The 57671-nt window shown below is 62.2% G+C and carries 52 protein-coding genes (2 of these 52 cut by a window edge); 22 read left to right on the forward strand and 30 right to left on the reverse strand.

Annotated elements, in window-relative coordinates:
• The 4 genes from V7Z56_RS07835 to V7Z56_RS07850 all read left to right on the forward strand — a co-directional run.
• Positions 1–16: the final stretch of a tetratricopeptide repeat protein gene (locus V7Z56_RS07835; protein WP_334128826.1), read on the forward strand. The gene continues 632 nt to the left of window position 1, outside the view; the window shows 16 of its 648 coding nt (coding positions 633–648); its start codon lies off the left edge, out of view; it ends in the stop codon at positions 14–16.
• Between the two features lie 3 nt (positions 17–19).
• A complete protein-coding gene (locus tag V7Z56_RS07840; RefSeq protein WP_334128827.1) occupies positions 20–1396 on the forward strand; it encodes an outer membrane protein assembly factor BamB family protein in 1377 nt (458 codons plus the stop codon).
• A 1-nt stretch (position 1397) separates the two neighbouring features.
• The gene (gene der, locus V7Z56_RS07845; protein ID WP_334128828.1) at positions 1398–2732 is read left to right on the forward strand and encodes a ribosome biogenesis GTPase Der; all 1335 of its coding nucleotides are present in this window, start codon (positions 1398–1400) and stop codon (positions 2730–2732) included.
• 135 nt (positions 2733–2867) lie between these two features.
• Entirely contained in the window at positions 2868–3167 is a 300-nt protein-coding gene (locus tag V7Z56_RS07850; RefSeq protein ID WP_334128829.1) for a hypothetical protein, read from the forward strand.
• Between the two features lie 56 nt (positions 3168–3223).
• Here the strand turns inward: V7Z56_RS07850 and V7Z56_RS07855 are convergent, their stop codons facing one another.
• Both V7Z56_RS07855 and V7Z56_RS07860 read right to left on the reverse strand, forming a co-directional pair.
• Positions 3224–5191 (reverse strand): hypothetical protein, encoded by a 1968-nt coding sequence (locus V7Z56_RS07855; protein ID WP_334128830.1) that lies wholly within the window; start codon positions 5189–5191, stop codon positions 3224–3226.
• 122 nt (positions 5192–5313) lie between these two features.
• A complete protein-coding gene (locus V7Z56_RS07860) occupies positions 5314–6246 on the reverse strand; it encodes a LysR substrate-binding domain-containing protein (protein ID WP_334128831.1) in 933 nt (310 codons plus the stop codon).
• Positions 6247–6429: 183 nt separating this feature from the next.
• Between V7Z56_RS07860 and V7Z56_RS07865 the strand changes: the two genes are divergently transcribed.
• The 6 genes from V7Z56_RS07865 to V7Z56_RS07890 are packed head-to-tail and all read left to right on the forward strand — an operon-like array spanning position 6430 to position 13512.
• A complete protein-coding gene (locus V7Z56_RS07865) occupies positions 6430–8019 on the forward strand; it encodes an ABC transporter substrate-binding protein (protein WP_334128832.1) in 1590 nt (529 codons plus the stop codon).
• Between the two features lie 60 nt (positions 8020–8079).
• Entirely contained in the window at positions 8080–9057 is a 978-nt protein-coding gene (locus V7Z56_RS07870; RefSeq protein WP_334128833.1) for an ABC transporter permease, read from the forward strand.
• Between the two features lie 11 nt (positions 9058–9068).
• The gene (locus tag V7Z56_RS07875; RefSeq protein WP_334128834.1) at positions 9069–10001 is read left to right on the forward strand and encodes an ABC transporter permease; all 933 of its coding nucleotides are present in this window, start codon (positions 9069–9071) and stop codon (positions 9999–10001) included.
• A 13-nt stretch (positions 10002–10014) separates the two neighbouring features.
• Complete coding sequence (locus tag V7Z56_RS07880) at positions 10015–10995, forward strand: ABC transporter ATP-binding protein (RefSeq protein WP_334128835.1); 981 nt, start codon at positions 10015–10017, stop codon at positions 10993–10995.
• Positions 10988–11998 (forward strand): ABC transporter ATP-binding protein, encoded by a 1011-nt coding sequence (locus V7Z56_RS07885; RefSeq protein ID WP_334128836.1) that lies wholly within the window; start codon positions 10988–10990, stop codon positions 11996–11998. The genes V7Z56_RS07880 and V7Z56_RS07885 overlap by 8 nt, the downstream gene beginning before the upstream one ends.
• Complete coding sequence (locus tag V7Z56_RS07890) at positions 11995–13512, forward strand: M81 family metallopeptidase (protein ID WP_334128837.1); 1518 nt, start codon at positions 11995–11997, stop codon at positions 13510–13512. The genes V7Z56_RS07885 and V7Z56_RS07890 overlap by 4 nt, the downstream gene beginning before the upstream one ends.
• A gap of 204 nt (positions 13513–13716) precedes the next feature.
• Here the strand turns inward: V7Z56_RS07890 and V7Z56_RS07895 are convergent, their stop codons facing one another.
• From V7Z56_RS07895 to rpsF, 12 genes are all read right to left on the reverse strand, one after another.
• Positions 13717–14418: an SDR family NAD(P)-dependent oxidoreductase gene (locus V7Z56_RS07895; RefSeq protein ID WP_334128838.1), complete on the reverse strand. Its 702-nt coding sequence runs from the start codon at positions 14416–14418 to the stop codon at positions 13717–13719.
• 24 nt (positions 14419–14442) lie between these two features.
• The gene (gene purF / locus V7Z56_RS07900; protein ID WP_334128839.1) at positions 14443–15915 is read right to left on the reverse strand and encodes an amidophosphoribosyltransferase; all 1473 of its coding nucleotides are present in this window, start codon (positions 15913–15915) and stop codon (positions 14443–14445) included.
• The gene (locus V7Z56_RS07905; protein ID WP_334128840.1) at positions 15912–16610 is read right to left on the reverse strand and encodes a CvpA family protein; all 699 of its coding nucleotides are present in this window, start codon (positions 16608–16610) and stop codon (positions 15912–15914) included. The genes purF and V7Z56_RS07905 overlap by 4 nt, the downstream gene beginning before the upstream one ends.
• A 9-nt stretch (positions 16611–16619) precedes the next feature.
• Positions 16620–18008 (reverse strand): DNA repair protein RadA, encoded by a 1389-nt coding sequence (gene radA, locus V7Z56_RS07910; protein ID WP_334128841.1) that lies wholly within the window; start codon positions 18006–18008, stop codon positions 16620–16622.
• 68 nt (positions 18009–18076) lie between these two features.
• Entirely contained in the window at positions 18077–18853 is a 777-nt protein-coding gene (locus V7Z56_RS07915) for an ABC transporter ATP-binding protein (RefSeq protein ID WP_334128842.1), read from the reverse strand.
• A 4-nt stretch (positions 18854–18857) separates the two neighbouring features.
• A complete protein-coding gene (locus V7Z56_RS07920) occupies positions 18858–19634 on the reverse strand; it encodes an MlaE family ABC transporter permease (RefSeq protein WP_334128843.1) in 777 nt (258 codons plus the stop codon).
• Between the two features lie 2 nt (positions 19635–19636).
• Positions 19637–20752: an alanine racemase gene (alr, locus tag V7Z56_RS07925; RefSeq protein ID WP_334128844.1), complete on the reverse strand. Its 1116-nt coding sequence runs from the start codon at positions 20750–20752 to the stop codon at positions 19637–19639.
• 11 nt (positions 20753–20763) lie between these two features.
• Entirely contained in the window at positions 20764–22245 is a 1482-nt protein-coding gene (locus V7Z56_RS07930) for a replicative DNA helicase (RefSeq protein WP_334128845.1), read from the reverse strand.
• 190 nt (positions 22246–22435) lie between these two features.
• The gene (rplI, locus tag V7Z56_RS07935; protein ID WP_334128846.1) at positions 22436–23011 is read right to left on the reverse strand and encodes a 50S ribosomal protein L9; all 576 of its coding nucleotides are present in this window, start codon (positions 23009–23011) and stop codon (positions 22436–22438) included.
• The gene (locus V7Z56_RS07940) at positions 23011–23964 is read right to left on the reverse strand and encodes a DUF2232 domain-containing protein (protein ID WP_334128847.1); all 954 of its coding nucleotides are present in this window, start codon (positions 23962–23964) and stop codon (positions 23011–23013) included. The genes rplI and V7Z56_RS07940 overlap by 1 nt, the downstream gene beginning before the upstream one ends.
• A 42-nt stretch (positions 23965–24006) precedes the next feature.
• Positions 24007–24243 (reverse strand): 30S ribosomal protein S18, encoded by a 237-nt coding sequence (gene rpsR, locus V7Z56_RS07945; protein WP_293950111.1) that lies wholly within the window; start codon positions 24241–24243, stop codon positions 24007–24009.
• The gene (rpsF, locus tag V7Z56_RS07950; RefSeq protein ID WP_334128848.1) at positions 24243–24662 is read right to left on the reverse strand and encodes a 30S ribosomal protein S6; all 420 of its coding nucleotides are present in this window, start codon (positions 24660–24662) and stop codon (positions 24243–24245) included. Before rpsF ends, rpsR begins: the two co-directional genes overlap by 1 nt.
• Positions 24663–24858: 196 nt before the next feature.
• On the opposite strand from rpsF, the gene fabD reads away from it, so the two are divergent.
• From fabD to gmk, 8 genes are all read left to right on the forward strand, one after another.
• Positions 24859–25812 carry an ACP S-malonyltransferase gene (fabD, locus tag V7Z56_RS07955; RefSeq protein ID WP_334128849.1) on the forward strand — a complete coding sequence of 318 codons (954 nt, stop codon included), beginning with the start codon at positions 24859–24861 and terminating at the stop codon, positions 25810–25812.
• Positions 25813–25832: 20 nt separating this feature from the next.
• On the forward strand, positions 25833–26570 hold the full coding sequence (fabG, locus tag V7Z56_RS07960) for a 3-oxoacyl-ACP reductase FabG (RefSeq protein WP_334128850.1): 738 nt from the start codon (positions 25833–25835) through the stop codon (positions 26568–26570).
• A 182-nt stretch (positions 26571–26752) separates the two neighbouring features.
• On the forward strand, positions 26753–26986 hold the full coding sequence (locus tag V7Z56_RS07965; protein ID WP_334128851.1) for an acyl carrier protein: 234 nt from the start codon (positions 26753–26755) through the stop codon (positions 26984–26986).
• A 58-nt stretch (positions 26987–27044) separates the two neighbouring features.
• Positions 27045–28304, forward strand: a complete 1260-nt coding sequence (gene fabF, locus V7Z56_RS07970; RefSeq protein WP_334128852.1) for a beta-ketoacyl-ACP synthase II — start codon at positions 27045–27047, stop codon at positions 28302–28304.
• 22 nt (positions 28305–28326) lie between these two features.
• Entirely contained in the window at positions 28327–29304 is a 978-nt protein-coding gene (mltG, locus tag V7Z56_RS07975; protein WP_334128853.1) for an endolytic transglycosylase MltG, read from the forward strand.
• Between the two features lie 82 nt (positions 29305–29386).
• Positions 29387–30751 carry a hypothetical protein gene (locus tag V7Z56_RS07980; RefSeq protein WP_334128854.1) on the forward strand — a complete coding sequence of 455 codons (1365 nt, stop codon included), beginning with the start codon at positions 29387–29389 and terminating at the stop codon, positions 30749–30751.
• A gap of 77 nt (positions 30752–30828) precedes the next feature.
• Entirely contained in the window at positions 30829–31719 is an 891-nt protein-coding gene (locus tag V7Z56_RS07985; protein ID WP_334128855.1) for a YicC/YloC family endoribonuclease, read from the forward strand.
• A gap of 10 nt (positions 31720–31729) precedes the next feature.
• Entirely contained in the window at positions 31730–32380 is a 651-nt protein-coding gene (gene gmk, locus V7Z56_RS07990; RefSeq protein WP_334128856.1) for a guanylate kinase, read from the forward strand.
• Here the strand turns inward: gmk and rsmA are convergent.
• From rsmA to lptF, 6 genes are all read right to left on the reverse strand, one after another.
• A complete protein-coding gene (gene rsmA / locus V7Z56_RS07995) occupies positions 32377–33225 on the reverse strand; it encodes a 16S rRNA (adenine(1518)-N(6)/adenine(1519)-N(6))-dimethyltransferase RsmA (protein WP_334128857.1) in 849 nt (282 codons plus the stop codon). The genes gmk and rsmA overlap by 4 nt on opposite strands.
• A complete protein-coding gene (gene pdxA / locus V7Z56_RS08000; RefSeq protein WP_334128858.1) occupies positions 33218–34234 on the reverse strand; it encodes a 4-hydroxythreonine-4-phosphate dehydrogenase PdxA in 1017 nt (338 codons plus the stop codon). Before pdxA ends, rsmA begins: the two co-directional genes overlap by 8 nt.
• Positions 34209–35477, reverse strand: coding sequence for a peptidylprolyl isomerase (locus V7Z56_RS08005; protein WP_334128859.1), 1269 nt, complete (start codon positions 35475–35477; stop codon positions 34209–34211). The genes pdxA and V7Z56_RS08005 overlap by 26 nt, the downstream gene beginning before the upstream one ends.
• A 74-nt stretch (positions 35478–35551) precedes the next feature.
• Entirely contained in the window at positions 35552–37738 is a 2187-nt protein-coding gene (locus tag V7Z56_RS08010) for an LPS-assembly protein LptD (RefSeq protein WP_334128860.1), read from the reverse strand.
• 3 nt (positions 37739–37741) lie between these two features.
• Entirely contained in the window at positions 37742–38842 is a 1101-nt protein-coding gene (gene lptG / locus V7Z56_RS08015) for an LPS export ABC transporter permease LptG (protein ID WP_334128861.1), read from the reverse strand.
• Positions 38839–39972 (reverse strand): LPS export ABC transporter permease LptF, encoded by a 1134-nt coding sequence (gene lptF / locus V7Z56_RS08020; RefSeq protein WP_334128862.1) that lies wholly within the window; start codon positions 39970–39972, stop codon positions 38839–38841. The genes lptG and lptF overlap by 4 nt, the downstream gene beginning before the upstream one ends.
• 140 nt (positions 39973–40112) lie before the next feature.
• Between lptF and V7Z56_RS08025 the strand changes: the two genes are divergently transcribed.
• Positions 40113–41618 (forward strand): leucyl aminopeptidase, encoded by a 1506-nt coding sequence (locus V7Z56_RS08025; protein ID WP_334128863.1) that lies wholly within the window; start codon positions 40113–40115, stop codon positions 41616–41618.
• 6 nt (positions 41619–41624) lie between these two features.
• Complete coding sequence (locus V7Z56_RS08030) at positions 41625–42089, forward strand: DNA polymerase III subunit chi (RefSeq protein ID WP_334128864.1); 465 nt, start codon at positions 41625–41627, stop codon at positions 42087–42089.
• Between the two features lie 9 nt (positions 42090–42098).
• On the opposite strand, the gene V7Z56_RS08035 is transcribed toward V7Z56_RS08030, so the two are convergent.
• The 4 genes from V7Z56_RS08035 to V7Z56_RS08050 form a co-directional block, all read right to left on the reverse strand.
• Entirely contained in the window at positions 42099–42644 is a 546-nt protein-coding gene (locus tag V7Z56_RS08035; protein ID WP_334128865.1) for a hypothetical protein, read from the reverse strand.
• Between the two features lie 363 nt (positions 42645–43007).
• Positions 43008–44129, reverse strand: coding sequence for an NADH:flavin oxidoreductase/NADH oxidase (locus tag V7Z56_RS08040; RefSeq protein ID WP_334128866.1), 1122 nt, complete (start codon positions 44127–44129; stop codon positions 43008–43010).
• A 100-nt stretch (positions 44130–44229) separates the two neighbouring features.
• Entirely contained in the window at positions 44230–44571 is a 342-nt protein-coding gene (locus tag V7Z56_RS08045; RefSeq protein WP_334128867.1) for a carboxymuconolactone decarboxylase family protein, read from the reverse strand.
• Between the two features lie 141 nt (positions 44572–44712).
• Complete coding sequence (locus tag V7Z56_RS08050) at positions 44713–46614, reverse strand: ABC-F family ATP-binding cassette domain-containing protein (protein ID WP_334128869.1); 1902 nt, start codon at positions 46612–46614, stop codon at positions 44713–44715.
• A 162-nt stretch (positions 46615–46776) separates the two neighbouring features.
• Here V7Z56_RS08050 and ndk point away from each other — a divergent pair, with 162 nt between their 5' ends.
• Complete coding sequence (ndk, locus tag V7Z56_RS08055) at positions 46777–47199, forward strand: nucleoside-diphosphate kinase (RefSeq protein ID WP_334128871.1); 423 nt, start codon at positions 46777–46779, stop codon at positions 47197–47199.
• A 79-nt stretch (positions 47200–47278) separates the two neighbouring features.
• On the opposite strand, the gene V7Z56_RS08060 is transcribed toward ndk, so the two are convergent.
• The 5 genes from V7Z56_RS08060 to V7Z56_RS08080 all read right to left on the reverse strand — a co-directional run bounded on the left by V7Z56_RS08060 (position 47279) and on the right by V7Z56_RS08080 (position 53601).
• Positions 47279–47731, reverse strand: a complete 453-nt coding sequence (locus tag V7Z56_RS08060; RefSeq protein ID WP_334128872.1) for a bactofilin family protein — start codon at positions 47729–47731, stop codon at positions 47279–47281.
• An 8-nt stretch (positions 47732–47739) separates the two neighbouring features.
• Positions 47740–49194: a peptidoglycan DD-metalloendopeptidase family protein gene (locus V7Z56_RS08065; protein ID WP_334128873.1), complete on the reverse strand. Its 1455-nt coding sequence runs from the start codon at positions 49192–49194 to the stop codon at positions 47740–47742.
• A gap of 104 nt (positions 49195–49298) precedes the next feature.
• Positions 49299–50123 (reverse strand): ferritin-like domain-containing protein, encoded by an 825-nt coding sequence (locus tag V7Z56_RS08070; protein WP_334128874.1) that lies wholly within the window; start codon positions 50121–50123, stop codon positions 49299–49301.
• Positions 50120–50587 (reverse strand): thioredoxin-dependent thiol peroxidase, encoded by a 468-nt coding sequence (bcp, locus tag V7Z56_RS08075; protein WP_334128875.1) that lies wholly within the window; start codon positions 50585–50587, stop codon positions 50120–50122. The genes V7Z56_RS08070 and bcp overlap by 4 nt, the downstream gene beginning before the upstream one ends.
• A 20-nt stretch (positions 50588–50607) precedes the next feature.
• A complete protein-coding gene (locus V7Z56_RS08080) occupies positions 50608–53601 on the reverse strand; it encodes a bifunctional [glutamine synthetase] adenylyltransferase/[glutamine synthetase]-adenylyl-L-tyrosine phosphorylase (RefSeq protein ID WP_334128876.1) in 2994 nt (997 codons plus the stop codon).
• A gap of 195 nt (positions 53602–53796) precedes the next feature.
• Here V7Z56_RS08080 and V7Z56_RS08085 point away from each other — a divergent pair, with 195 nt between their 5' ends.
• On the forward strand, positions 53797–56940 hold the full coding sequence (locus V7Z56_RS08085) for a YhdP family protein (protein WP_334128877.1): 3144 nt from the start codon (positions 53797–53799) through the stop codon (positions 56938–56940).
• Positions 56941–56963: 23 nt separating this feature from the next.
• Here V7Z56_RS08085 and tyrS read toward each other — a convergent pair whose 3' ends face one another.
• On the reverse strand, positions 56964–57671 hold the 3' portion of the coding sequence (gene tyrS, locus V7Z56_RS08090; protein WP_334128878.1) for a tyrosine--tRNA ligase. The gene runs 546 nt beyond the window's last position; only the last 708 of its 1254 coding nucleotides appear in the window; its start codon lies beyond the right edge, outside the window; the stop codon is at positions 56964–56966.

Consider the following 57671-nt stretch of genomic DNA (forward strand, 5'->3'; position numbering starts at 1 on the left):
GCTGGAAGGCAAATAGCCGATGCGGGGACGGCTTGGGAAAACAGTTGCGTTACACGCCGGCCTGCGGGCGTCGCGGCCGCTTGCCGCGGGCCTGCTGATGCTGGGCGCGGCGGCCTGTTCATGGTTCGGCGATCCGGAACCGACGCCGCTCCCGGGTGAGCGGATCTCCATCCTCTCGCTTGAGCGCAATCTGGAGGCCGATGCGGGCCTTGCCGATCTTGAAGTGCGCCTGCCGCCGCCGTATGAGAATGCCAACTGGCCGCAGCCGGGCGGCGTTCCCTCCCATGCGATGTATCATCTTTCCCTCGGCGATGAGCTGGAGGAGGCGTGGCGCGTCTCCATCGGCGAGGAGTCGGATGACGAGAACCGCATGTTCTCCTCCCCCGTGGTGGCGGAGGGGCATGTCTATGCCATGGATTCCGCCGCGCAGGTGACCGCTTTCAGCGTTAGTGACGGCAAGAAGGTCTGGTCGATCAACCTGACGCCCGAGGATGAGGACGAGGGCAACATCGGCGGCGGCCTCGCCTTCGAATATGGCCGCCTTTATGCCACCACCTCCTTTGGCGATGTGGTCTCGATGGACGGCGCGAGCGGCGAGATCCTCTGGGCGACCAATCTTGGCGTGCCGCTTCGCGCGGCGCCGACGGTGGCGGACGGGCAGGTATTCGCGCTCACCTTCGATAGCCGCATCTTCGCGCTCGATGCCGCGAGCGGCGACATTCAGTGGAATTTTGAGGGCGGCGTGGAGACGACGGGCCTTCTCGGCGCCGCGAGCCCCGCGGTGGGCGGCGGCACGGTGGTCGTTCCCTTCACCAACGGCGAGGTTTATGCGCTCCGGGCCGCCAACGGGCAGGAAGCGTGGAGCGAGCAGCTGACCCGCCGCCGCGTCTACAGCGCGCTCACCTCGCTCAGCGATATCAACGCCTTCCCCGTGATCGACCGCGGCATTGTCTATGCGGCAAGCTATTCAGGCCGGATGATGGCGATTGATCTGCGTTCCGGCGGGCGGCTGTGGGACCAGGAAATCTCGACGCTGCAAACCCCGTGGATTGCCGGCGATTTCCTGTTCGTGGTGACGACCGACGGCGACCTGCTCTGCCTGTCGCGGCGCAACGGGCTGATCCGCTGGGAGCGCCCGCTCGGTAAATATGAAGATCCCGACCGGCGCCGCAAGCTGATCGTCTGGACGGGGCCGATCCTTGCGAGCGACCGGCTGATCCTCGTCTCCAACCGGGGCCTTGCGGTCGCCATCTCACCCTATGACGGTTCCGTGCTCGGGCAGATGAAACTCTCCGATGCCGCGACCATTCCACCGGTCGTTGCCGGCAACACGCTCTATATCCTGACCGATGACGCCGAGCTGGTGGCCTTCAGGTCCGCAGGCGAAGAAAACTGATATGTCCTTCACCGTTGTCATCATCGGCCGTCCCAATGTCGGCAAATCGACCCTGTTCAACAGGCTGGTCGGCAAGAAGCTGGCGCTGGTGGATGATACGCCGGGCGTCACCCGCGACCGGCGCGAGGGCGAGGGACGGATCGGCACGCTGACCTTCCGCGTCATCGACACCGCCGGCCTTGAAGAGAAATTCGATGACAGCCTGGAGGGGCGGATGCGCCGCCAGACGGAGATGGCGCTGGCGGAGGCCGATGTCGCGCTGATGCTGATCGACGCCAAGGCGGGCGTCACGCCGATGGATGAGCATTTCGCGCAGTGGTTGCGAAAGAGCGAGCGCCCCGTCATCCTCGTCGCCAACAAATGCGAAGGCCGCGCCGGCGAACCGGGGCTGATCGAAAGCTTCCGTCTCGGCCTTGGCGAACCGATCCCGCTGTCGGCGGAGCATGGCGAGGGCATGGCCGATCTGTTCGATGCGCTGCTGCCCTTCGAGACGGATGAGATACCCGCCGAAGAGGAGAGCGAGAAGCCGTTGCAGCTCGCCATCGTCGGGCGGCCGAATGCGGGGAAATCGACGCTCGTCAACACGCTGCTCGGGTCCGACCGGATGCTGACCGGCCCCGAGGCCGGGGTGACGCGCGATGCCATCGCCGTCGAGTGGGAATATGAGGGGCGCGCCATCAAGCTGGTGGATACTGCGGGCCTTCGCCGGAAAGCGCGCGTGCAGCACAAGCTCGAAAAGCTCTCCGTCGCCGACAGCCTGCGGGTCATCCGCATGGCCGAGGTGGTGGTGCTGCTGATCGACGGGCTTGAGACATTCGAGAAGCAGGACCTCTCCATCGCCGCCCATGTCATCGAGGAGGGGCGGGCGCTCGTGATCGCGGTCAACAAATGGGACGCGGTGGAGGATCGGCAGGCGACGCTGAAGCTCATCCGCGACCGGCTGGAGATTTCCCTGCCGCAGGTGCGCGGCATTCCGGTGGTCACCCTCTCGGCCCTGTCGGGGCGCGGCGTCGAGAAGCTGCTGCCGAAGGTGCTGGAGGTTTACAAGCTTTGGAACACCCGCATCTCCACCGCGAAACTCAACCGCTGGTTGGGTGTGATGCTGGAGCAGCATCCGCCGCCGCTGGTCAAGGGGCGGCGTCTCAAGATCCGCTATATGACGCAGGTCAAATCGCGCCCGCCGACCTTTTCGCTCTTCATGTCCTCGCGCGGGGAACTCCCGGAAAGCTATGTCCGCTACCTGGTGAACGGCCTGCGCAATGATTTCAAGCTGCCCGCCGTGCCGATCCGCCTGTTCACCCGGACCGGCAAAAACCCTTACGCGGAAAACGACTGACACCTGCGCGCCCGGCTGCCCGGCAGCGTCAGCATTGACGCCCGGCGGAAAGGCCGGTAATAATGGTCTCGGGATATATGAGAAAAATCTCATAAACGGATCCCGGGGGCGTTTGCAGAAAAGGGGGGCGTTACAATGGAAGCACTCATTGCGCAGGTAGTTGGCGGTCTCGTCGGCGGGGGCATCAGCGGTAAGGCGGTCAAGGCCGCGGATCTCGGGAATATCGGCAATCTCATTGCGGGCGCGGTCGGCGGCCTCGGCGGCGGCGCGCTGCTGAACCAGGTGATGGAAGGCGGCGCGGCGATGGGCGGTGCGTCGATGGGCGGCATCGATATTGCGGCGCTCGCCGGTCAGTTCGTCGGCGGCGGCGTCGGCGGCGCGATCCTGCAGATCATCGTCGGGCTGATCGTCAACAAGGTTTTCAAAAAGCAATAACGGCTTCGCCCGTCTGACGGTGCGCACCGAGCCGCGCGCACCATCAGCGGCGGAGGTCAGTCGCGGATGCCGAGCTCCGTTTCGATATTCGCGATGTATTTCAGCGACTTCTCGGCAAGATCGAGCGAGTTTTCGCGGACTTTCCGGCTTTTCTCGCTCTCGCCGTCGGGCGCCGTTTTAAGGGCGTCGCGCTTCTCGGTGACGAATTTCGTCATGAAGGCGAGGGTGCCGCTTGACGGTTTCACGGGCACGCCCACGTCACCCGGCCCGACCTCCTTCACGGGATCGAGGAAGATATCGGGGCCATAGGTCTTGTGCAGGTTGATGGTGACCGCTGCGCCGATCGCCCACATATGGCGATAGCGGCGGGTGAAGTTGCGCGTCTGGCTTTCGACGAGATCGCGGACTTTTTCGGCCTCGACGTCGGTCTCCCCCAGCAGCTTGGCCTCGCGGATGCATTTTTCGGCCGCGCGCAGCAGGTCCTTGTAAACCTGCATGCTGACGAACGCGCCCGCGGCGAGGCGGAGATATTCCTCGGCCGCCTTCTTGCTGAAAATGCTCGACGAAACCTCGTCGCTCTCGGTGAGCTCGGTGTAGAGCACATTCTCATAGGCCGACTCGCGCATCTCCTGCGAGAGATCATACGGATCGAGTTGGCTGAGGACCGGCAGCAGTTCCTGCGGCTTCACGCCCGCGATATCGCAGCCGAAGATGACCAGCGCCTCGCAGGCGCGGCTCTGGCCGGTCAGCGCGTCATGGGCGAAATAGCCGCCGAAGCGGAGCGCTTCCCACGGATACTGCCCGGTCAGGAAATAGAGCACGCGGGCGAGACGGCCGGCATGGGGGATTTTGCGGATGACCGAAGCGGCGGGCACGCCGTCGCTGAGGTAAACGGCCTGGCCGCTCTCCTTCTCATGGGAGACGAGGCTGACGGCTTCGACGAGCGGGCGGTTGTCGGCGCTCAGCTTGTCATAGTCGACAGCCTTGTCGGGCAGGTAGAAATTCTCGGCCGTGACGCCGGTTTCGATTTTCGCATACTCCTCAAGGGTTTTCGGAAGCTCTTTCGGGCTGAGCCGGCGGCGGTTCATCGACTGGAACACCGCCGGGTCGACGACCTGCTCATGGGCGTTGGAGACGAGACGGCCGTTGACATAGGAAAAGCTCGGCCGGCCGACCTCGGCGCCGATATAGCCGGGCTTGCCGCCCTTCAAGGGGAACTGGACCACGGCGGAGGAGTGCGGCGACTGCACATGCACGGTCGAGAGGCCCTTTTTCGCCATGTCGATGGTGAAGCTTTTCGCCGCGCCGGGAAGGATGCCGTTCAGATATTTCTCGATCATTTTCGTGACCGCGCTCTTGTCCTCAAGCGCCTCATCGGTCAGCGGCGTGCCGCTGTTCGCCCGGAGCAGGAAATTGAGCGCCGTGAACGGCACCCGCGGCCCGCGTCCGACGTAATACTGCACGACAGAGGCAAGCTGGCCTTCGCCGTCCTCGATGTCGCCGGCGATCGATTTGACGAATTTGAGGTTGCGCTCGACCTCCCCCACGGTCGAGGCATAAAGCACGTTGCGGATCAGGCCGCCGACTTCGGCGACCGGGTCGGAATACTGCGCCGGCCAGACAATCTCCCGGGGCGCCGAGCTCTCCTGATCGCCGATATTGTTGATCGGCGCGTGAATGTCATCCTTGGGCGAGGTGATCTGCTCATGGATATCGGTGATGGCCGCATATTTGCCTTTCAGCGTTTCGGTGATGGTATCGCTGGTGATCTTGTCGGCGATCAGCGGCACGCCGAGCTCTTCCAGCACGCTCGCGTAAAAAATTTCAAACTCTTTCTGCTCCATATAGCAGCCGAGCTTGTTCTTGCCCTTGCGGAAGGTCTCGCTCGTCATATCATAGTCGGGCAGGCTGGTGAAATGATAGCTGCGCTTGGGCATGACGAACATGCGGTTGAGGCCGCGGTTCAATGTGAGAAGCCGGCCGAGGGCCATGCCCTTGGGAAATTTCGGGAAAAGTCCTGACATGATTTCTTTCCAATAATTTGAGATCAAATGTCAGGAATTGACGCAGACGGGCGCGTATTTGTGATGCTGTTCTTAAATATTCGCCGCTTTTACTTCAATTAATTCTTCCTGTATTGACGAGGTCAGCGGCGCGAGACAATCAGGCGGCGCGCTTCTTCGGTCGTGAAATATTCTTCGCAATGCTGCACGAAGGCCTTCACCGTGTTCCGCTTGATCGCCTGCTGGGTATAGGCGACGACGAGGCGGGATTTGCGCAAATTCTCCCTGATCGGCTTGCAGATAACGCGCGTTCCCGACTGCGTATAGTCGATGGGCGGGCAGGTCTGCAGGATGGCGAAACCGATCCCGGCGCCAACCATGCTGCGGATCATTTCATAATTGCCGGTTTTGTAGGTGAATTTCGGCTGGAAACCGGCGGTCTCGAAAAGCGAGGTGTAATACTGCCGTGAGCTTGGCAGATCGAGCAGGATCAGCGTCTGGTCGATCAGCGCCGAGATCGGGATGGACGGCATCTCGGCGAAGGGGTGATCATAGGGCACCACGACATGCGGCGGCACCACGGCGAGCGTCTGGGTTTTCAGCCCCGCGCTGATATCCGCCTCATCATAGGAAATGCCGACATCGACCTCGCCGCGATGGATGCTGTCGAAGATGTTGCGGACATTCCCCTCGATGATATTCGCGCGGATCCCCTGATGCGCGGTGACCATCCGTTTCAGCACCGGCACCAGCACGATGGGCGCAAGCGGCGTGAAGCAGCCGATATGCAGATCGCCCGAGATATCCTCCTGCAGCCCGAGCATGTCACGCTCGAACGCCTCCACCTGATCGAGGATGGACTGGATGCGGGCGAGCACTTCCTGCCCCTTGACGGTGAGCGAAATTCCCTTTGATCGCTGGCGGTTAAGGAGATCGAGCTTGAGCTCGCGCTCAAGATTGTCGACCGCGAGGCTGATCGCCGATTGCGAGATATTCATCTCCTGTGCGGCCTTGGAAAGGCTTTTGTGATGCGCCGCGACGGCGAAATACTTCATCGTTTTGTAGGACACATTCATCTGAAAAACTCATGAATAATTTTATTAAACCGTATTTTACTAATGAATGAAATTTCCCCAAAATAATTTTTCAGGCGAGTTTTGCAAGGATCAAATGAACCGGAGCGGGATAAGCCGTCGGGGGCGCGGGAGGTTCTTTTTGAAGGACTGCCTCCGGACAGACGTCAAACAGCAGGAGGTATTATGAGAAAACTGACGACAAAACTCGCGCTTGCGGGTTTTATGCTGGGCGCGGCGGCGATGCCGTTCACCGCCCCGGCGCAGGCCGAAAATGTCCTGCGCTTTTCCAATGTCGGCGATGCATCGACGCTCGATCCCCATGCGCTGAATGCGCTGATTACGCTGATGATCGATATCCAGATGTATGACGCGCTGGTGATGCGCGATCCGAGCATGGCCAAGATTCCGGGCCTCGCGACAAGCTGGAAAAATCTCGACCCCAACACCTGGGAGTTCAAGCTCCGCGAGGGGGTGACGTTTCATAACGGCAGCGCGTTCAACGCCGATGACGTGGTGTTCTCCATCAAGCGCGCGCAGGCCGACACCAGCCAGATGCAGGGCTATGTGAACACCATCAGGGAAGTCAAAAAGATCGACGATTACACCGTTCATTTCATTACCGATCAGCCGAACCCCATTCTGCTCGACCAGCTTGTCAACATCTTCATGATGGATGAGGACTGGGCGAAAGAGCATGGCGTGGAAGCGCCGCAGAATTTCGCCGACAAGCAGGAAACCTACGCGGTGCGCCATGCCAACGGCACCGGCGCGTTCAAGCTGGAAAGCCGCGAGCCGGACGTGAAAACCGTGCTGGTCCGCAATGATGGCTGGTGGGGGAATGATCTCTACCAGCATAATATCGACAAGGTTGTCTGGACGCCGATTGCCAATGACGCGACCCGCGTTGCGGCGCTGCTCTCGGGTGAGCTTGATCTCGTGACCGATCCGCCGGTGCAGGATCTGAAGCAGATTCTGAGCAACCCCAAGCTCAAGACGGATCAGACATCGCAGGTGCGGACGATTTTCTTCGGCTTCGATGTTTCCGCCCCGGAACTGCGCCATTCCAATGTGAAGGGCAAGAACCCCTTCGCCGATGTGCGCGTGCGTCAGGCAGTCTATCACGCTATTGATGTAGAGGCCATCAAGCGGGCGATCATGCGCGGCATGTCGATCCCGGCCGGCATGATCATCGAGCCGCCGATCAATGGCTACAAGGCGGAGTGGGACGAAAACCGCCTGCCGTTCGATCCGGAAAAGGGCAAGGCGCTGCTGGCTGAAGCCGGCTATCCGGATGGCTTCCAGGTGCAGCTCGACTGCCCCAACAACCGCTATCAGAATGACGAGGCGATCTGTCAGGCGGCGGTCGGCATGCTTGCCAAGATCGGCATTGACGTGCGTCTCAATGCGCAGCCGAAAACCCAGTTCTTCCCGCTGATCACCGGCAAGACGACGGATTTCTTCCTCGTTGGCTGGGGTGCGCCGACGCTGGATTCAGGCTTTGTCTTTGATTACCTGATCCACAGCGATGCTTCGTGGAATGCGGCGCATTACGGGAGCAAAGAGCTCGATGCCAAGATCGAAGCGATCCGCGGCATTATTGATGTCAACGAGCGCAACAGGATCATCGAGGAGATCTGGACGGAGGTTCAGGCGGATATCCCCTACATCCCGCTGCATCACCAGATGATTGTCTGGGCGATGAACAAGCAGCTCGATATCCCGATCGAACCCAATGATATGCCCCGCTTCTACTGGGCGAAATTCACCAACTGAGTGACGCGGCGGACAGGCTGTGCGTTGCCCGGCCTGTCCACCTAATCAGGGGCGGAAACGATGCTGAATTTCATTCTGAAGCGCTTGGTGCAGTCCATGATTGTCATGCTGGTTGTCGCGCTGATCAGCTTCTTCCTGTTCAATTTTGTCGGTGACCCGATCAGCAACATGGTGGGGCAGGAGACGACAACGAAGGATATGGAGGAGCTGCGCGAGCGGCTCGGCCTCAACGATCCCTATGTCGTGCAGTTCGCCCGTTTTGTCGGCAACGCGGTGCAGGGGGATTTCGGCATCTCCTACCGCATGCAGCGGCCGGTTGACGAGATTGTCGCCGAACGCATGCCGGCGACGCTGGAGCTGGTCTTTGTCTCCGCCCTCATCGCCATCGGGCTTGGCGTTGCGGGCGGGCTCTTTACCGGCCTGAAGAAAAAGCACTGGTTCAGCAAGGTGATCCTGACGGGATCGCTGATCGGCGTTTCGCTGCCGACATTCGTGATCGGCATTCTGCTGATCTATGTCTTCGCCGTGCAGCTCAACCTGCTGCCGTCCTTTGGTCGCGGCGAGGTGGTGCGGCTCAGCAGCGGCTGGACGACGGGGCTTCTGACGGCGAGCGGCTGGGAGGCGATCATCCTCCCCTCGATCACCCTCGCGCTTTACCAGATGACGCTGATATTGCGCATTATCCGCTCAGAGCTTCTGGAAGTGATGCGCACCGATTTTATCAAATTCGCCCGCGCGCGGGGCTTGAAAAGGCGCGATATCAACTTCGGCCATGCGCTGAAAAACACGCTGATCCCGGTGATCACGGTGGCGGGCCTGCAGATCGGCTCGCTGATCGCCTTCTCGATCATTACCGAGACGGTCTTTCAATGGCCGGGCATGGGCAGCCTCTTCATCCAGGCCGTGCAGTTCGCCGATGTGCCGGTGATGTCCGCCTATCTGGTGCTGGTCGCCTTCTTCTTCGTGATGACCAACCTGATTGTCGATCTGCTCTATTTCGTCGTTGATCCGCGCCTGCGGGTCGAGATCAAGGGCTAGGGAGGGCGCCGATGCAAACCGCACGACTTTCAAAATGGTGGGCGGATTTTTACGATCACGACGTGACCTGGAGCTTTTTCCACTCGCCCGTCACGGTGCTCGCCACCATCATTGCCATCGTGATGATCGGCGCCGCCTTCGGGGCTCCGTATCTTACGGATTACCGGCCATTTGAACCCGGCACCCTCAGCCTGATGGATGCCTTCCTGCCGCCGGCGTGGGAGGAGGGGGGATCGATGGCGCATGTTCTCGGCACCGACGGGCAGGGGCGCGATATCTTCGCCGCCATCCTCTACGGCACGCGCATTTCGCTCATTGTCGGCATCTTCAGCGTGGCTCTCTCTGTCGCCATCGGCATTCCGCTCGGCATCATCGCGGGCTACGCGACGGGAAGCTGGATCGACACGCTGATCATGCGCACCGCCGATATCCAGCTCACCATCCCGCCGATCCTGATCGCGCTGATGATCGACGGGGTGGTTCGCACCTCGCTCAGCGGCCAGATGCATGAGGAGCTGGCAATACCGGTGCTGATTGTCTCCATCGGCGTCGCGAGCTGGCCGCAATATGCCCGTATCACGCGAAGCGGCGCCATGGTCGAGCGGCGCAAGGACTATATCGCCGCGGCCAAGCTGATCCAGACGCCGGCGTGGCTGATCATGCTCCGCCATATCCTGCCCAATGTGATCGGCCCGACGCTGATCGTCGCGACCATCGGCGTTGCCGTCGCCATCATCATCGAGGCGACGCTTTCCTTCCTTGGGGTGGGCGTGCCGCCGACGAACCCCTCGCTCGGCACGCTGATCCGCATCGGCAACAACTTCCTCTTCTCCGGGGAGTGGTGGATTACCCTCTTCCCCGCGGCAACCCTCGTCGTGCTGGTGCTCGCGGTCAATCTGATCGGCGACTGGCTGCGCGACACGTTTAATCCCAAATTGCGCTAACGGGAGGGCTCGCATGACCGTCATAGATATCGAAAATCTGCATATCGAATTTCCGACCCGCCGCGGCATCCTGAAGGCGATCGAGGGGCTCTCCTTCTCCATCGAGGCCGGGGAGATCCTCGGCGTGGTGGGGGAATCGGGGGCGGGGAAATCCCTCACCGGCAACGCCATCGTCGGGCTTCTCGAGCCGCCGGGGCGCGTCGCGGGCGGGCGCATCCTGCTGAAAGGCCGCGATATCACACACCTGCCGGAAGCCGAGATGCGGCGCGTGCGGGGGGCCGAGATCGGCGTCATCTTCCAGGATCCTCTCACCAGCCTCAACCCGCTTTATACTATCGGCAAGCAGCTCACCCAGACCATTCTCACGCATCGCAATATCTCGCAGGCCAAAGCGAAGGAGCGGGCGATCGAGCTGTTGACGGAGGTGGGCATCCCGGCGCCGAAGTTGCGCTTCGATGCCTTTCCGCATGAGTTTTCCGGCGGGATGCGCCAGCGTGTCGTGATCGCACTCGCGCTCTGCTGCGATCCGTCGCTGATTATCGCCGATGAGCCGACGACCGCGCTCGATGTCTCCGTGCAGGCGCAGATCATCGCGCTGCTGAAGAAACTCTCGCGCGAGAAGGGCGTCGCGACCATGCTGGTGACGCATGACATGGGGGTCATCGCGGAAGCCGCCGATCGCGTCGCGGTGATCTATTCGGGGCGGCTTGTCGAGATCGGCGAGGTGCGGAGCGTGATCGACAATCCGAAGCATCCCTACACCCGCGGGCTGATGGATTCGATCCCGCAGATCGGCCAGAACCTCAAATATCTCCCCAACATCGAAGGCTCCATGCCGCGGCTCGATGGCCGCCCCGAAGGCTGCGCCTTCAATCCGCGCTGCCGCAAGGTGCGGCCGATTTGCCGGAAACAGGCGGCGCCGCTCGCCGCGACCGAGACGCGCGGCCAGCTTGCGGCCTGCTGGCTCTATGACGGAGGGCTCACCTATGTCTGAACCGGCTGTATCCGAGGCGCCGCTTCTCGAGGTGCGGGATCTGAAAATGTATTTCGACGTCTCCAAGCCGCTCGTCACCCGGCTGGTGAACCGGATGCCGCGCTATGTGCTGAAAGCGGTCGATGGTCTCAGCTTTGCGATCCGCCGCGGCGAGACTTTCTCGCTGGTCGGCGAGAGCGGCTGCGGCAAATCGACGGTCGCGCGCACCGTTGCGGGGCTGAATAGCGCAACCGGCGGGGAAATCCTGATCGAGGGGAAAAATCTCGCCGGCCTCAAGAGGAAATCAAGCCTTTCGGATATCGCAAGGCGCATGCAGATGGTCTTTCAGTCCCCTTACGCCAGTCTCGATCCGCGCTGGCGGGTGCGCGATGTGATCGCCGAGCCGATCCGCGCCTATGGCCTTGCCGCGAGCAAGGCGGAGGAGCGCGCGCAGGTCGCCGAACTGCTCATCCAGGTGGGCCTGTCGCCGCGCGACGGGGAGAAATTCCCGCATGAGTTTTCGGGTGGCCAGCGCCAGCGCATCTCCATCGCCCGCGCCCTCTCCAGCAAGCCCGAGTTTCTCATCTGCGATGAGCCGACCTCGGCCCTCGATGTTTCCGTGCAGGCGCAGATCCTCAACCTGATGACGAAGCTGCAGGATGAGCTTGGCCTCACCTATCTTTTCATTAGCCACGACCTTGCGGTGATCGATCATGTTTCGGACTGGATCGGCGTCATGTATCTTGGCCGCATCTGCGAGATCACGCCGAAATCCGAACTCTTTCGCAACCCGCGTCACCCTTACACGCGGATGCTGCTCGAGACGATCCCCGACCTCAAGGGCGGCAGGGAGCGCAAACCTCCGGAAGGGGAGGTCCCGAACCCGATCTCGCCGCCACCCGGCTGCGCCTTTCATCCGCGCTGCGCGTTTGCGAGCGAACGCTGCAGGCGCGAGCGGCCGGAGCTTGCGACCTTCGGCCCGGCACGCGTTGCCTGTCACGCGGTGGAAGAGGGGCGGATATGAGAAAGATCGCCGTCGCGGGCTTTCAGCATGAGACGAATACCTTCGCCGCGCACAAGGCCGATTTCGCCGCCTTTGAACTGGAGAAGGACTGGCCGGGCCTCTGTATCGGCGAAGCGGCTTTGGAAAAGACGCGCGGCTTCAACCTGCCGATCAGCGGGGCAGTCGGCAGCCTGACCGCGCAAGGCTTCGAGATTGTGCCGCTCTGCTGGGCCTTCGCCGTGCCCTGCGGCATGGTGACGCGCGATGCCTATGAGCGTATCGCCGCGATCATCCTCGGCGCCCTCGGCGCGGCGGACGGGATCTCGGGCATCTATCTTGACCTTCACGGCGCGATGGTGGCGGAGCATTTCGATGATGCGGAAGGCGAGCTGTTGCGCCGCGTGCGCATGCAGGTCGGCTCGGAAATCCCCATCGTCGCCAGCCTTGACTATCACGCCAACATTACCGAGCAGATGGTGGAATATGCCGACTATCTCGATGTCTATCGCCGCTATCCGCACACCGATATGCAGGAGACGGGGGCGCGCGCGGCGGGCGTGCTCGGCGATCTGGTGCGGGGGCAGACGCGGTTTCTGAAGCTGCTCGCGAAATCCGACTATCTTATCCCGCTCGCGCTTGGCTGCACGACGGAGGAGCCCTGCGCGAGCCTTCTTGAGACGGATCTCGCCGCCGTTCGCGCCGCGCTTTCCCCCGGCAGCCATATCTCCTTTGCCGCCGGCTTCGCCCTCTCCGATATCGCGGAGGCGGGGCCCGCCGTTGTCGCCTATGGCGCGCGGGCGGAGGAGATCGAGCGCGCCGCCGGGCGCTTCATGGAGCGACTCGCGCGCGCCGAGGCGGCCTTCAGCGATATCGGCCTGCCGGCCCCGCGCGCGGTGGAGCTTGCCATCCAGATTGCAGCCGGCGCGGATCGGCCCGTGGTGATCGCCGATACGCAGGATAATCCCGGTGCCGGGGGGACGGGTGATACGACCGGGCTCCTGCGCGCGCTCATCAACGCCGGCGCCCAAAATGCCATCATCGGCTTTATCTCCGATCCGGACGCGGCGCGCGCCGCCACTGCCGCCGGTGTGGGGGCGGAGATAACGCTTGGCATCGGCGGGCGGGCGTTCAAGGGGGATACGCCGTTCACTGGCCGCTGTCGCGTCCTCGCGCTTGGCGATGGCAATGTCGTCGGCACGGGGCCAATGTGGAAGGGCGCGCGGATGCAGCTCGGGCCGTGCGCGCTTCTGCAGGCAGGCGGTGTGCAGGTCGCGCTTTCCAGCAAAACGGTGCAGACGGGAGATACCGCGCTCTTTCGCCATCTCGGCGTCCAGCTTGAGGCACTTTCGATCATCGCCGTCAAAAGTTCGGTGCATTTTCGCGCCGATTTCGAGCCGCTCGCCGAGCGGGTGCTCGTTGCCCTCGCGCCGGGGCCGGTGATCGCCGATCCGGCCGCGCTGGCGTACCGCAAACTGCGTAAATCTGTGCGCATCGGGCCGAATATGGCGCCGCGCGATGCCGCCGCGCGGGCGTGAGACGGGTGAAGGGAGAGTGGGAGAGAGACGCGGGCGCGCACGCCCTTCGGATTAAACGCGTTTGAGGCTGAGCTTTTACCTTTCTTGTTTAGCCTCCCTGGGTGCCGCCGTGGAACGTCGGCCGCATCCTTCCTTGCCAATGCCTTTCGCAGCTGTGCGATCGGCATTGGCTTTTTTTCGGGGCTTCAGGCGGGGAAGGGCGGCTCAGGCGCGAAACAGCTCGCCGTTTGCGTCGCTGAGCACAGCTTTCAGGAAAAGATCGGTCCGGCTTTCGGGCGCCGGCAGTTTGGTGGCATCCTCAGCCGGATAGGCAATGGCGCGAAGCCGCGTCGCCGTCGGGCCGGGATCGATGAGATTGACGCGAAGGCGGCTCACTTTCTCAACTTCCGCCGCGTAGGTGCGCGCCATCGTCTCAAGCGCCGCCTTGCTCGCGGCATAACCGCTCCAGAACTGGCGGCTTTCGCTGCCCTGTCCGGCGGTAACGAAGAGGGCGCGGCCCGCCTTGCTTGCCCGAAGCAGCGGATCGAGCGCGCGGATCATCCGCCAGTTGGCATGGACATTGACCTTGAACACCTCGTCCCAAAGCTCGGGGACATACTGCTGGATCGGCATCAGCTTGCCGACGACGCCGGCATTGCCGACAAAGATATCGAGCTTTTTCCAGCGCTCATAAAGCGGCGCGGCAAGGCCGTCGATGGCGGCGGTATCGCGAAGATCGAGCGGGACGAGCGTTGCGCTGCCGCCCGCCGCCTGAATCTCGTCATCAACCTCCTCCAGGCCGCCGACGGAGCGGGCAATCAGGATGACATGCGCCCCTTCAGCGGCAAAACGCTTCGCCACCGCCGCGCCAATACCGCTCGATGCGCCGGTGATAAGCGCGATTTTATCTTTTAATTTTTGGGACATATGAAGCTTACTTCTCGTTTGATCTTAAAATCCTTCGGCGAGCAGGGTCAGCTCCTGTTCCGCTCCGGTTTCATGGTCGACAAGCTCAATCGGGTAGTCGCCGGTGAAACAGGCATCGCAATATTGCGGCTGCTTCGGATTGCGGCCCTCTTCGCCCATGGCCCGGTAGAGCCCGTCAAGCGAGATAAAGGAGAGGCTGTCGGCGCCGATAAAGGCGCGCATGGCCTCGACATCATATTGCGCGGCGAGCAGCTTTTCACGGCTTGGCGTATCGACGCCGTAGAAGCAGCTGTTGGTCGTCGGCGGGCTGGCGATGCGCATATGCACTTCGCTCGCGCCGGCGTCGCGCACCATCTGCACGATCTTGGTGGAGGTGGTGCCGCGAACGATGGAATCATCGACCAGAATGACGCGCTTGCCGTTGATCAGCGCGCGGTTGGCATTATGCTTCAGCTTGACGCCAAGATGGCGGATCTGGTCGGTCGGCTCGATAAAGGTGCGCCCGACATAATGGTTGCGGATGATGCCGAGATCGAAGGGCAGGCCGGCCTCCTGGGCGTAGCCGATGGCGGCGGGGGTGCCACTGTCGGGCACCGGAATGACGAGATCGGCCTCAACGCCATTCTCGCGCGCGAGTTCCGCGCCAATCGCTTTTCGCACTTCATAGACCGAGCGGCCCTCGACGACGCTGTCGGGCCGGGCGAAATAGATATGCTCGAAGATGCAGAAGCGCTTCGGCGGCAGCGAGAAGGGGAAATGGCTGGTGATGCCGCTCTCGTCGATCACCACCACTTCGCCCGGCGACACATCGCGGACAAACTCGGCGCCGATGATATCGAGCGCGCAGCTCTCCGAGGTGAGGATGGGCGCGTTCTCAAAGCGGCCGAGCACGAGCGGGCGGACGCCGTAAGGGTCGCGCATGCCGATCAGCTTCTTGCTGGTGAGCGCAACCAGCGAATAGGCGCCGGTGATTTTCGACATCGCATCGACAAGGCAGTCGACGATGCGGATTTTCTTGCTGTTGGCGATCAGATGGATGATGACCTCAGTATCCATCGTCGATTGGAAAATGCTGCCCTCGAGCACGAGGCGGTGACGCAGCGTTGCAGCGTTGGTGAGGTTGCCGTTATGGGCGACGGCAAGGCCGCCGTTGGCGAGATCGGCGAAGATGGGCTGCACGTTCCGCAGTACGGTGCCGCCGGTGGTCGCGTAGCGATTATGCGCAACGGCGGCGCTGCCCTTCAGGCTCTTGATCACCTCTTCGGTCGAGAAATTGTCGCCGACCTTGCCCATGCCCTTGTGGCTGTGGAAATGGCGGCCGTCATGGCTGACGATCCCGGCCGCTTCCTGCCCGCGATGCTGCAGGGCATGCAGGCCAAGGGCGGCAAGCGCCGCGGCTTCGGGGTGGCCGTAAATGCCGAATACCCCGCATTCCTCGTGTAACTTGTCATCGTCAAACGGATGTTTCAGATCCCGGGAGACGAACTCTTGTGTCATTTCGCTGTGTCCTTCGTGGCGCTGTTGGTCAGGTTTTCCATTTGCTGGCGGGCCTGATCATCATAACCCTTGTCGAGGATATTGACCGCATCCTCCATCGTATCCTTGAGGCCGTCCTTGACGCCGTCGGGCAGGCCGTCATATTTCTCCTTGAGGCGCTCCATCGTGCCCTTGTCGCTTTCCTTTGAAATATTCAGGTTCTCCTGCATGTCCGGCGGCAGCAGCCGGGCGACGAACGCTCCGCTTGCCTCGATCGCGGGCAACAGCTTGGCCTGTAAAATCCAGTCCGGTCGGTCTTTCTCGGGAATGAACTGAACGAAGATCAGCCAGCCGATGCCGAGCAGGACCAGTCCGCGCGCAATGCCGAAAAAGATGCCGAGCGAGCGATCGAGCGCGCCGAGGCTCGACGCCTTGACCTTTTCCGAGACCGCATGGCTCATATAGGACAAAATGACGAGCGAGAGAATAAAAATAACCGCTCCGGTCAAAATATCTGCAATCAGCATGTTGGCGATGAACTCGCGCGCCAGCGGCTGGGCGATCGGAAAGAGGTAGAGCGAGAGGAATATCGCCCCGATCCAGCCCGCAACCGCAAGAACTTCCTTCACGAAGCCGCGCATGAAACCGAACAATGCAGAAATAAGCAGGATCACCAGAAAAACAATATCGGCGCCCTGAATGGGAAGATTTTCCATGCCCCGCTCCTATCGGCCCACGGCGCGGGAGGGGCTGGCCGAGCTGGTGAACAGGCTGACTATCTCCCGCAGATGTTCGACTTCAATGATTTTCATGGAGGTGCGCTTGACCTTGCTTCCGGCCGGCATGACCGCGGTCGTGAAGCCGAGTTTGGCGGCCTCTTTCAGCCGCGCATCGGCCTGACCTACGGGACGCACCTCGCCGGAAAGCCCGATCTCGCCGAAAAAGAGGCTGCCGGGCGGCACCGGAATATCGGAAGCGGACGAGACGAGCGCCGCCGCGACCGCAAGATCGGCCGCCGGCTCCTGCACGCGAAGGCCGCCTGCGACATTGAGATAGACCTCGCTGCCCGCGAAAGAGAGGCCGCAGCGCGTGTCGAGCACCGCGAGCAGCATGGCGAGGCGGGCGCTGTCCCAGCCGACCACGGCGCGCCGCGGCGTCGCCTGCGATGTGGGCGCGACAAGCCCCTGGATTTCAACGAGCAGCGGGCGCGTCCCTTCCATCCCGGCAAAAACGGAGGCGCCGCTCACCGTGCGCTCAGGATTGCTGATAAAAAGCGAGGAGGGGTTCGAAACCTCGCGCAGGCCCGCGTCTGACATCTCGAAAACGCCGATCTCGTCGGTCGCGCCGAAGCGGTTTTTGACGGCGCGCAGGATGCGGAACTGGTGGCCGCGGTCGCCTTCGAAATAAAGCACCGTATCGACCATATGTTCAAGCACGCGGGGGCCGGCGATCTGCCCGTCCTTGGTGACATGGCCGACGAGGATGACGCTCGCGCCGGTCTTGCGGGCGAGGCGGATCAGCTCCTGGGCACTGGCGCGCACCTGTGCGACCGTGCCGGGGGCGCTTGGCAGGTTGTCGGCGAAGACGGTCTGGATCGAATCAATCACCAGCAGGCTCGGCATCGGTGATGCTTTTTCAACGCTGGTGATGATATCGCGCACCGAGTTGGCGGAGGCGAGGCGCACCGGCGCCCTGGCGAGGCCGAGGCGCTCGGCCCGCATGGAGATCTGCTGCGTCGCCTCCTCGCCCGAGATATAGATGCAAGCTGCGCCCGCCATGGCCATTTTCGCAACCGCCTGCAGGAGAAGCGTCGATTTGCCGATGCCAGGATCGCCGCCGATCAGGATGGAGGAGCCGGGAACAAACCCGCCGCCAAGCACCCGGTCGAGCTCGCCGATCTGGCTCAAATTCCGCTTGTAGTCGGAGATGTCGGCATCCAGCGTCGTGAAGGTGAGGGCGCGCCCCTTGCCCTGGCTGAGGCCGCTCGGCACGGCAGCGCGGAGCGTCTCCTCCTGCAGCGTATTCCATTCGCCGCAGGCATCGCAGCGGCCCTGCCACTTGCCATAGGTCTCGCCGCAGTTCTGACAGGTGAATTGTTCGCGTTCTCGCGCCATCAGGCTTCCGTCTATCCAGTGCCGGCCGGGGCCGAAAAATCATTCAAACGGGGCGGCTTGCCCGTTCATCAGGGTTTCAGAATATCCACTTTGATCGGGCCGTCGACATCGCCATGGACAAACTGCTCGACATACGGATTTCCGCAGGTGTGAATATCGGCGGCGGGGCCGGACCACACCACTCCCCCCTTATAGAGGAGGGCGATGCGGTCTGCAATTTTTTGTGCGCCTTCCATATCGTGGGAGATGGTGAGCGTCGTTGCGCCGAGGGCGAGGGTAAAATCGCGGATCAGCGAATGGATGACATCGCCCATGATCGGATCGAGGCCCGTCGTCGGCTCATCGAAAAAGATGATCTCCGGCTCCGCGGCGATGGCGCGGGCGAGGCCGACGCGCTTTTGCATGCCCATGGAAAGCTCGGCCGGCCGCTTCTCGGCGACATCGGGGGCGAGGCCGACGAGCGCGAGCTTCTGCAGCGCAATCTCCTTCGCCGCGCGCCGGTTCATGCCATGCGCCTGAATCAGGCCGAAGGCGACATTCTCCCACACCGTCAGGCTGTCGAAGAGGGCGGCGTATTGAAAGAGCATGCCGGTTTTGAGGAGGATCCGCTCGCGCACGGCGGGCGGCTGGTTGGTCACTTCCTCGCCGTCGATGAAGATCTGCCCGCTCTCCGGCGTCAGCAGGCCGAGGATACATTTCAGCATCACCGACTTGCCGGTGCCCGAGCCGCCGATGACGACGAGCGATTCCCCGGGCGCGATCGAGAGGTTGAGATTGTCGAGAATAACCTTTTTGCCGAATGACTTGCAGACGTTGCGAAGCTCGATTTTCGGGGTCTCACTCATGCGACTATTCGATCAGCAGGACGGTGAGGAAATAGTCGCTGATGAGGATCAGCACGAAGGAGGAGACGACGGCATTGGTTGTCGCCTTGCCCACCCCTTGGGCGCCGCCGGTGGAATGGAAGCCGTGGTAGCAGCCCATCAGGGTGACGATGAAGCCGAAGACGCCGGCCTTGATCAGTCCCGACACGACGTCGCGGAGTTCGAGGAAATCGAAGGTATTCTTGAGGTAGTTGCCGGCATTGAAGCCGAGCTTCTCCGTCGCCACCAGATAGCCGCCCGAGACGCCGATGATATCGGCGAGCAGGACGAGGATCGGCAGCGTGATGACGCCGGCAATCAGCCGCGGCGCGACGAGATATTTGAACGGGTTGGTCGAAAGCGTTACCAGCGCGTCGATCTGCTCGGTCACCCGCATGGTGCCGATCTCGGCGGCGATGGCCGCGCCGACGCGCCCGGCGATCATGAGGCCCGAAAGCACCGGCGCGAGCTCACGCGTGAGGCCGATGACGACGATGGTGGCGACCGCGCTCTCGGCGTTGAAGCGCGAGGAGCCGATATAGATCTGCAGCGCCAGCACCATGCCGGTAAAAAGCGCCGTCATACCGACGACCGGCAGCGAATAATAGCCGATGTCCATCATCTGCTTGCCGATCAGGCGGAAGTAGAAGGGCGGCGCCACGCAGTGGCGCAGGCTTTTCGCCATAAACAGGGCGATGCGGCCGACCGCGGCCATGAAGCCGATGAAAATCCGTCCGATGGTGGCGAGAAAATTACGATCCATTGTCAGTCCGTCGCGCTCACATAGTCGCGATAGTAGCGCCGACCGAGAGAGGTGAGAATTTCATAGGAGATGGTGCCCGCGCGCTCCGCCACCTCGTCAAGCGGGATTGCGCCGCCGATCAGATCGATAAAATCGCCGGGCCTGCACGCATCAGCCGGGGCCTCGCTGACGTCGATGGTGATCATATCCATGGAAACGCGCCCTATTACCGGAACCCTGATACCCTTGACCGCCCCTTCGGCCCGATTGCCGAGCGCGCGAAGATAGCCATCTGCATAACCGACCGAAACCGTTGCGATCCGTGACGGTTTCGCGGTGCGGTAGGTGGCACCATAACCAACGGGAATTTCGCTGTCAACGTCCCGCAACTGCAGGATCCGGGCGCGCAGGCGGACCACTTCACGCATCGGATTGGGCCGGCCGCTTTGCGGGTTGCCGCCAAAGAGTGCAATGCCCGGCCGGACGATATCGAAATGATAGGCGGGGCCGAGAAAAACGCCGGCCGAATTGGCGAGCGACAGCGGCGCTTTTCCAGCCGCGGATGGCAGCAGGGCGCGCAGCTGCAGGAGCCGTGCACGCTGCGCCGCATTCATCGGATGGTCCGGCTGATCGCCGCAGGCGAGGTGGCTCATGACGGCGGTGATATCGAGCATATCGAGCCCGCCGGGATCATCGGCGAGGGCGCGGATCTCGGCTTCCGAGAGCCCGAGCCGCGTCATGCCGGTATCGACATGCAACAGCGCCGTGAGCCGCTCACCGCGCGTCTTCGCAACAGCCGTCCAGCGCACGATATCTTCCGGCGAGTTGAGGACCGGATCGAGCCGGTGGTCAAGGTAGGCCGCCTCCGTCTCCGGCAGCACGCCGGCCAGAACATGGATCTGCGCCTCGGGCAGCAGGGCGCGGAGCGTGATGCCTTCCTCGGGCAGGGCGACGAAGAAGCGGCGGCAGCCGGCGGCATAAAGGGCGGGGCCGACCGCCTCGATTCCGAGACCGTAGGCGTCCGCCTTCACCGAGGCCGCGCAGGCCGCCGAATTGGCGCGATAGCTGAGGGTGCGATAATTCTCCTGCAACGCGCCGAGGTCGATGGAGAGATGCGCCCCGGCCAAATTACGATCCATTCATACCGTCCCTAATGATGCTCGGGCAGGTAGTCGTCCGACACGTAATTGCCGAAGCGGGTAAACTCGGGTTTGAAGTGCAGCTTGACAATGCCGATGGGGCCGTGTCGCTGCTTGCCGATAATCACCTCGGCAAGGTTATGCAGGCGCGACATGCGCTCCTGCCAGTCGGCATGCTCGGGCGTGCCTTCGGCGGGTTCCTTCCGTTCCTCGTAATAGCCTTCGCGGTAGACGAACATGACAACGTCGGCATCCTGCTCGATCGAGCCGGATTCGCGAAGGTCCGAGAGCTGTGGCCGCTTGTCGTCGCGGTTCTCAACCTGGCGGCTGAGCTGCGAGAGGGCGATGACGGGAATATCGAGTTCCTTGGCGACGGCCTTCAGCCCCTGCGTCACTTCCGAGATTTCCTGCACGCGGTTGTCCTGCCGCCGCCCGGAGCCGCGCATCAGCTGGAGATAGTCGACGACGATAAGCCCGAGGCCGCTGCTCCGCTTCAGCCGGCGCGCGCGGGTGCGGAGCGCGGCGATGGAGAGGGCCGGGGTGTCGTCGATATAGAGTGGCAGCTCGGAGAGGATCGCGCTTTGCGGGACCAACCGCGTTGCAAACTCATCATCGCTGAGATCGCCGCGGCGGAGTTTTTCGGAGCTGATCTCCGTCGCCTCGGCGAGGATGCGGCCGACAAGCTGTTCGGCCGACATTTCGAGGGAGAAGAAGCCGACGACCGCGCCTTCCTTGCCGCCGCTCGCGTGATAGGCCTTGGCGGCGTTATAGGCGATGTTGGTGGCGAGCGAGGTCTTTCCCATCGACGGGCGGCCGGCGAGGATCAGGAGGTCCGAGCGGTGCAGACCGCCAAGCTTGCCATCGAGGTCTTTCAGCCCCGTCGTCACGCCGACGAGGTTGCCATCGCGCTGGAACGCCTCCTCGATGGATTTGAGCGCTTCGTCAACGGCGAAGCGGATCGGCATCAGCGCGCCTTCATGGACGCCGTTCTCGGCCAGCGAAAAGAGCTTCTGCTCGGCGTTCTCGATCTGCTTTTGCGAGGTCTCGTCCAGCTCCGCATCATAGGCGGTATTGACGATCTCCTCGCCGAGCCGGATAAGCTCGCGGCGCATGGCAAGGTCATAGATCAGCCGGCCGTAGTTTTCGGCGTTGATGATGGTGGTAGCGCTCGCGGCGAGGCGGGCGAGATACTGCGCGCCGCCGATATCGGTCAGCGCATCGTCGCGCTCGAAATAGGATTTCAGCGTCACCGGATCGGCAATCTCGCCGCGCTCGATCAGGAGCGTTGCGGAGGCATAGATGCGCTGATGGACGGGCTCATAAAAATGCTCGGGCAGGAGGAAGCCCGATACCTTCATAGCGGCATCATTATTGATCAGGATGGCGCCCAGCAGTTCCTGTTCCGCCTCGATATTGTGCGGCGCGCTGCGATAGCGCGGGCTTTCCTGATCTGCGTCCGAAAAGGGAGTGTTACTGAGCGAGAGGGTTTCCATGGGGGCGATGTTAGCATAGGCGATTTTTGATAGCCAATCGCGTTTTCGGCGGCCGCGCCGGATATCTGTGGACAAGTTTCATGCACAGGCTGTGAAAGACGGGGATAAAAAACGGCGCCTCAAAAAAGGCGCCGTTTTCCAATCTCTCTGCTCTCCACTCGGCCGGGAATGATCCACGGGCCGAGGAGGGTCAGCCTGCGTCTTCCTCGTCCGCGTCGGCGGTGGATTCGAAGACATTGACAACCGCTTCATCGCGGGCGTCGAGTTTCGCTTCGGCGACCTCCGCAACGGATTCGCCGCGAGCCTGGATTTCAGCTTCCTCGGGCGAGCGGGCAATGTTCACCGTGACGCTGACGGTGACTTCCGGGTGAAGCCGGACGCGAATGTCATGCAGGCCAAGGGTCTTCAGCACCTTGTCGAGAATGACCTGCTTGCGGTTCACGGTAAAGCCCGCGGCGGTAATCGCCTTGGCGATATCCTGCGTGCTGACCGAGCCGTAAAGCTGCTGGGAATCGGAGGCCGCGCGGATAACCACCACGGTCTGTCCGTCCAGCTTCTCGCCGACCTTCGTTGCTTCCTCGCGGCGGTTCAGGTTTTCCGCCTCAAGCTGGGCGCGCTGGGATTCGAACATGGAGAGGTTTTCCTTGCTCGCCCGAAGCGCCTTTTTCTGAGGCAACAGGAAATTACGGGCATAGCCGTCCCGGACTTTCACAACGTCGCCCATCTGACCGAGTTTTTCGACCCGTTCCAACAAAATTACTTCCATCAGTCTTCCTCCTGGCGGGGGGGAACGGCAAAGCGGCGCCTGAACCCGACCCAAGTTTCCATCAGTCCCAAAATCGCGATCAGCAGGACCATCCAAACCATCATTATCGTCACCACATAGATCACGCCCAGAATTGCCGGGCGGGCGTTCCATCTATGCGACACCACATGGATGACCGCCATTCCTTGCAGGAAGAACAGCATCACCAGCGTGATCTCCATCGCCCCGAGAAGCGGGGTGGGGCCGTCAAGGATGACACTGAGAGCCGTCGCGCCGATAAAGGCGATCGCCAGCCACGAAGGCAGCATGATCTTCGACAGCTCCGGTGTCGGGCGGATATTCTTTTTGAAGCGGACCAGCACCCCTTGCGCCAGACAGCCGCTCAGCAGAATAAACAGCCCCCACATCGGGCCCATATACTGCGGTATCAGAGCAATGAACGCCTCGCCCGTCATCCGGGGCTGGACGCCCTGCATCTCGTCAACCTGCGCCATCATCTGGTCGAACCCGTCGATCAGCCCCTGGCGCACCGCATCGTCCCAGCCGAGCAATGCCATAACCAGCCCGGTGAGCGCAACGCAAATTCCCGCCCAGCACAGCAGCAGCCGGTCGGCGGGATACCAATATGTAACGCCGTCACTCTGCCGCCACAGCAGCGCCTGCCGCACCAGCAGCAGGATCGGCAGCCCGGCAACCGCGACATACGCCAGCGCGAACATCGTGTTGATCGCGAGCGCGGCGATCAGCGCGCTGCTTGCCACCGAGATAACGGCGCTTTTCAGGCCGAAACCGAGACCGGAGACAAACAGCGGCACCAGTGACAATATCCAGAAGACCAGAGTAGCGAGCGCCGTTCCGAAACCTGTGCTGCCTGAATGCCCGAGGATGGACAATGTAACAAAAGCAGTATTCAGAATTCCGAGGGCGACGGCGACAACGATTTCTCTGACCATCCGATTATTCCAATGCCGGCCGCGGGCCGGCACGGGACTTTCTTATTTTACCAGAAACGGCAGCAGGGCCAGGTGACGCGCCCGCTTGATGGCGGTCGCCAGCTCGCGCTGTTTCTTGGCGGAAACCGCAGTGATGCGGCTCGGCATAATCTTGCCGCGCTCGGACACATAGCGCTGCAGCAGCTTGACATCCTTATAGTCAATCTTCGGCGCGCCTTCCCCGGTAAACGGGCAGGTCTTGCGGCGGCGGAAAAACGGGCGGCGTTGTGCGTCAGCCATTATTCTTCCCCTTCACTGTCATCGGCCGACGTGTCATCGGCGGCATTGTCGGAATCGGCATTGTCGTCATAGTCGCGGCGGCGGTCCGGACGGGCGCTTCGGCTCTGCAGCATCACGGAATCGCCTTCCTCCAGCTCCTCGACCTTGATGGTCATGTGACGCAGCACGTCTTCATTGAGACGCAGGTTGCGTTCCATTTCCTTGACGGCGACGGCCGGGGCGTCGATGTTGAGGAGAACGTAATGACCCTTGCGGTTCTTCTTGATCTTGTAGGCAAGATTGCGCAGGCCCCAGTTCTCGACCTTGGCGACTTTTCCGCCACCGTTCGTGATGAAGGCGGACATGTTTTCTGTCAGTGTGTCCACCTGCTGGGTGGAGATGTCCTGACGGGCAATAATCACTGTTTCATACAGCGGCATATGTAAAGCTCCTTATGGCTCTTGAGTGTCCGGAGTTACGAAATTGTAACCGACCGGACTTAGCCGACCTCCGTCGGCAAGGAGTTATCGAGGCGGCGGACTATACAGAATTTGGCAAAGGATGCAAGTCTGCTTGACATGAAATTTTGCTTCAATATGACTGTCTCTGGAGTTTTATCAGATACGGACCCAAAACATGACACGTGCATTTGTATTTCCCGGCCAGGGCAGCCAGGCTGTCGGTATGGGGCAGGAGCTGGCGCAGTCGCACGCCGTTGCCCGCGAAGTCTTTGAAGAGGTGGATGAAGTCCTTGGGCAGAATCTCACCCGGCTGATGTTTGAGGGCCCGATCGAGGAGCTGACGCTGACCGAAAATGCGCAGCCCGCGCTGATGGCGGTAAGCATGGCCGTCGTCCGTATCCTGGAAAAAGACGGTAACATGGATTTTGCAAAAACCGCCCGCTTCGTGGCCGGCCATTCGCTCGGCGAATATTCGGCGCTGACGGCGGCGGGGGCGCTCACCCTTGCCGATGCGGCGACGCTTCTGAAGGCGCGCGGCCGGGCGATGCAGCAGGCGGTGCCGGTCGGCGTCGGCGCGATGGCGGCGCTGCTCGGTCTCGATATCGGTCCGGTCGAGGAAGTTGTCGCCGAAGCCTCGGCAAAATCAAAGAATGGCGAGATTGTCAGCACGGCAAATGATAATGCCGACGGGCAGGTGGTGCTCTCGGGCCATGTCGGCGCGGTCGAGGCGGCGATCGAGATCGCCAAGGCGAAGGGCGTGAAGAAGGCGATGCTGCTCCCCGTCAGCGCGCCGTTCCATTGCCCGCTGATGCAGCCCGCCGCCGATGAAATGGAAGCGCGCCTGAAAGATGTCGCCATCGCGCCCCCGAAAGTGCCGCTGATCGCCAATGTGACGGCGCGCGAGGTGAGCGATCCCGACACCATCCGCCGCCTGCTGGTCGAGCAGGTGACGGGGCGGGTACGCTGGCGCGAATGCGTTCTTTATATGGGGGAGCAGGGCGTCAGCGAGCTTGTTGAGCTTGGCGCCGGCAAGATCCTGACCGGCATGGTTCGCCGCATCAACCGCGATATGACCGGCTCGGCCATCCAGACGCCGGCCGAAATCGACGCCTTTCTGGCGAAACTCTGATCAACGGGACGGAGCGTATAATGTTTGATCTGACAGGGAAATTCGCGCTGGTGACCGGCGCATCCGGCGGGATCGGCGCCGCCATCGCGCGCCAGTTACATGGCCGGGGGGCAACTGTCGGCCTCTCCGGCACCCGCGAGGAGGCGCTTCAGGAAGTCGCCGAGAGCCTTAAAGAGCGGGTGCATGTGCTGCCCTGCAACCTTTCCGACGCGGCGGCCGTCGATGGCCTTATCAGTGCGGCGGAAGGCGCCATGGGGCAGCTTGATATCCTCGTCAACAATGCCGGCCTCACGCGTGACGGCCTTGCCATGCGGATGAAGGATGAGGATTGGGACATCGTTATGGATGTCAATCTGAAGGCGGCCTTCAAGCTCTCGCGCAACGCCCTTCGCGGCATGATGAAGCGGCGCTTCGGGCGGATCATCGGCATTACTTCCATCGTCGGGGTGACGGGCAATCCGGGGCAGGCGAACTACGCCGCCTCGAAAGCCGGGATGATCGGCATGTCGAAATCGCTCGCCCAGGAAGTGGCGAGCCGCGGCATCACGGTCAACTGCATTGCGCCCGGCTTTATCGAGACCGCGATGACCGATGCCTTGAGCGATGCGCAGAAGGAAACGCTGCTCGCCGGCGTGCCGGCGGGGATGCTCGGCAGGCCCGAGGATATCGCCTCGGCGGTTGTCTATCTCGCCTCCGATGAGGCGGCCTATATCACCGGCCAGACGCTGCACGTCAACGGCGGCATGGTGATGATCTGAGGCGGCGGATTTGCCCCGGGTCAAAAATAAACTGGTGCAGACGAGGTTTCCTTTGCAAGAAGATCAAAGTGTGTTAGGTAACCGCACCTGAACGCCTTCCGAAGGTGCTTGAATTTGAAGCGCCCTGAGGGTAATGAAAAGCAATTGACATTTGGACTGTCGGATTTTCTAAGGATACAGCTATGAGTGATATCGCAGCGCGCGTAAAAAAAATCGTTGTAGAGCATCTCGGTGTTGATGAAGGCAAGGTAACTGAGGAAGCGAGCTTTATCGACGATCTGGGGGCTGACAGCCTGGACACGGTTGAACTTGTCATGGCATTTGAAGAAGAATTCGGAATTGAAATTCCTGATGACGCCGCAGAAAAGATTCTGACGGTTGAAGACGCGATCAAGCATATCTCGGCAGCGGCGTGATCCATCGGGGCCAATGGTCCCGATCCCTATTTTTTGGCACTTATCAATTGGGTGAGACATGCGACGAGTGGTGGTAACCGGGCTGGGGCTTGTGACCCCGCTGGCGAATGGAGTCGAGGCGACCTGGAAACGTCTGATCAATGGCGAATCCGGAGCCGGGATGCTCACGAAGATCGATACGACCGATCTGCCGGTCCGCTATGGTTGCGAGGTGCCGGTTGATCCGGCGCATCCGGACGCCTTTATCGCCGATGACGTGCTTGAACCCAAAGAACAACGAAAAGTCGACAGTTTTATCCTGTTCGGCATCGCTGCGGCCGACGAAGCCATCCGCGACAGCGGCTGGGTTCCCGAGACCGAAGAAGAGCGGTGCCGCACCGGCGTCTCGATTGGCTCCGGTATTGGCGGTCTGCCCTCGATCGAGGCGAACGCCATCATTCTCCATGAACGCGGGCCCCGCCGTATCGGCCCGTTCTTTATTCCGGGCGCCCTGATCAATCTGGTCTCGGGCCAGGTTTCCATCCGGCATGGCTATAAAGGGCCGAACCACGCGGTCGTTACCGCCTGTTCGACCGGCGCGCATTCCATCGGCGATGCGGCGCGCATGATCGCCTGCGATGATGCCGATGTGATGGTGGCGGGCGGCGCCGAAGGCGCGATCTGCCGTCTTGGCATTGCCGGCTTTGCCTCCGCCAAGGCGCTTTCCAAGAATTACCACGATGCGCCGGAAACGGCCTCGCGCCCTTATGACAAGGGCCGTGACGGCTTCGTGATGGGCGAGGGCGCGGGCGTTGTCGTGCTCGAAGAATATGAGCATGCGAAGAAGCGCGGCGCGAAAATCTACGCCGAAGTCGTCGGTTACGGCCTTTCGGGCGATGCGCATCATATCACCGCACCGGCCAGTGACGGCGACGGCGGCTATCGCTCGATGCAGATGGCGCTGAAGAAATCCGGCCTCAGCCGCGACGATATCGGTTATGTCAACGCGCATGGCACCTCAACGCCGCTCGGCGACGAGATCGAGGTGGGCGCGGTCAAACGGCTGTTCGGCGCGGATGCCAAAAATCTCGCCATGTCGTCGACGAAATCCTCCATCGGCCATCTGCTCGGCGCCGCCGGCGGGGTCGAGGCGATCTTCTCCATTCTCGCGCTCAACAGCGGCATCCTGCCGCCGACGATCAATCTTCACGATCCGTCCGACGGGCTCGATATCAACCTTGTCCCGAACAAGGCGCAGGAAAAGAAGCTGATGGCCGTTCTCTCCAACTCTTTCGGCTTCGGTGGCACCAACGCCAGCCTCGTCATGAAGCGCGTCTGACCTTCGGGCCGGAGGCGGGGCGGTGCGAAAATTTATCTATGGCCTGCTTGCGCTTCTCCTTCTTGGGCTGATCGCCGCGGGCGGGATCGCCGCCTACGGCTGGTCCCTCTTTACCGCGCCCGGACCGCTTTCAGCCGAGACGGTCTATATCCTCAAAAAAGGCACGGGGCTGCGCGCGCTCGCCGAGGACCTTCAGAAAAACTCAATTATTAACAATAACTACGCCTTTATTTTTGGTGTAAGGGTTGAAGAAAAGGCCGGCCGCCTGCAGGCCGGGGAATATCGCCTGCCCGCGGGCATTTCGGGCCGCGAGCTGATGGATCTTTTCGCGTCCGGTAAAGTGATCGAGCGGTTGCTTACCATCCCCGAAGGGTTGCAGAGCCGGGAAATCCGCGCCCTCATCGAGGCGGCGGAGGGGCTTGAAGGCGAGATCACCCGCGAGATGCCGGAAGGCGCGTTCCTGCCTGAAAGCTATCAGTACCGGCTTGGCGATACCCGCGATCAGCTGCTGGACCGCATGCGGGGCGCAATGCAGCGCGCCATTGAGACGGTGCTCGCCGAAGCGCCGCTGCCGCCCGAGCTGAAATCGCCCGAAGAGCTGGTCATTCTCGCCTCCATCGTCGAGAAGGAGACGGCGGTCGCAGCGGAGCGGCCGCTCGTTGCGGGGGTCTTTCTCAATCGCCTGCGCATCGGCATGATGCTGCAATCGGACCCGACGGTGATCTATGGCCTGACAGAGGGGCGCGACGATCTCGGCCGGCTGCTGAGCCGCAAGGACCTCGCGACGGTCAATGACTACAACACCTACCAGATGGCCGGCCTGCCGAAAGGGCCGATCGCCAATCCAGGGATCGAAAGCCTGCGTGCCGTGATGCAGCCGGAGAAATCCGACTATCTCTATTTCGTCGCGGACGGGACCGGCGGGCATGCCTTCACCCGGACGCTGGAGGAGCATAACCGCAACGTCCGCAACTGGCGCCAGCTCAACCAGAAGAAATAACGCGGCCCGCCATCTTCCGACACAAATTCCGGCCCGGAGCCGTCTTCTCTCAAGCGAATGCAATGAGAGGAGTGGGCGCGCGATGGTCAGTACGGATACCATTCAATTACTGTTGAAACAGCGCCAGGAGCTGCGCGAAAGCCTGATGGCGCTCCGCCGCGATATCGCAAGCCTCGATGAGAACTCCCGCACGCTGGTCGAGAAGAATATCCCGAAACAGACCCCCCTGAATGATCCTTCCGGCGCGCCCCTTGCGCCGGCGGCGGCGTCCGCGTCCTCTCCCTCAACGACAGTGACGCCGCCGCCTTTTCCGGAAAGCCCGACGCATCCCGACGGCGATCCCGCGCCGCCGGTGGCAGCCGACGTGTTCCCGCCGCACCGGAGCGAGCCCGAGGCGGCCCCGGCGGCGCCTGCCGATGCCCCCGCAGCGGATTTGGAGGCAGCGGTGAGCGCACCCGTTGAGGCGATAGCCGAGACGCCCGTCGCGCCGCCCGCGCCGGCGCCCCGCGCAGCGGAGATTGCCGAGCCAGTCGCACCGCCACCCGCGTCTGCGGCCTCGGAAGCGGCCGCCGAAGCTGCGCCGCAGGCTGCGCCGGACCCTCTGCCCGCGCCGGATCCAGAACCGCTCCCGGCGGAGGGGGTCGCTCTTCCAGACAGCCCCCCGGATGCGCCGGCGGCTGCGAGTGCCGTGGAAATAACGCCTCCCGACGTTCCGGAGCCGCTCAGCCGGGCGCTGGAAACAAAGGCGGCGCATCTCTCGGCCTATCTCGCCGAGCATCCCTCGCGGGTCGATGAGGCGGATCTCGCCGCGCTCGATACGGCCATCGTTGCCGCCGCTTCTGCGGATGCAGCGGCGCGCGGCCGCGCCTATCAGGAGTTGCGCGCCGCCTATCGCAAGGTGGCGACGAAAAGCTTTGCCGTGAGCGGTGTTACCGGCACGACGCTGGAAGACAGCGCCGCAGGCGCGCCGCTGCTCTGGATTCTGCCGTTTTCGCTCTCGCTCCTGATCCTGATCGCCTTTCCGCTGCTGCTTCTCCTTCGCACGCTGGCGGGAGAGATGTTCACGGCTGATTTCGCCGCCGATGTCACCTGGTCGATCGGCGCGGTGGCGGGCTTTCTCTGGGGCGCGGTGGGAGCGCTGACACAGATTGCGCTCAATGTCGCGCTGGCGGTCTTCCGTCGCCGCTTCGATGGCGGTATTCGTCACTCGCCCTTTCTGCGCGCCGGGCTTGGCGGGATGACGGGGGCGCTGATCTTTCTGGGACTTGAGTTTGTCCTCCCCATGACGAGCGCGGCGGCGGAGTTCATGCTGGATATGGCGGCGTTCGCGGGCGGCCTTCTCTCGACGCTGCTTTTCGCCCTGCTGCAATCATTGATCAGCTTCCTTGAGGGCCTTTTTACCCCCGCCGATCCGAAGCCGGCCGCAACGCAGCGCCCGAAAAAATAACCACGCCCGCGCTTGCCGCATGGGGTGGATAAAGCTATACAAAGGCGGTCATTTATCCATCGCAACGAGGGGCGGCAATGAGCATAAACAGCATGACGGGCTTTGCCCGGACGAGCGGCGCCCATGACGGGATCAGTTGGCTCTTCGAGATGAAAAGCGTCAACGGGCGCGGGCTTGAAGTCCGCTGCCGCCTGCCGATCGGTTTCGATGCGCTTGAAGATCGCCTGCGCAAACTCGTGAAGGCGCATTTCGAGCGGGGCTCGATCAATCTGCATCTGCAGTTTGAAAACCGCAGCGCCGCCGGTGCGCAGCAGGTCAATGAAGAATTTCTCGCCGAGCTCATCGCGATTTCCGAGAAATATGTCGCGGACGGCAAGGTCGCGCCGCCGCGGATCGACGGGCTGCTCGCGCTTCGCGGCGTGATTGAGCCGAAGGGCGATCCGCTTGCCGGCGCATCGAGCGAGGCGCTGGAAGCAGCGCTTTTCGCCTCCGCCGAGACACTGATGCGCGAGATGGCGCGGACGCGGGCGGAGGAGGGGGCGCAGCTTCGCCCCGTTCTGCTCGCCCAGTTGGACGCCATCGAGGCGCTGGTCGGCCGCGCCGCAACGCTTGCCGCCGACTGGCCGGTGCGCGCCCGTGAGAAGATCCGGAGCCAGATGGCGCAGCTTCTGGAGGCGGGCGATCTCGATGCGGGGCGGCTGGAGCAGGAGCTCGCGCTCCTCACCACGAAAGCCGATATTTCGGAAGAGCTTGATCGGCTGCGCGGGCATATCACAGCCACCCGCGAGATATTGACGGCAAAGACGAAAGCCAGCGTCGGACGGCGGCTCGATTTCATCTGCCAGGAATTCAATCGCGAAGCCAATACCCTTTGCTCCAAGGCGAGCGAGAAGGAGCTGACCCAGATCGGCCTCGATCTCAAGGTTGTCATCGACAAGCTGCGCGAGCAGGTTCAGAACATTGAATAGGGAAATATATATGGCGGGCGAACGGGACGGAGAAACGCTGAAGCGGCGGGGATTGATGCTTGTGCTTTCCTCCCCGTCGGGCGCAGGCAAAACGACCATTTCGCGCGCGCTGCTGCAGGAAGATCATAATCTGGTGATGTCGGTCTCCGCCACCACCCGCCCGCCGCGCCCCGGCGAGATTGAGGGCAAGGATTATTTCTTCGTCGAGCCTGTTGATTTCAACCTGATGATCAACCGCGGCGAGCTGCTGGAGCATGCCAAGGTGTTCAACCATTATTACGGCACGCCCAAGGGGCCGGTCGATGCCGCGCTCGCCGAGGGGCGGGACGTGCTCTTTGATATCGACTGGCAGGGGACGCAGCAGCTGGCTCACAAGGCGCGCGCCGATCTTGTCAGCGTCTTTATCCTGCCGCCCTCGACCGCCGCGCTCGAACAGCGGCTCAAAACCCGCGCCCAGGACAGCGCCGAGGTGATTGCGAGCCGCATGTCCAAGGCCGCCGAGGAAATCAGCCACTGGAGCGAGTATGACTATGTGGTGGTGAATGACGATCTCGAGCGCTGCCTTGCGGAAGTGAAAGCCATCCTGACCGCCGAGCGCGTCCGCCGCACCCGCCGCATCGGGCTGATCGATTTCGTGAGCGGTCTCCGCCAGGGATATTAACGGCCGCGCGCCGCCGCAGACGCGTAGACCCGCGCGAGGGCGCAGAATTCCGCGACCGAGAGTTCCTCGGCGCGGCGGGTCGGCGCGATTGAGGCTTTCTCCAGCATCTCCTCTGCCGGAGACCCAAGCGCTTTCAGGCTGGCGCGGAGCATCTTGCGCCGCTGGTTGAAAGCGGCAGCGACGACTTTCTCCAGCATCTCCGCGTCGGCGGGATAGAGCGGCTCGGCGCGCGGGATAAGCGTCACCACCGTGCTCGTCACCTTGGGCGGCGGCGTGAAAGCGCGGGGCGAGATATCAAACTCGTGCCGTGTCTCACAAAGCCACTGCGCAAGGATGCTGAGCCGCCCGTAGGCCTTGCTGCGGGGAGCCGCGGTGATGCGGTCGGCGACTTCCTTCTGGAACATCAGGGTGAGGGCGGTGAAGCGTTCGCGGCTACGAAGCCATTTGATCAGCAGCGGCGTTGCGACGTTATAGGGGAGATTGGCAATAATCCGCGCCTTGCCGTCAAAGAGCGCCGTCTCATCGATGCTGAGCGCGTCCCCTTCCACCACCTCCAGCCGCCCGGGATAGGCGTTCGCGATATCGGCAAGCGCGGGCAGGCAGCGGCGATCCTTCTCGATAGCGATAACGCGCGCCGCGCCAGAATCCAGTATGGCGCGGGTGAGGCCGCCGGGACCGGGGCCGATTTCGATCACCGTCGCGCCGTCAAGCTTGCCGCCAGAGCGGGCAATGCGCCCGGTGAGATTGAGATCGAGGAGGAAATTCTGCCCGAGTGACTTGTCGGCATTGAGGCCATATTGGGCAATCACCTCGCGAAGCGGCGGCAGGCGGGCGCCGTCAGTCATGGGAGTGCAACCGGCTTGCCCGCGCCATCTCCCCCGCCATGCGGAGCGCCGCGATCAGGCTCGACGGATTGGCGATGCCCTTTCCGGCGATATCATCGGCGGTGCCGTGATCGGGCGAGGTGCGGATGAGATCAAGGCCGAGCGTGACATTGACGCCGCCGTCAAAATCAATGGTTTTCAGCGGGATCAGCGCCTGATCATGATACATGCAGAGGACGGCGTCATACTGCGCCCGCGCCGCCGCATGAAACAGGCTGTCTGCGGGGAAGGGGCCGGTGATCTTGACGCGCTGCGCGGCAAATTCCTCAACCACCGGGCGGATGATCTCGACCTCTTCGCGCCCGATGGAGCCGCCTTCGCCGGCATGCGGGTTGAGGCCGGTAACCGTCAGGCGCGGATCTTCAAGGCCGAAGCGGGAGCGGAGGTCCGCCAATGTCGTCCCGATCACATGGCGAAGCAGCGGTCTGCTTAGCCGGTCCGGCACGTCGCGGATCGGGACATGGACGGTTGCGGGTACGACTTTAAGCTCCGTGCAGGCGAGCATCATCACGGATTTCCCCGGCCGCCCGGTCAGCGCGGCGAGATATTCGGTATGGCCCGGATGATCGAAGCCCGCTTCATAGAGGCGCTTTTTATGGATCGGGTTGGTGACGATAGCGTCGGCGGCGCCTTTGTTGCAGAATTGGACGCCAAGGCGGATCGCCTCGATGGTCGCATGGGGGGCGGAGAGTTCGGGATCAAGCGCGACAACGGGCAGGGCGCGGGGGAAAGCGGCGCGCGCCGCTTCGGGCGCATCGATTTCCGCGATGGGGATATCGGGAAAAAGTGCGCCGAGCTGCGTCCCGATCTCGCGGGCGCTGCCGATCAGGAAGAAGGGATCGAGGCTCGCGCTCTGGCGCTCGCGCCACGCCTTTGCGGTAATCTCGATGCCGATGCCCGCCGGATCGCCCTGGGTAACGGCGAGAAGCGGCGCGGGCGCGTCCTCAGCGGGTTTCGATTGTTGCGGCATTGTGGATATCCTGCAGATAGCCGCGGGCCCGGTTCTCCGCCCGGCGGAGCATGATTTCGTTGCGGATTTCTTCCGGGTCGTTGGTGCGGGCCTGCGGATCGTTGCGACCGCAGACGACGAAGATGCGGTAGATATCCTGATCCTTATAGGGGGCGCTCGCCTGGCCCGGCTGCAGATTCTCGACCAGCGCGCGGATATGATCGGGCATATCGCCAAGCCGCAGGAGACCGATCTGGCCGCTGTCGCGGCTGTTAAGCTCGGTCAGCAACGCGGGCAGGTCGGCGCATCCCTCGATCACATTGCTGAGGGTCATGGCGAGCTTCTGCTGCGTCGCCGCATCACCGTTGCCGGACGGCGGCGGCACGATGATCTGCGTCAGGTCAAGGCTGACATCGTCGGGGTTGTTCGCAAGTATCGTGCGCGACTGTTGCATGCCGATGATGAAATAGCCCGACGCGCTGCGGATCGGATCGGAGATTTCACCGGGGCGAAGGCGCGGCAGAACGGCGGCAATCTCCGGCTCGACTTCGCTTTCCAGCACCCAGCCAATGACGCCGCCCGAGGCCGCGGTTGCGCCCTGGCTCACCTGCGCCGCGACGCGCGGAAAGGGCGCCCCGGCGCGGATCTGGCGGACGAGGTTGGCGACGCCCTGGCGGATCTGCTCCTCATTGGCGGCGCTCTCCACCGGGATATAGATTTCGCTCAGCAGATACTCGGTCTTGCCCTTGTTATTCTCGAGCCGCGACTGGACGGCCGCCACCTCTTCATCGGAGACGATGATCCGCGGCATGATCTGGGTCTGGATCACGCGGTTCCAGATGAGGTTGGCGCGCACCTGCATCATGAGCGTTTCAATATCGATGTTATTGGCGTTGACGACGCGGGTGATCTGGCCCTCAGGCATATTGTTGCTGCGTTCCAGATAGCGGATGGCTTCGAGCACTTCCTCGTCGCCGACCATGATGTTAAAGCGCGCCGCCTCCTGCATTTTCAGCTTGTCGTCGATCAGCCGGGCGATCGTCGGGTTGAGAAGCTGCTGGCGGGTCTCGTCGGTATTGGGAAAGCCCGAGAGCGCAATGGTGAGCGCGATACGCTGGCGCACGTCATAGCCGGAGATCACCTCGTCATTGACGACGGCGACGATGCTCTGGACATTCTGCGCGCGCGCCACAGGCGGCAGCGCCGCAGCCAGCATCAACAGGGCGGCAGACAGCAGGGTCTTGAACATAGGGCGCATCAGCATGTGTAAAGTCTTTGATCCAAAGTATCCATGTGTTGTCTATATCAGCGCAGAGGGGAGAATAACCGTCTCCGATCCTAATTGAAAGGAAGCAGTCGGATTTTGACGCTGAAGCGGGTCTCCGGCTCGATATCGCGGTCATAGGTAAATGATTTCTTCGCCTCGAACGCGAACCCGAAGCATTCATCGAGATATTCGATGCCGAGCAGGCCGTCGATGGAGTTGCCGTTGCCGGTCAGATTGCGCCGGTAACTGCCATAGGTGCTCCAATGCTCCGCGACCTGGACCTTGCCCGCGACATAAATTTCCTCGCGCTTGGACTGTGTCAGCCCGTTGATGTCATCTTGCAGGTAAACATAGCCAAGATCAAACCAGTTCTGCGGCGTCCCGAGCTTGACGGTCACTTCGTTGCGCGCGAGCTGCAGCGTGTCATGATCGAGGCGGACGCGGTTGACGAGCTGGATCTGCTCGGTCGGGCGGATTTCGAGCCGTGCGACATAATCGGAGAGCTTGTCTTCAAGACCGGTGCCGTTCTGGAAGCCCGTATTTTCGCGCAAGTGGAATGTCTGGCCGACCAGCATCGAGGTGTAGCCGCCGGATTCGCCGTAAAAGCCGAAATTGGCGCCGTAGTTGATGCGGGCGCCTTTTTCCACCTCATCGAGGCCCGAATAGCGGTTGGAGCCGAACAGGTTGGTGTCGTCAAATTCGAAGCTGATGCTGTCCTCATTTGGCGTATCGTCATCGCCATAGACATCGGACCAGACGCCCTCGACGATGGGCTCCACCGTCTGGCGGATGCTGCCGGCCTGACGCACGAACGGATAGCGCCACTTGACCGAGACCGAGGGCACGACGCGGCCAAAGACGTCGCTCTCATCGGTCGCGCTTGACGGATCAGCCGGATCGGCAAGGATATCATGCGCATAATAGACATCGCCGCGCAGCGACGTGTTGAAGCTGATCACCTGCCCGTTCGAGGTGGTGTAGGGAATATAATATCCGCTCTGCAGCGACACACGGTTGGTGTCCTGCCCGCTGGTGCGGAAAATCGAGAGCGCGTCGGCATCGACGCTGAAGCGCCCGCCGATGTCGTTCGGCTCCCCGACATAGGAATAGGTCCACCAGGCGGGAACGATCGGCGTCTCACCCGTCACGTCGGCTTCGGTCAGGCCCTGAAAGCTGTAGGCGCTGAGCACCGAGAGGTTACGCCCGCGCTGGCCCTGCAGCCAGGCGGTGGAGGTGAGGGTGTTCTCGCTGCTGATGCCGTATTTGCGGAGGTAGGTGTCATGGGTGGTGCGAAAGACGTTGAAGCCCCAGACCCAGCTATCGTCGATGCGGAAATTGCCGTTCGAGCGGATATGGCCCTGAAATTCCTGCCCGCCCGTCGTATTATTGTTGCGATCGAGCCGGTCGACATAGGTCAGCGAGCCGTCGATCTTGAAATTGCCGCTTGCGAACGCCTGCCGGTATTCCGCCGCCATCTGGATATTCTGCTTGGTGGTGATGGTCGGCGTGATGGTCATGTCCTTGTCTTCGGAGATGACGTAGTAATAGGGAATCTGCGCCGCGTAGCCGAGGGTCGAACTGCTGAACGCCGTCGGCGCGAGGAAGCCGCTCTGGCGATCGACACTCGGATCGGGATGCGAGAAATAGGGCGTGTAGATGACCGGCACGCCGAAGAATTCGAGAAACGCATTGCGATAGGTGATGGTCTTGTCGATGCGGTCATGAATGACCTTCTCGGCCTTGGCCTGCCAGATCGGCGCGCGGTCGGGATTTTCTTCGCACGCCTCGCAGCTCGTAAAGACCGCCTTGGTCATCACGGTGCGGTTTTCATCCTCGCGCACCGCGTCATGGGCGGCGAGGCGGGAGTTGTCGGAGAAGAGAATCCGAAGGTCGCGGATCGCCCCGGTCTTGAGCTCGCTCTGAAGCTCCATCTCGTCGGCGAACAGCACATCGCCCGACGGCTCCAGCAGCACGACATTGCCGATCGCCATCACCCGGTCGGCCTGGATATCATAAATGACGCGGTCGGATTTCAGGATACGGCCCGCCTGCACTATCTCGACGTTGCCGCGCGCCTCGACGCGCTGGGCGGCGTTGTCATAGACGACCTCTTCGGCGCTGAGGAGGGCTTCCTGCGCAAAATCGCTCCCCGATGACGTGGCGGCCGGCGTTTGCGCGCGCGCCGGCAGTGCCCCGAGGCTCGCCGCAGCAACCAGCAGGGCGATCACACTGACGCCGGACAAGAGGATACGCTGCATCGGTTATCCGTCCTCCAGATGAAACATCATGGCAAGACCGAACAGCGTAATCGCGGCGGCCGGAATAAAGGCCGCGAGAAGCACCGGCAGATTGCCCGCGAGGCCGAGGGCGTAAATGATGTCGGTCATAAAATAAAATACGAAACCGGTGATAATGCCGCCGAGCACCATCAGCACCGTCCGCCCCTGGCGGAGCGAGCGGAGCGAGAAGGTCGCGGCGACCAGCACCATGGCGAGCAGCAGGATCGGCCCGGCGATCAGGCTGTAGAAATAGAGCCGATGCCGATCGCCCGAGAAGCCGGCATGTTCAAGGGTCGCGATGAAGTCCGGCAGATCCCAGAAGCTGAGGGTCGCGGGCGAGGCGAAACTCTCCTGAATTTGCAGCACCGTGAGCGAGGTCGGCAGTTCAAGCCGCGTATGCCGCTCGGCCGGCCGGTTCGGGCCCGTCACAACGACATTATGCAGCTCCCAGTAACCCGGGCGCAGCCGCGCCCTGTCGGCATCGATGCGGCGGGTGAAAATCTCGCTGTCGCCCTCATACTGGAAAATGATGACATCGGCGAGGTCGATCCCCTGGTTGACGACGCCGCGCGCATGGATCACGGACAGGCCGTCGTCATCGATCTGACGCAGCCACAGGTCGTTCGTTGACAGCGTCAGCAGGTTCGAATGCCGCTCGAAATATTTCGCCTCCATCCGGTCGTTCTGCGCCTGCATCGCGGCGGCGATCGGATTGATGACCGTCAGGACGAGAAGCCCGAAGGCGAAGGCAATGGCGAGCGCGGGGAAGAGGAACTGCCAGATCGAGACGCCGGTCGCGCGGATCACCGCAAGCTCGCTCGTCTTGGCGAGGCGGAAAAACGTCAGCATCGCGCCGAACAGCGCGATAAAGGGCAGCAGCTTCATCGAAAGCGTCGGCAGGCGCAGCACCACCATCTGGATCAGGATGCCGATGGTCATATCTTCCCGGTCGCCGCCGCGGCGGAGCGCCTCGATAAAGTCGGCGAGGAAGATGATGGTCATCAGAACGCCGAAAATAATCAGGACATTCTTGATGAACTGTTTGCCGAGGTAAATACTGAGGGTGGCCGGCAACAGTCTCATTCCGCGTTGCCCTCCGCCCGCGCGGTGGGGCTGAAGAGGTTCTCAAGAAACCGGAAGCGCCCGCCGGAGGCGATATAGCCGCCGAGCGTCCCGCCCGCGATGGGCAGCAGATACTGCAGCGGAATGATCAGCATCGGATTGTCGGTGACGCGGAAGAGCGCCATGCCGGCGATCAGCAGCAGCACGCCGCTCGCCGAGGCGGCAAGGGTGCGCCGGGTGCGCCCGCGGCGGGAAAATTCACCGCCCATCACCCCGGCAAGCGCAATCAGCGTGAGCGCCGGCGCATAGAGCGGCAGGATAAAGCGCTGGTGCAGCTCGGCCCTCAGCTTGGGAAGCTCCCGCTCCGTCCGCTCCCCCGGTTCGGGGTTGAGCAGCTCAGAGAGATAGCGGTGATCGGCCGACAGGAACGGCGGCCCGCTCGTCTTCTGGAACTGGCTGATATCGAGGGTGTACTGATCGAAATAAAGCAGGCTGAGCTTCGCGTCATCCTTGGAAACCTCCTGCAGGTTGCCGGCATGCATCACGAAGCGCGGCCCCGCATCGGTTTTCACAAAGGCGCCCCGCTCGGCCATATAGGTGACGGGCTTTTCCACAATCCGCTCGTCATGGACAAGAATGCCGAGCATCTCACCGCTTGGCGTCTTTTCGCGAATATAGACGGTGACGCCGTTGGCCAGCTTGTTAAAGACGCCCTCGCGGAGCACGATCGCGGCGATATTATCCTCCCACGAGACGCGCAGCTCCTTCACCGTCCGCCCGCCGAAGGGCACGAGCAGGAAGTTGAGGATATAAAGGATCATCATCACGATCAGCGCGAAATATAGCGCGGGCCGCGCCAGCGCCCATTTGCTGAGACCCGCCGCCCACATCACGATCAGTTCGCTGTCCGTATAGAGCTTGTTGAAGGCGAACAGCGTGCCGAAAAAGACGCCGAGCAGCAGGGTGTAGCGAAAGATCTCCGGCAGCAGCAGCAGCGAGAGGTAGAGAAAGGTGGAAACCGGCAGACCATTAATCAACTGTTCAACGAATTTCAGCGACTGCGACAGCCAGATCACCCCGGTCAGGGAAAAGGTTATGAAGAGCCCGGGAACGGCAAGTTGCCTCATGATGTAGCGGTTTACATTCTTCATACCGGGAGTATAGCCATAGTTTTGCCAGTTGCCAGTCAGGAAAGGACGCGCTATGAAAATTAACAACGGTTTTCGGCGGTCGTCCCGCGTCAGTCCCTATGTCTCCCTGATCGGAGCTTTAAACACAACAGGAAAGTTCTATGAAGCTCGCATTTTCCGAAATCTCTCTGCCCAAGCGCGGCTCGCTCGCCGTCGCGGTTTTTGCCGATAATCATTTCTCCGCGACAGCGAAGGAAGTGGACAAGCTGACGAACGGCGCGCTGAGCCGCGCGATCACGACCAGCCGCTTCAAGGGAAAGTCGGGAGATCTGCTGGAAATCATCGCGCCGACGGGGCTTGAGGTCTCCCGCGTGATCCTGTTCGGCATGGGTGAGGCGGCGAAGGTCACGCCGCTCGATATGGAAAAACTAGGCGGCTCGCTGGTGAAAAAGCTGAACGGCTCCGGCGCGCGGAGCGTGACCGTCATCCTCGATGACTTCAAGGCCGATGTGCGCACGAGCGATGCCGCCGCCTCGATTGCCGCGGGCGCCATGCTCGCCTCCTACCGCTTCCGGAAATACAAGACCGCAGCCGAGGAGGAGACGGAGCCGACGCTGACCCGCATGACGGTCTCCTGCAAAGGCTCGGCGAGCGCCCGCAAAGCCTTCGCGGAGATCGAGCCGACCATCGAAGGCGTCTTTCTCACGCGCGATCTGGTCAGCGAGCCCGCTAATGCGCTCTACCCCGAAAGCTTCGCCGCGCGCTGTCAGGAACTGACCGAACTCGGCGTCGAGGTCGAGGTGCTCGACGAAGCGAAGATGCGTCGCCTCGGCATGGGCGCGCTGCTCGGCGTCGGTCAGGGCTCGGCGCGCGAAAGCCGCCTCGTCGTCATGCAGTGGAACGGCGCGACGGGCCGCAAAGCCGGGCGCAAGCCGCTCGCTTTCGTCGGCAAGGGCGTCTGCTTCGATACCGGCGGCATCTCGCTGAAGCCCGCCGCGGGCATGGAGGAAATGAAATGGGATATGGGCGGCGCGGGCGCCGTCACCGGGCTGATGAAGGCGCTCGCCGGGCGGAAGGCGAGGGTTAATGTGGTCGGCGTGATCGGGCTGGTCGAGAATATGCCGGACGGCAACGCGCAGCGCCCCGGCGATATCGTCACCTCGATGTCCGGCCAGACGATCGAGGTGCTGAACACCGACGCCGAAGGGCGGCTCGTGCTCGCCGATGCGCTCTGGTACACGCAGGATCGCTTCAAGCCAGAGTTTATGATCAATCTCGCGACGCTGACGGGCGCGATCATCGTCACCCTCGGCCATGAGAATGCCGGCCTCTTCTCCAACAATGACGAGCTTGCCGAGCGGCTTTTCGATGCCGGCAAGCAGACGGGCGAGGGGGTCTGGCGCCTGCCGATGTCGAAGGCCTATGCCAAGCAGCTGAAATCGCCGATTGCCGATATGCAGAATATCGGCACGGGCGGGCGCGGCGCGGGCTCGATTGTCGCGGCGGAGTTCCTGCAGAAATTCGTCAATGATGTGCCGTGGGCGCATCTCGATATCGCAGGGATGGCCTGGTCGAAAGCCGATACGCCGACGACGCCGAAAGGCGGCACGGGCTACGGCGTCCGGCTCCTTGATCGGCTGATCCGCGATCATTACGAAGGGAAGTAAGCGGGCGTGACGGTGCAGGAGACGGGATTCTATCACCTGCAGGCGGAACCGGTGGAAAGCGCCCTGCCGCGGCTGCTCGAAAAGGTGCGCAGCCTCGGCTTTCGCGTGCTGATCCGCGGCCGGACGGAGGCGCGGCTGGAAGCGCTGGGTGACGCGCTCTGGAGCTTTCGCGACACCTCCTTCCTCGCCCACGCGCGCGCCGGCGACGGCCTTGACGTGGATCCGGCGCAGCAGCCGATCTTCCTCACCCTGGAGCCGGCCGGCAACCCGAACGGCGCCACCCTCCTCGTCCTCACCGAAGACGCCGACGCCCCCGATGTGGGTGACTTCGAGCGCTGCCTCTATATGTTCGACGGCAATGACGAAGCCGCCCTCCTCGCCGCCCGCGCCCGCTGGAAATTTTTCAAGGAACAGGGCACACCCGTCACCTACTACCAGCAGACTGGAGGAGGGTGGGAAAAGAAGGCGTGAGGGGATGAGTTAATCGTATGCTATTGGCGTGATTGTCGGAACTACACAGGACTCCAAAAACTTTCGAACGAAACCGCTGCGTACGATATACACATAGTCTTCGTTCGCCCTGACAACTATACCAGCAAAGTACGCGTGCGGTTGTTTATTGATCAATTGAATGACATATGCGGGGCCGCCACTCATACCGTCAGGATTAAAAGGAATTGGTCTACAAGGCTTTAAACGCAATAGTGCTTCATCCGCCGGTTGTCTTGGCCCGTCGAGCTGACAAGTTGCGATAACTTTGACAACATCTAGTTTTCGTTCACTAGCGAGATCGTAGTTTTGCGCAGCGGAAGGAAAGCCCGATATAATGAACCCGACAACATTGTCACTAGATGTGTCAGGCGGAAACGTACTTAGATTAAAGAACAAATTTCGCAATCTGGGTATTTCGGCACACGGGTCAGTGAAGTTAAAAGCCACGAGATCATGATAATCGCTATCGTTGATATTCTTCTCGAAGAACCGTGCGCCGGAAGACGAGATTGCATTACGCCCATCGTCGATCATTAACGAAATTCGTTCATAACTCCAATCGCTTAACTGATGCCTAGTGCACAACACTAAAAATCGGTCACGATAATTTACAGCAACGCAAGATCCTACCAATGACACAGGGAAATCATTATGGTCTGTAGCCGCAACGAGATGTTGAGTACTGTTGGCCAACACTGACTCAATGCTGGTGACGGGTATGAATACGTCGTTCAAGCGAACACTGTAGTGCTGCAAATTTTCTATTAATGTATCACTCGGTTTCATTGCACAATGTCCATACTCATTAACGCCGCTTGGACATACAATGCTAATATTTAAATATTCTAGGAAAAATAGAATTTAGTCGTTTGAGATACGTCTATCGCCCCTCATCCCTCACCCCTCGGCGCTTTCCTTGCGGGCGAGGAGGGCGCGGTAGGGTTGGGGCGGGGCGGCGATATACTGGTCGGCGATGGTGAGGCGGGCGCCGAGGTGGGCGGCGGCGTGCCAGGGCCAGCGCGGGTTATAGAGCGCGACGCGGGCGATCCCGACGAGGTCCGCATCGCCGGTGCGGATAATTCCCTCCGCCTGCTCGAAGCCGGTGATCAGGCCGACCGCGACCACGGGCATTTTCGTTGCCTGCTTCACGGCGCGGGCAAGCGGGACCTGATAGCTCGGCCCGATGGAGATTTTCTGGCGCGGATCGAGCGCGCCGCTCGAGACGTTGATGGCCGCGCCGCCCTTGGCTTCAAGCGCTTTTGCAAATTCAATCGTCTGCTCGATATCCCAGCCGCCCTCCACCCAGTCGGTGCCGGAAAGACGCATCGAGACCGGCCGTCCGGCCGGAAAGGCGTCGCGTACCGCATCAAAAACTTCGAGCGGAAAGCGCATCCGGTTTTCTAAGCTGCCGCCATATTCGTCGGTGCGGAGATTGGAGAGCGGCGAGAGAAACTCATGCAACAGATAGCCATGCGCGGAATGGATCTGGATCGCGTCGATGCCGAGCCGGCCGGCGCGCCGTGCGGCCTCGGCAAAGGCGTCGCGGACGCGCGCTATACCCGCTTTATCCAGCGCCTCGGGCGCGTGGTCGTGGGGGTAGTAGGGGATCGGCGAGGGGGCGACGGTCTGCCAGCCGTGCGGGTGATCGGGCGCAAACTGCTTGCCGCCCTTCCAGAGAAGATCGGTCGAGGCCTTGCGCCCGGCATGGGCGAGCTGCAGCGCGATCGGCATATCCGACCAGCGGCGGATGCTCTCGACCACGCGGCCCATTGCCGCTTCCGTCGCATCATCCCAGAGGCCGACGTCGCCGTAGCTGATGCGCCCTTCGGGGAGCACGGCCGTCGCTTCGATGGTGAGGAGCCCGGCGCCGGAGAGGGCGAGCTGGCCGAGATGAATGAGGTGCCAGTCGGTCATGCAGCCATCGACGGCGGAATACTGGCACATCGGCGCGATGACGATACGGTTACTGAGGCGCAGGTCGCCAACGTCGAGGGGTTCAAAGAGTTTCGGTCCGTTCATCCTGCCTTCCTTTCAGTGTTGCTGATGCAGGCCATGCGCGGCCCGCTATCGAGGTGCCGGAGGGAGGGGCAGGGCCGCCGCACTCCCTCCGGATCCGAGGTTACTTTTCTTCCTGCTCATCGAGCGCGTCGAGGACGCGGCCGGAGTAGACGAGCGCTGCGCCGGCGTTGAGGGCGACGGCAACGCCGAGGGCTTCGGAGATTTCCTCGCGGGTTGCGCCCTGCTTCAGCGCGGCCTTGCTGTGCACGGCAATGCAGCCGTCGCAGCGGGTCGTGACGGCGACGGCGAGCGCGATCAGTTCGCGGGTTTTCGCATCCAGACGGCCGGTCTTGGCGCCGGCGCCGGACAGCGTCTGGTAGCCTTTCAGCGTGTCGGGGCTCAGCTTGCCCACCTCACCGATACGGCCCATAAGTTCGTCGTGATATTCTACCCAGTCCAACATGGCCTGTCTTCCTTTATGAAAAAATGTTATGAATTTACGCCTAAATCGACGCGTGAATATATCCCGCCATTAACTACGCCCGAAGGCGCGCCAAAGGCAAGGACGGTTATACGGCTTTCGCCGTCATCCTGAGGTCGTGAATCAGACTTCTCCTTCGGCTTCGAGCTCCTCGGTGAGGGCAAGCCATTTCTCCTCGGTCTCGCCAAGCTCTGCTTTGAGGCGACCGATCTGGTCGATGAGGCCCGCCTGATGCTGGGCGCTCTTGTCGTAGGTCGCAGGATCGGCAAGCTCCGTCTCCAGCGCCTTGCGCCGGTTCGTCAGATCCTGCATTGTTTTTTCCAGCCGCTTCACTTCCTGCCGTTTCGGGGCAAGCGCGGCGCGGGCGGAGGCGCGGGCCTTGCGCGCTTCCTTGCCGGAAAGTCGGGCGGGCGGCGCCGATGCGGCGGTGCTCTCGCTCCGCCGGTTATGGCCGTTGCCCCGCGCGCCGTCAAGTATTTCGCGCTTGTAATCCTCGATATCGCCGTCATAGGCGCGCACCGCACCGTCTTTGACCAGCCACAGCCGATCGGCGACGAGGCTGACGAGATGAGGATCATGGCTGATCAGCATGACCGCGCCCTCATAGGCATTGAGCCCCTGGATCAGGGCTTCGCGGCTGTCGACATCGAGATGGTTTGTCGGCTCGTCAAGGATCAGGAGGTGCGGCCTCTCCTCGGCGATGAGGCAGAAGTTGAGCCGTGCCTTTTCGCCGCCGGAAAGCTGGCTGACGAGCGTGTCGCTCTTCTCGCGGCTGAAACCGAACTGGCCGAGGCGGGCGCGCACTTTCGGCTCGGGCGCCGGCGCCATTTTGGCGGCGAGATGCTGGTAGGCGGTCTCATCGGCATGCATCTCGTCCAGCTGATGCTGCGCGAAGAAGCCGATTTTGAGCTTGCCTGATTTCGCAAGGCGGCCGCTTTCGGGCCTGAGCCGGCCGGCGAGCAGCTTGGCGAAGGTCGATTTGCCGTTCCCGTTGGCGCCGAGCAGGGCGATGCGGTCATCCATATCGATGCGAAGGTCAAGGCCGCGCAGCACCGGATCGCCGGGCGTATACCCGACGGCGCATTGCTCCATCGTGATGATGGGGGACGATAGCGGCTCGGGCGCCTGGAAGGTGAGGCTCGCGGTATGTTCCTCCACGATGCCGACGACGGGCTGCATCTTCTCCAGCATCTTGACGCGGCTTTGCGCCTGGCGCGCTTTCGATGCCTTGGCGCGGAAGCGGTCGACGAAGCTTTGCAGATGCTTGCGCTGCGCCTCCTGCTTGCGCTGCATCCCGGCGAGCAGCTCCATCTGTTCGCGGCGGGTCTTTTCGAAAAAGGCGTAGTTGCCGGTATATTTGACAAGCTTTTTCTGGTCGAGATGGGCGATTTCCGTCACCACATTGTTGAGCAGGTCCTTGTCATGGCTGATGATGATCAGCGTGCGCTGGTAATTGCGGAGGAAATTCTCCAGCCACAGCGTCGCCTCAAGGTCGAGATAGTTGCTCGGCTCGTCGAGCAGCAGGAGGTCCGGCTCGGCGAACAGCGTGCCGGCGAGCGCGACGCGGGTCCGCCAGCCGCCCGAGAAGGAGGAGCAGGGGCGCTGCTGCGCCTCATGATCGAAGCCGAGGCCGGAGAGGATCTTGGCGGCGCGTGCTTCGGCGGTATGCGCATCGATATCGGCAAGGCGGGTGTGAATTTCGGCAATGCGCATGCCGTCGCTGGTGCTTTCGGCCTCCTGCAGGAGCGCCGCGCGCTCCACATCGGCCGCGAGCACGGTTTCCAGAAGGCTTTCCGGGCCGCCCGGCGCCTCCTGCGGCAGAACGCCGAGGCGCGCGCCTTTTCGAAGCTCGATCACGCCGCCGTCCGGGTGCAATTCGCCGGTGATGAGCTTCAGCAACGTCGACTTGCCCGTGCCGTTCCGCCCGATCAGGCCGAAGCGGTGGCCGACCGGCACATGCAGTGACGCGCCGTCCAGCAGTGTGCGCCCGGCAATGCGGTATGTCAGATCCTTGATTTGCAGCATGCGCCCTCTCTAACAGAAAGCGGCCGCGCCCGAAAGGCGGAAAATGCGTTGCAACGCGGGTTTTCGCGGTCCTTTCCGCATCAAACCCTTGCCCGGCGGGCGCATCCCCGCTATAAGGCGCGCGACATAATTTTTTTCCTCGTCACAACTGTGAGTGAACCCATGGCCCTGGAACGTACCTTCTCAATCATCAAGCCGGATGCAACCCGCCGCAACCTGACCGGTAAAATCAACGCCAAGCTGGAAGAGGCCGGCCTTCGCATCGTTGCGCAGAAGCGCATCCTGATGTCCCGCAAGGACGCCGAAACCTTTTACGCCGTCCATAAGGAACGTCCCTTCTTCGGTGAACTGGTCGATTTCATGATTTCCGGCCCCGTCGTCGTGCAGGTTCTGGAAGGCGAGAACGCCATCGCCAGGAACCGCGAGATCATGGGCGCGACCAATCCGGCCGATGCGGCCGAGGGCACCATCCGCAAGGAATTTGCTGAAAACATCGAAGCGAACTCCGTCCACGGCTCCGACAGCCAGGCCAACGCCGCCATCGAGATCGCCTATTTCTTCTCGGGCGCCGAGATCGTCGGCTGAACCGCGCCGCGTTCTAAAAAAGAAAGGCTCGCTTTTGCGAGCCTTTTTTGTCTCCGCTTCTGCTTCGCGAAAAACCGGCCTAAAGATCAGCGCGCGCGCTTTCGGATTTGCCGATGAAGGTGACCGTATCGCCGTTGCCGGCTGCATCGCTGCGGCTCAGCGGCGCCTCGCTGTATTTCAGCCGCCCGTCGATCTTTGCGCCGGGCTCGATGCTGAGCGAGGCGTGCAGAATGTCACCGTGAATGACGGCGGTGGCGGTCACGGTGATCTCATCGCCGCGCATGGTGCCGTTCACCTCGCCGCGGATGATCATTTTCCCGGCGCTGATATCGCCGCTGATGATCGCTTTTTCGCCGATGATGACGCTTGCGGCCTGCAGATTGCCATTCACCTGACCTTCGATCTGGATTTCTCCGTCCGAGACGAGGTTGCCCTCGATCGTCAGATTTTCCGCCAGAATGGAGGGCATGGCGTTCGAGCGGGCGGGTTTGCTCTTGGCGCCCGCATCGTCCTTGCGATTACCGGAAAACATGGCTCTCCTCACTCTTCGCTGTCGGCCGCCGCCGCTTCGAGTTTCGGCGTCGCCTTATAGGCATACCGTCCCGCCTGGATAAATTTGGCGGGATCGAGATGCTTGCCTTCATACATCACTTCATAATGCACATGGCGCCCTGTGCTCCGCCCGGTCGAGCCCATAACGCCGATCTTGCTGCGATAGTCGATCTTGTCGCCTTTCTTGACCAGCGCCTTTTGCAGATGCGCATAGCGGGTCTGGAAGCCATAGCCGTGATCGACGGTGACCATGATGCCATAGGCCCCGTTGCGCCCCGAGAAGGTGACGACGCCGGGTGCGGTGGCGATGACTGAGGCGTTTTTCGGCCCGCTCATATCGATGCCCGAATGGAAGGCCGAGCGCTTGGTCATCGGATCATGGCGCTTGCCGAAGCTTGAGGTCACATAGCCGACATCGACGGGGCGGGCGAGCGGCAGCTGCTTCAGCAGGGTCTGCAACGATTGCCAGCGGGCAAGGCTTGCCTCCATCTTGCGGGTCTGGGCGTAAAAGCCCTGCTCGGTCTCCAGCAGCCGGCTTTGCGGCGCATAGGCGACGAACGGCCCGCCCTGACCGTTGCCGCTATTCTCCAGATCGCCGAGCAGCTTGTTCGGATCAAGCCCGGCGAGGACGACGATCTCATGCAGCGCAGCGACATTCTCGTTGGTGCTGTCGTGGATGCGCGTCAGCAGTTCGGTATGCTCCACCGACATGCGGTTGAGCCGCCCGCGCAAGTCCGTGACTTCCGCAGTGAGCAGGCTTTCCTTCTCGATCCGGTTGCCGATTTCCTGCTTCAGGCCGACATACTGGCGGCGCGTGTCTTCCAGCTCGCGGTAGATTTCGTCACGGGTGGAGGCGTAGAGATTGAGGAGATTGCGGAGGGTGACGAGTTTCTGTTCGGATTTGGCGCTGTTCGCGCTCGCTTCGTCGCGCATGCGCGCGGTCTGGAACATCGCCTTGTTGAGCTGCATGACTTCAAGCTCAAGCTGTTCGCGGCGCGTCGTTGCCTGTTGGAGCGTTTCGCCGAGCATCCGGATGCGGTCCTCAAGCGAGTCCGGCGGGGCGTCCTTGCTGACGAGGCCTGAGAAATCGAGCGCAAGTTCCGCCGCCTCGCGCCCGCTCAGCACATCCTCAAGGCGGGCATATTGCTGGTCGAGTTCATTTTGCGTCGCGGCGATGGTCGCCTCGGCGAGCCGGTAATCGGCCTTCAGCGCGTCGTAATTTGCCTGCAGCGAGAGGATCTCCGCTTTCGCGCTGGTCATCTGCTGATATTGCAGCGCCCCGTTGACGAGGAAATAACCGAACGCACCGAGAAAGCCGATGCCGGTGAGGAGAGCCGTCGCCTGGGCCGGAACGGAGAGCTTCAGGTAGCGCAATTCGCCGCGCGTGCTGACGATTACCTGGCGTTCCTTGAGGATTTTATGGGCGGTGGCTTTCAGCCTCATCTGGTCATCCTGGTCCGATTTCTGTGCCTTTTCCAATGCCGGGAGCGGGCATAATAGAAACCGATTTTTTCCCGAACATCAACCGCAAGGACGGCCGTCACAAATTAACCATTTTCCGGTTTCAAAGCGGGCAAAGGCGCGGCGAGCGGGACGTAGTAATCTTCAGTGAGCCCGGCCCTGTCGCGGGCGGCGCTGTTAAACGGGGGTTTTAAAAGGCCTTTAAAGTTTTTTTGCACAAGCCGCTGCCAGGTCGCCCGAGGCTCGATATTCTCGCGCGCGCAGATATATTGAAACCAGCGGTTGCCGGTCGCGACATGCGTTATTTCATCCGTCAATATTCTGTTAAGGATGATTACGCTTTTTTCGTCACCGATTCGGGCGAATCGATCAATCATCGCGGGCGTGACATCAAGCCCGCGCGCCTCCAGCACCATCGGCACCACGGCAAGCCGCGCGGTCAGATCACGCTGCGTCGCAACCGCCGCCTCCCACAGCCCGTCATGGGCCGGGAAGTCGCCATACTGATAGCCGAGTTCCGCCATGCGGCCGGCGAGCAGGGTGAAGTGCAGCGCCTCCTCCTCGCCGACGCGCACCCAGTCGTCATAGAAGGCGCACGGCAGGTCGGCGTCCGTGAAGCGCGCGATCATGTCAAAGGCAAGATCGATGGCGTTGAGCTCGATATGCTGCACCGCATGGAGGAGGGCGGCGCGCGCCTTCTCCGTGTAGCCGCGCCGGCGCGGCATCGCGGCAGGGGGCAGCAGATCGGGCCTTGCGGGGCGGGCTGGACGATCGGGCGGGGCTGAAAAACCTACCGCCATCGCGCCTTCCGACTGCCGCCAGAGGCGCGCCGCCTCGCGGGCGAGCGCGGTTTTCTCGCTCGCCTCCGCGGCGCTGAGGACGGCAACGGCAAGGGTGGCGAGATCGGTCACGAAAGCGCTTTCACCGCGTCCAGCACCGCCTCGGCATGGCCCTTGACGCGGACTTTGCGCCAAACGTCGCGGATCACGCCCGCGCCGTCGATCAGGAAGGTGGAGCGTTCGATCCCCATGTATTTGCGGCCATAATTCATCTTCTCGACCCAGACGCCATAGGCTTCGCAGACGCTGCCGTCCTCATCGGCCGCGAGCAGCACGCGAAGGTCATGCTTTTCACGGAAGTCCGCGTGCTTCTTCACGGAATCGCGCGACACCCCGATGACAACCGCGCCCGCCGCCGTGAAGGCCTCGATCTTGGCGGAGAAGTCAATCGCCTCCGTCGTGCAGCCGGGGGTGTTGTCTTTGGGGTAGAAGTAGAGCACGACTTTCCTGCCCTTCAGCGCGGCAAGGCTCACCTCGCCCTCGGCGCCGTCCGTCGGCAGGGTGAAGTCCGGGGCTTTGTCTCCGATATCGGGCATGTCTCTCTCCTTTACATCCGTCACGCATCGCCAAGGTATTTATCGAGCAGCGCGTCGATCTCGCCTTGCGCGGTTTGCAGCTTTTTAGCAAGCAGGGCGAAATTATCAACCTTCGCGGCGGCGGCGAGGGCTTCCTGCAGGGCGAGCGGGATCGTCTCGTCGATGGGCGTGCTGCCGAGGCTGAGCTGTTGCAGGCCGCTGACATTGAGATAAAGGCCAAGAATTTCAACGATCCGGTCGGCTTCCGCAGCCGGCAGAATGCCCGTCTCCTTCATCTTCGCAAGGCTGTCCATGGAGTTCGGCAGCAGGACGGCGGGATGCGCCGGGCCGTGCGCAAGCCGGAGATACTGGCAGAGAAATTCGAGATCCATCATCCCGCCGCGGGCATGCTTCAGCGCGAAGGGATTGTCGCTTCCAAACTCCTTCAGCACGCGCCGGCGCATGTCGAGCGTGTCGGTGCGGATCTTTTCCCGGTCGCGGGCCGTCTCATTAATCTCGCGAAGCGCCGCGGCGGTCCGCTGCATCAGCCCGTTATCCCCGGCGACGACGCGGGCGCGGGTGAGGGCGAGATGCTCCCATGTCCAGGCTTCCTCCTGGTAATATTTCACGACGCTTTCAAGCGGCAGGGCGATCGGCCCGGACTTGCCATGCGGGCGCAGGCGCATGTCGATTTCATAGAGCTGCCCCTCGCCGGTGTGGACGCTGAGGGCATTGATGAAGCGCTGGCTGAGGCGGGTGAAGAAGAGCCCGGCGGGGATCGGCTTCGGCCCGTCCGTCACCATGTCCGGCTCCGGCGTCTCGAAGGTGAACATGAGATCGGCGTCGGAAGCGGGCGTCATCTGGCGGCTGCCGAGCTTGCCGAGGGCAATCACCGCGAACTCCGCCCCCGGCACGCCGCCATGCGCTTTTTCAAGTTCGGCCCGGACGCGCGGGAAGAGGCTCCTGAGCACGACCTCCGCGACATCGGAGAAGCCGGGGCCGGCCGCCACCGTCGCACCGACGCCGCAGCCGTGATCGACATTGTCGAGGATATGCACGCCGAGGCGGAACTTGCGGTCATTGGCCCAGCGCCGCGTATAATCGAGGATATCCTGAAAATCCTGCGCGGTGCCGAGGATAAGCTCAAGATCAGCCTGCAACTCATCGGCGGGCGGAAGCGGGGCCAGGAAATCCAGCTCCAGCACGCTGTCGAGCTGCATCGGGTCACGCGCGAGGCGATCGGCGAGATCGGGCGCGGTGCCCATGATCTTGGCGACCAGCTTCAAGAGGCTGGGATAGGCCTTGAACAGCGAGAAAAGCTGAACGCCTGCGGGGAGTTGCTGCAAAAACATGTCAAACCGGGTGAACGCGCTATCGGGGTTGGCGGTCTCCCCCAGCGCTTCGAGAAGGCGCGGCATCAACGCTGTCAGCGTCTGCTGGGCGCGCACGGTGCGGGTACAGCGATAGCGTCCGTGATGCCATTCACGCACCTTCTGCGAGACCATCGCGGGCGCACCAAAGCCAAGTTCGGCCAGCGAGTTGAGCGTCTCCGGGTCATCCTCCGCACCGGTAAAGACGAGCCGGCCGGCCTTGCGGTCGGGCCGTTCCTCGAAATGAAAGAGCGCGTCATAATGCCCCTGCACGGTCTCAAGCGTTTTTTGCAGCGCGGCGCGAAATTCGGCCGCATCGTCATAGCCGAAGAAAACGCCCAGGCGGCGGAAACCCGCCGCATCTTCGGGGAGAAGCTGCGTCTGCTCGTCATTGAGCATCTGCAGGCGGTGTTCAAGGGCGCGGAGGAAATAGTAGGCGTCGGTCAGCTCCCGCTCGACTTTGGCGGAAATCTTGCCCGCTTTGCAGAGTTCGCCAAGCGTCGCGAGCGTTGTCGGGGTGCGCAGGTGCGGATTGCGCCCGCCCTCGATCAACTGCTGCGTCTGGCAGAAAAACTCGATCTCGCGGATGCCGCCGCGGCCGATCTTGATATTGTGTCCCTCCAGCGCGATTTTCGAAAAGCCTTTGAAGGCATGGATCTGCGATTTGATCGCCTGGATATCCTCGATCGCCGCGAAATCCATCGATTTGCGCCAGATGAAGGGGATCAGGAAACGGGTGAACTCTTGGCCCGCCGCCATATCGCCGGCAATGGGGCGGGCCTTGATCATGGCGGCGCGCTCCCAGTTCTGGCCCTGGCTTTCGTAATAGACATGCGCCGCGGCGACGGAAAGGGCGATGGGCGTCGCGCCGGGGTCGGGGCGGAGCCGGAGATCGGTGCGAAACACATAGCCATCGCGCGTGCGCTCCTGCATCATCGCGACGAGATTGCGGGCGAGGCGGACGAAGAAATCGCCCATGCTGCGCCGCCCCGTGTAATTTACTTTCTCCGCCTCGAACAGGATGATCAGATCAATATCCGAGGAATAGTTCAGCTCGCGCGCGCCGAGCTTGCCCATGCCGATGACGATCAGGCCGCTGTCCCGCGTCGGATCGTCCGGGTGGGGCAGGGTGATATCGCCCTTCGCCGCACCCGCCAGCAGGAGATGGCGGCAGCAGATCTCGACGGCCGCGCCCGCGAAGTCGGAGAGAACGCCCGTGAGCCGCATCAGCGGCCACAGCTTTCCCACATCGCAAAGCGCGGTGAGAAGCGCGATGCGGCGTTTGGCAATGCGAAGCGCCGCCATCACCGTTTCCTTATCCGCATCGAGGGGCGCTGCCGCGGCAAGGCTCTCATAGATCCAGCGAAGCGTCGCCTCCGCCCCCTCCTCCGGCCGGTCATCCTCCAGCAGATGCCACAGAAGTTGCGGCTCCGCGTTCAGGCAGGCGGAGAGAAAGGGGCTGTTGCCGAACACCCCGCCGAGCAGCCGGGCGCCGGCGTCCGAGGCGCGAAGCCGATCGGCGAAGTCTGCAAGCTCCGGGTCGGCGCGGGTCGCCGCGTGCCAGTCCTCAAGGCCGATCGTTAAAAGATCCGCATCGCCGGGAGAGGGGAAGTTTCCGGCGAAGTCGGCAAGCGAGTTTATTTGGCTGTCGGCGAGTTCCTGCATTCCTAATCCGGGTTGCATGGTTTACATTAAGGGAGCGATTATCGGGACAGAGTTTTTTTAATACAAGTCTTTGTTGACGGCGAATTCGGGGCGTGAGCCGCAGGCCCCGCAGAATGGAGCAGAGTAATGAGTGCTGGCCCCAAACTGGTCAGAGAAACCTCCAGATTGGTTATCCGCATTTTTATGGGGGCTTTCGTGCTCCTGTTTCTGGCGGGGCTTGGGCTGGTGGCGGCGCTGGCGCGCGGGCCGGTTTCGCTCGCCTTTCTTGAGCCCTATGTCGTCCAGATGGTCAACAGCCAGTATCCCGATGTGAAAGTGGATTTTCACAATCTGGAGCTGGAATGGAACGGGCGCGACAAGAACCTGATGGTCGCCATTGACGATCTGGTGATTACCGAGCATGACGCGCGCGTCGCCATGATCCCCGATGTCAATCTCGTGTTCAGCGGCGAGGCGCTGTTGCGCGGGCGCATTGCGCCGGCGGAGCTTGAATTTACCGGCCTTCGCCTTCGCCTCACGCGCACAGTCGAGGGGCGGGTGGAGTTCGGCTATGAAAACAGGCTGCGACCTGCCGGCGCCCTGCCGGAGGCGGCGGAGGCGCCAACGGAAGAGGACGCGGCGGCCGCCGCGGCGGCGATTGATGGATATCTCGCCATTCTTGCAGAATTCAGCCGCGAACCGGATCCGGACAGCCTGACCGGCTATCTGCGCCGGGTGGAGGCCTATGACAGCGCGTTTTTTATCGAGGATGAAACGCTGGGTCGCTTCTGGCGCATGAGCGATGTTGATATGTTTGTCTGGCGCGAGCCGGGCGGTCTCAGCGGGCAGGCGAGCGGGACGCTGAAAATCGGCGCGGAAAACGTCAACCTCGTGGTGCTCGGCGAGTATGATCGCGCCCGGCAGCGGACGTCGCTGAGCGGGCAGTTTTCCGATCTGCCGCTGCCGCTCGTCGCCGCGCAGGGCGAGCTTGCCGAGCTGCAGGGGCTCGAATTTTCCGTCTCCGGCCATGTGACGACGCATTTCGATGCCGAATTCCGGCTGGAAAGTCTCGGATTTGCCGTGGAGGCGGGCGCGGGCGAGGTCAATCGCCCCGAACTCTATCATGAGCCGCTGCCGCTCGACCGGCTGACGGCGCGCGGCAGCGTCGCGAGCGACTTCACCTCGATCACGCTGCATCAGGTTCACGCCGAAACCCTCGGCGCGACGGTGGAGCTGGAGGGGCGCATCGAGCTTGCCGAGGTGGGTCTGGGCCTAACCCTTGACGGCACGCTGAAAGATTTGCAGGTCGATGATCTCGCGCGCTTCTGGCCCTATTCGATGGCGAGCAACGGCTATGACTGGGTGACGAAAAATATCCGCGCCGGTACGGTGCCAAGCGGCGAATTCACGATCAATCTCCCGCCCGGCGCGCTCGGCAGCGATGAAATTCCGGAGGAGGCCGTCAAGCTCAATTTTGAGTTGCGCGGCACCTCCGCCGACTACTACGCGCCGCTGCCGAAGGTGACGGATATCGACGGGCATGCCGTTCTCACCGAGCGCGATATCACCATCACCGGCCTGACCGGCCGGCTCGGCGAGCTGCGTGTTTCCTCCGACAAGGTGATCATCTCCGATTTCGACAAGTTCGACCAGCTCGCCGATATCGACATTCACGTCACGGGGCCGAGCCGGGATATCTTCACCTTTCTCGATCTCGAACCGCTTGGCCTCGCCTCGCCCTATGGCATTGTCCCGAAGGCCATGACCGGGACCGGCGATGTACATGCGAGTTTCAAATTCCCGCTCCGCTTCGATCTGGTGCTTGAGAAAGTCGCCTATGAGGCGAAAGGCGAGTTTACCGATGCCAGCATTCCCGACGTGGCCGGGGATATCGACCTCACGGGCGGCGATTTGAAGGTCGATGTGAAACCGTCCGGCGTCCGCGTTGAGGGTGCGGCGCTCCTCAACGGGGTGCCGGCCGATATCCGCGCGGAAAGCTGGTTCAGCGGCGACAAGAAGGGCCGCCGCCGCTATGAGCTGACCTCGCTTCTTGGCGATGCGGCGCGCACAGCACTCGGGATCGAGACGCTCTATCTCAAGGGCAATATGCAGGCGCTTGCGCTGCTGGAGACGGTGCCGGACGGCACCGCGAGCGGGCGGGTGCAGGTTGACATGACGGAGACGGTGATCGCCGTCGAGGATCTGCACTGGAGCAAGCCCGCGGGCACGCCCGCCAAAATGAGCGCCGACCTGCGGATGACGAAGGACGACGTCACGACCCTTTCCAATATCGCCGTCAACGCGGGCGATCTCGTCGCTACGGGCTCGGCGACGCTCGAGGGCGATATGCTGACGCGGCTCTCCATTCCAGATCTTCGCTATGGCGAGAATGATCTCAGCCTCGATCTCACCCAGGCGAAGAAAAACGAGATGAAGCTCACCTTGCGCGGGCGGCAGTTCGATCTCGTGCCCTTTATCAAATCCGCCTATCACGGCAACGGCGCGCCCGCCGCAGAGGAGACGCCGCCTGTGCAGGAGCCGCGGCCCGCTATCGATCTTGATCTTCATATCGACAAGGCGCTGCTCGATGAGGGGATCGTCCTCGACGATGTTGTCGCGCAAATGAAAATGGAGGGGATGCTCATCCGCGCAGGGGAGGCGACGGCAAAGTTCGACGGTGAGAAAATCTTCCAGTTCAGCATCGAGCCACAGGGCAGCACGCGGCATGCCTCCTTTGTCTCGGACGATGCGGGCTCGCTCTTTCGCGGGCTCGATGTCTATGACGACTTCCGCGAAGGGGCGCTGAAGGTGAGTGCCATTATCGACGATACCCGGCCGTCCCGCCCGGCGAGCGGGACCATCACCATCGATAATGTCCGCCTCGTCAATGCGCCGACGCTCGGCAAGATCCTGACGCTCGGCTCGCTCACGGGGATTGTCGAACTGCTCAGCGGCGAGGGGATCACCTTCGCCAAGGTCGAAGGCCCGTTTGCTTATGAAAACGGCATTTTCTCCACCAAGGACTTCCGCGCCGTCGGCTCCATCGGCATCACCTTTACCGGGACCTTCAGCCAGCCCGCCGACAAGATCGACGCCTTCGGGACCGTCATTCCGGCCTATACGCTGAATTCAATTCTTGGGAATATACCTATCATCGGCACCCTGCTGGTCGGCCGGCAGGGGGAGGGGATCTTCGGCTTTTCCTACAAGGTTGCAGGCGGCATCGAAGATCCTCAGGTGACCGTCAATCCCGTCTCGGCGCTCGCGCCCGGCATCCTCCGGCGGATGTTCTTCGAGCCCTGGGAAGGTGATGTCGAGCCGCCCTCGACGACCCGCGGCGGCGAGGCGCCGAGCCGGTAGGCCGGCGCGCGCCTGCTCCGGCCTCAGACCGGCTGGATCAGATAATGGCGCTTTTTCCCGGCCGACAGCTTGAGGCGGCCATCGGCGGCGAGGTCGTTGACGCCGAGGATCGCCTTTTCATCCTCGATCCGCTCATCATTGAGCCGCGCGCCGCCGCCCTTGATGAGCTTGCGCGCTTCCGAGCTTGAGGCGGCAAGGCCGGCGCGGTGAAAAAGCGTTGCGGCCGGGATGCCGGCTTCAAGTTCCGCGCGCGGGATGGTCAGCGTCGGCAGCCCTTCGGCGGTCTGGCCCATCTCGAACGTCTGGCGCGCGGTTTCCGCCGCGGCGTCGGCGGCGTCCCTGCCATGCGCCATGCTGGTGCAGGCGTCGGCGAGAATTTTCTTCGCTGCGTTCAGCTCCGCCCCTTCCAGCTTTTCGAGCCGTCTGATCTCATCCATCGGGATTTCGGTGAAAAGGCGCAGGAACTTGCCGACGTCGGCATCTTCGGTATTGCGCCAGAACTGCCAGTAGTCATACGGGCTCAGCATATCGGCATTCAGCCAGACGGCGCCGCCCGCCGTCTTGCCCATCTTCGCGCCCGAGGCGGTGGTCAGCAGCGGCGAGGTCAGGCCATACAGCGAGAAGCCGTTGGTGCGCCGGCCAAGCTCGACGCCGTTGACGATATTGCCCCACTGGTCGGAGCCGCCGATCTGCAGCGAGCAGTTATATTTCTTCTTCAGCTCGACGAAGTC

Source organism: Sneathiella sp. (genome assembly GCF_036844445.1).
In the GTDB taxonomy this organism is placed as follows: domain Bacteria; phylum Pseudomonadota; class Alphaproteobacteria; order Sneathiellales; family Sneathiellaceae; genus Sneathiella.

Coding starts and splice junctions, on each gene's coding strand:
- fabF (WP_334128852.1), top strand. CDS start 27,045: ATGCGACGAGTGGTGGTAACCGGGCTGGGGCTTGTGACCCCGCTGGCG.
- lptF (WP_334128862.1), bottom strand. CDS start 39,972: ATGAAGAATGTAAACCGCTACATCATGAGGCAACTTGCCGTTCCCGGG.
- V7Z56_RS08025 (WP_334128863.1), top strand. CDS start 40,113: ATGAAGCTCGCATTTTCCGAAATCTCTCTGCCCAAGCGCGGCTCGCTC.
- V7Z56_RS07985 (WP_334128855.1), top strand. CDS start 30,829: ATGAGCATAAACAGCATGACGGGCTTTGCCCGGACGAGCGGCGCCCAT.
- V7Z56_RS07930 (WP_334128845.1), bottom strand. CDS start 22,245: ATGGAAACCCTCTCGCTCAGTAACACTCCCTTTTCGGACGCAGATCAG.
- pdxA (WP_334128858.1), bottom strand. CDS start 34,234: ATGCCGCAACAATCGAAACCCGCTGAGGACGCGCCCGCGCCGCTTCTC.
- fabG (WP_334128850.1), top strand. CDS start 25,833: ATGTTTGATCTGACAGGGAAATTCGCGCTGGTGACCGGCGCATCCGGC.
- rplI (WP_334128846.1), bottom strand. CDS start 23,011: ATGGAAGTAATTTTGTTGGAACGGGTCGAAAAACTCGGTCAGATGGGC.
- V7Z56_RS07875 (WP_334128834.1), top strand. CDS start 9,069: ATGCAAACCGCACGACTTTCAAAATGGTGGGCGGATTTTTACGATCAC.
- V7Z56_RS07850 (WP_334128829.1), top strand. CDS start 2,868: ATGGAAGCACTCATTGCGCAGGTAGTTGGCGGTCTCGTCGGCGGGGGC.
- V7Z56_RS08060 (WP_334128872.1), bottom strand. CDS start 47,731: ATGTTTTCCGGTAATCGCAAGGACGATGCGGGCGCCAAGAGCAAACCC.
- der (WP_334128828.1), top strand. CDS start 1,398: ATGTCCTTCACCGTTGTCATCATCGGCCGTCCCAATGTCGGCAAATCG.
- V7Z56_RS07870 (WP_334128833.1), top strand. CDS start 8,080: ATGCTGAATTTCATTCTGAAGCGCTTGGTGCAGTCCATGATTGTCATG.
- V7Z56_RS07915 (WP_334128842.1), bottom strand. CDS start 18,853: ATGAGTGAGACCCCGAAAATCGAGCTTCGCAACGTCTGCAAGTCATTC.
- V7Z56_RS08040 (WP_334128866.1), bottom strand. CDS start 44,129: ATGAACGGACCGAAACTCTTTGAACCCCTCGACGTTGGCGACCTGCGC.
- V7Z56_RS08035 (WP_334128865.1), bottom strand. CDS start 42,644: ATGATCGACGATGGGCGTAATGCAATCTCGTCTTCCGGCGCACGGTTC.
- V7Z56_RS07855 (WP_334128830.1), bottom strand. CDS start 5,191: ATGTCAGGACTTTTCCCGAAATTTCCCAAGGGCATGGCCCTCGGCCGG.
- V7Z56_RS07865 (WP_334128832.1), top strand. CDS start 6,430: ATGAGAAAACTGACGACAAAACTCGCGCTTGCGGGTTTTATGCTGGGC.
- gmk (WP_334128856.1), top strand. CDS start 31,730: ATGGCGGGCGAACGGGACGGAGAAACGCTGAAGCGGCGGGGATTGATG.
- bcp (WP_334128875.1), bottom strand. CDS start 50,587: ATGCCCGATATCGGAGACAAAGCCCCGGACTTCACCCTGCCGACGGAC.
- purF (WP_334128839.1), bottom strand. CDS start 15,915: ATGACACAAGAGTTCGTCTCCCGGGATCTGAAACATCCGTTTGACGAT.
- V7Z56_RS07885 (WP_334128836.1), top strand. CDS start 10,988: ATGTCTGAACCGGCTGTATCCGAGGCGCCGCTTCTCGAGGTGCGGGAT.
- V7Z56_RS07840 (WP_334128827.1), top strand. CDS start 20: ATGCGGGGACGGCTTGGGAAAACAGTTGCGTTACACGCCGGCCTGCGG.
- lptG (WP_334128861.1), bottom strand. CDS start 38,842: ATGAGACTGTTGCCGGCCACCCTCAGTATTTACCTCGGCAAACAGTTC.
- V7Z56_RS07890 (WP_334128837.1), top strand. CDS start 11,995: ATGAGAAAGATCGCCGTCGCGGGCTTTCAGCATGAGACGAATACCTTC.
- ndk (WP_334128871.1), top strand. CDS start 46,777: ATGGCCCTGGAACGTACCTTCTCAATCATCAAGCCGGATGCAACCCGC.
- V7Z56_RS08065 (WP_334128873.1), bottom strand. CDS start 49,194: ATGAGGCTGAAAGCCACCGCCCATAAAATCCTCAAGGAACGCCAGGTA.
- fabD (WP_334128849.1), top strand. CDS start 24,859: ATGACACGTGCATTTGTATTTCCCGGCCAGGGCAGCCAGGCTGTCGGT.
- V7Z56_RS08050 (WP_334128869.1), bottom strand. CDS start 46,614: ATGCTGCAAATCAAGGATCTGACATACCGCATTGCCGGGCGCACACTG.
- rpsF (WP_334128848.1), bottom strand. CDS start 24,662: ATGCCGCTGTATGAAACAGTGATTATTGCCCGTCAGGACATCTCCACC.
- V7Z56_RS07980 (WP_334128854.1), top strand. CDS start 29,387: ATGGTCAGTACGGATACCATTCAATTACTGTTGAAACAGCGCCAGGAG.
- V7Z56_RS07895 (WP_334128838.1), bottom strand. CDS start 14,418: ATGTCCCAAAAATTAAAAGATAAAATCGCGCTTATCACCGGCGCATCG.
- V7Z56_RS07940 (WP_334128847.1), bottom strand. CDS start 23,964: ATGGTCAGAGAAATCGTTGTCGCCGTCGCCCTCGGAATTCTGAATACT.
- rsmA (WP_334128857.1), bottom strand. CDS start 33,225: ATGACTGACGGCGCCCGCCTGCCGCCGCTTCGCGAGGTGATTGCCCAA.
- V7Z56_RS08080 (WP_334128876.1), bottom strand. CDS start 53,601: ATGCAGGAACTCGCCGACAGCCAAATAAACTCGCTTGCCGACTTCGCC.
- V7Z56_RS07860 (WP_334128831.1), bottom strand. CDS start 6,246: ATGAATGTGTCCTACAAAACGATGAAGTATTTCGCCGTCGCGGCGCAT.
- V7Z56_RS08005 (WP_334128859.1), bottom strand. CDS start 35,477: ATGCTGATGCGCCCTATGTTCAAGACCCTGCTGTCTGCCGCCCTGTTG.
- V7Z56_RS07880 (WP_334128835.1), top strand. CDS start 10,015: ATGACCGTCATAGATATCGAAAATCTGCATATCGAATTTCCGACCCGC.
- V7Z56_RS07965 (WP_334128851.1), top strand. CDS start 26,753: ATGAGTGATATCGCAGCGCGCGTAAAAAAAATCGTTGTAGAGCATCTC.
- V7Z56_RS07920 (WP_334128843.1), bottom strand. CDS start 19,634: ATGGATCGTAATTTTCTCGCCACCATCGGACGGATTTTCATCGGCTTC.
- V7Z56_RS07905 (WP_334128840.1), bottom strand. CDS start 16,610: ATGGAAAATCTTCCCATTCAGGGCGCCGATATTGTTTTTCTGGTGATC.
- alr (WP_334128844.1), bottom strand. CDS start 20,752: ATGGATCGTAATTTGGCCGGGGCGCATCTCTCCATCGACCTCGGCGCG.
- radA (WP_334128841.1), bottom strand. CDS start 18,008: ATGGCGCGAGAACGCGAACAATTCACCTGTCAGAACTGCGGCGAGACC.
- rpsR (WP_293950111.1), bottom strand. CDS start 24,243: ATGGCTGACGCACAACGCCGCCCGTTTTTCCGCCGCCGCAAGACCTGC.
- V7Z56_RS08010 (WP_334128860.1), bottom strand. CDS start 37,738: ATGCAGCGTATCCTCTTGTCCGGCGTCAGTGTGATCGCCCTGCTGGTT.
- V7Z56_RS08045 (WP_334128867.1), bottom strand. CDS start 44,571: ATGTTGGACTGGGTAGAATATCACGACGAACTTATGGGCCGTATCGGT.